The sequence below is a fragment of the Xenorhabdus bharatensis genome (genome assembly GCF_037996705.1).
In the GTDB taxonomy this organism is placed as follows: domain Bacteria; phylum Pseudomonadota; class Gammaproteobacteria; order Enterobacterales; family Enterobacteriaceae; genus Xenorhabdus; species Xenorhabdus bharatensis.
Genome location: NZ_JBBMXG010000009.1, coordinates 1 through 57,671 on the forward strand (window position 1 = coordinate 1; position 57,671 = coordinate 57,671).

A 57,671-nucleotide genomic window follows, 5' to 3' on the forward strand; every position below is an offset into this window, starting at 1 on the left:
CGAATACTTTTCTTTGTATGCCAATACTCGCTTTCGAAAATCCAGACTGTAGCCCATCGCACTTTATCCTTTGTTATGTAAATCCAGATATTATGTCATATTAATATGATTATTCTATACCATCGGCAGACAGGGCTTTGTATTCAACATTACAGGGTTTGCCAATCAGCCGCTTGCCGCTGGGCACAATGTGGATCAGGGACTGTAACCGGGGGTTCAGGTTAATCATCTTGACCGCCAGATTGAACACAATCGCCGCCTGTTCACGGCTCATGGCCCCGCTGACGATTTGGGAGTTCTGCACCGCTTCCGGCCCCACCAGATGGGCCAGTAATATGCCGGCAATGAGGCCGGTCTTGCCGTTCTTGCGGGCAATCGATAAATAGGCCGTGCGCGTCCCGCTGGGGTTATCGTAAATCTCCCGGATAAACTTTTGCTGAAACGCCTCCAGTCTGAGGGGTTTCCCGAACAGCGCGCCCTCGGGGACAAAGCAAAAGCGCTCAATAAACGCAATCACCTTTTCACCCCGTGATAACTGACTGACCATGCCCTCTCCTTAATGCCACGGTGAAGCCAGTAACTCATCACCCTCAACCTCTACTAACAGGGCGCGCGCTTCGGCATCATTCTGATTCTTGTTGCGCTGATCACGGCTTTCACCGTTCGTGGCGCGTGAGTGGATTTGCAGACCGGAACGCTGGGCGATAATCACACGGGTTAACTCCAGTTTGTACTTGCGATTTTCTTTGATGGCCTTCTCATCGCACCCGTCCGAATAATCCGATTCCAGCTGACGCAGGTAGTGACTGACAGCCATCAGGGCATACTGGTTATTCGCCAGACTGACCGCCTCGATCAGATCGGACGGGGTCCATAAATGGAGAGCCTTGGTGCGGATATTGTCGTTATAGAAGTCGATGGCCTCCGGCATTAAACCGGCGTGCGCCGGAGGTTCAATGGTGTCCTGAAAGGCGTTGACCATCGCCTGCATTTTGCCTTTGAGGCTGTCAGAACGCGTACGCTTTGTCATTGTCAGCCTCCTTTCAATGTCAAGCGGTTAAGGGTCTTTTTTTGTTAAAAAACTGCGTTAGCGTTATTTTTGCGGGACGGCGGCGGTCTTTGAGGGCTTGCCCGGCACTTTTTACCCGCCCTCCCCGTGATGATGTCACCCGTCATCATTGCCTTTCATTTCACTTTCCTCTTGAATTAATTTCATGCGGTTATTGGTGCCAGTGTGAGCGAACATCCAGCGGATAACCGTTTGCATCGCAGCCGATGTCCTGACCGCGCTTCTCGATACGCTGTTTGGTCGAGTTATGATGTGAGGCGCACAGTGACTGCCAGTTCTTTTTATCCCAGAATAAACGCTGCGCCGCTTTGATGGCCGCGCTGTGACGGGTGTTCATGGCGTCTTTGAGTTTATGCGGGATAATGTGGTCTACGACGGTGGCGCCCGTGAATCTGCCCTGTTGCCGGCACATCACACACAGGGGATGTCGTTGCAGGAAAGTCAGTCGGGCTTTATTCCATTTACTGCCATAGATACGGGATGACATGAAATGCCCTCCATAAAGCAAAAAACCACCCGAAGGTGGTTGGTTATCAGATGCTAAGCGTGACCTTTTATATCATTTTAATGATGGCAAGAACCTTCGCCCAAACAATACAAAAATAATAGAACGAGGCAGTAAACCCAGCCCCTAATAGTATAATGAGTAGCCAATTAAATAGTGTATTGTATGCCTTTAATTCTCGGTATGCTGCTATCAAACCAATGAATAAGGCAACCGTTAACACGGTAATCGCCGGCACCATAAGAGCATAAATAATCAGAATGACTATCATACACAAAACTCCCTTTGCTTATTAATCCTATTGAAGTTTCAGTCTACTTTACGTGCATATTGCTGTCAGCCTCTTTACTTCATTTAGCCTATTCTGGTCTGTATAGCCATCACGACTCTGTGAATCAGGATGGCTATACAGGCCGTCTCTCCGGCTGTCACATCACTTTGTCTGCCTACAGCGGATGTTGCTGATAATGACCTGTTGTTCTCAGGGGCATGGGTTATTTTTGATTCGGTCAGTACGCTCGATGAAAAGGAGACATGTCATGGCTAATACCGACAGACGGCGATAACCCGGCGCAAAGGGATATCGGTATCGATACACCTGAAGAGGTGTGCCCAAAATAGAGTAGTTAAAACAAGGGATTAAGTCGTTTTTTCCAGCCCCTTGCGCTCAAGCAACATATTGAAAGGCAATGAGTTTATGGCTTTTGTCCAGCCTATAAATTAACCCTAGCCATATCTCTACAGTCGCAAATAAAAATGCCACCAGTCCGTATGCGTAGGGTACGCGGTGAGAACGAAGTGGCAGCATGAGTTATCCGTATTCCTTTAACCACTCAGGGAATGGGTAAAGAAATATTAATTTTAATTTCAGGTGTTAATCAATTGTTAAATATTATTCGCTTGTTGTTGGGTGAAGATAGGTTTATTGGTTAATGCAACTACATTTTTGTGGAAGTAATAATTATGTCCAGATTACATATAGATTGTTATAACGTGTTAAGAAGAGAAAGTGACCTTATCTCTCAATATATGCGTCCGAATGGGTGTATATCACTAGAAATACGTCATCCAAAAGAGTTTGTTATAAGAAAAATTACTGCTCGTTTTCCTTTTATCAATGATTCAGCTGAAATATTACTTCTTGAGTTAGGTTTTAGATATTATAACCCTTCTGTGTGTGAGTTGCTCCCCCACTCCTTTGATCTCGATATAATAAGCTATGAGCAAAATATAATTATTCCTTTATCCAGCGATAATTTTAATAGTCTGAACTTTGCCTTCCTCGTTCGAAACATACAAAATGGTGCCCGTCCACTAAATTCTCAATACATCCCATCTTGGAATCCTGTTTTCTCTGACGATCACGAGCAATTATTACAAGATGCATTTGATATTGCACGCAATCGATAATTTCCATTTATGGTTCTGAAATCGAACTTCATGATAATGTTACTTTCTTTCTCGCGCATGCTGATTTGTAAGGAGTTCACTCACATTGATTCTTCACATACTCCTGCAAATATCTCAGTTTTGCCCGGTCGTTGATGATGCCTTCTCGGATATCGAGAACAGTTGATCCAGTTTCTCTAGGGAGTTCGACGGTGGTTGCATCGCCCACGCTGCTGGAGGAAGTGGCTTCAGACACAGGACAGGTGGCCTTGATGCGCAGCTTGCGACGACCAGCGGCAACATCAGCCCGAAGAGTGTCAATTTCAGTCTTGGCATTGGCGAGTTCCTGGGTGTGTTTAGTATCTAACTCATGCAGCATATCAATGTGCGTGTTCTGATAGTTGATGGTGTTGGTCAGTTGTTGGATTTCAGTGAGCTGGTCGCTATTGATACCTAGCTGTTTCTTATATCCAGAGCGATAGAGATAGGCCGACCCCGAAGCAATAATCAACGCAATAACCACGCCGTAGGTAATATTGAGCTTCATGACAAAAACATCTGTTGCTCAGATGCCCTACGCTTGGTCAGACCGTTCATCACCTTCCCTGCTGCTTTATTCCATCTCTGGAACTCATCGGCTGCACCTTGGTAATCACCCACATTGAGTTTCTTCAGTAAGGTAGAACGAGCGAAGTTACCCGCACCACAATTGAAGATGAACGAGCACAGGGCATTAAACTGCCCCTGAGTCAGTGATACCCTCACAGCGGATTCAAGGGTGATGTAAATAGGCTTGAGATCATCATGCAGGAATGCTTCGGCCTGCTGTTCGGTGATGACTTGCCCCGGCTTAACATCTTTCGTATGACCGTAGCCAATCGTCCACGGCATACCACCCGTTGCCGGATCGGGATAGGCTTTCAGTTTCAGACCTTCATATTGTTTGATGAAGCTCAATCCGTTCTCGCTGATTTTCATCAGATGTTCCCTCTCTGTTGTTCGTCTTCTGCCAGTAGCCTGATAAGCCGATAACGTTTGTAGAAATTAAGGTGATCACAAGTCAGTTTATGTCGACGCAGAACTTTCAGAAAACGCATATCAGCTCGCCACCCGTTCTGCAATTTACGCAGCGCCCACCAACGGCGAATTTGATGCAACATTACAACCAGCGGAAATATCTTCACACCGTATATTTCCTTAATCATCTGTGAGCACCTGTCAGTCGGTTCCAGAAATACGTGAGGGCGATACTGCCCATTGCTCCGCACATGCCTGCGCTGGCGAATGTCATGTATAAGCTCAGTCCTGCCTCTAAACTGATAAATCCGCCTATCAGTCCGGTAAATCCTGAAACAATGACTTGGGCAAATGCCCCAAACCAACTCCAGCGGGCGTTGCTGGTTTTTATATCAATGATGTAGCGGACTATCCCGCCCCATGCAGAAAGCAGCAAAAGTATCAGCCACTGAGACAACTCAAAGCTGCTTGGGTCTTTATTTGGCATACGCATATTTCCACCCCATCAGAACAATGGGCGTCCGTGGGGTGAGTCTGTAGGTCGCCCCTGTGAGTTGTAGTGAATAGGATGCCAGCCGCAATAGGAGATACTGAGGTTATGGGAGTGATTGCGGTGGCATAAATAGAAAAGGCCACGCAAATAACGCAGCCTTGAATTCAGGGTGTAGATTTATTTCCAGTTGAAGCAGAAGGACAAGGTCTTACCTGCGTTTTGTTTTAGTATGTCGCCCAGTTTTTTTGCATCATCGTTAGCATACTCTCCAGCGAACTCGTATTGTTTTTTACCAAAAATGTCATTATCATCACTGCTCCCAAGATAATAGCTTTCATCATTAACAGTGATCGTGAGACTTTTTCCAAATAGTTCTCTCATTTTTTGGTAACCCTGTTGGTCTTCACTAGAAGACACTCTGATATCAATTCGAGCACCGACTTCAAATACAAACAGTGAAAATTTTTTAATATCCTTTTTATTCTGAAGGTTAGTTAAAGTACCAAAAGGCCCCTGATTTCCACCATCCTGAAGTTCATCGTCAGCAAGATATCCATATAACGGGTCAATTCCTGCATAATTGCCTTGTCCCACTTCAAGATCAAAAAATAGCATACATTCAACTGGTTTTACTTCAGGCAACAATATCCAATCGCAAGCCATCAAATCTTCTGGTGTGGGCTGCCAAGGGAATGGAAAATTTTGCTGGTCATGCTTCTCAATATGAACAGGTTCACTACCATCATTTTTAGCAGAAATCTTTATATATTCTTTAGTATTCCATTTGTTACGATGTAAAACTTGTCCTAGATACACTTGAATTAACGCCCATGGAAGAGAGCCAATAGGTGGTACGCCATCGATTTCAACATCAACTTTCTTTTTATACTGGTAAGGATCAAACGGACATTGTTTATCATCCAGCTTATTAACATCAGACATAAATCCCTCACTTTATTATTCGTTAAAGGTCATTTCATCCTACTGCTAACTAGCCAGTTAATATTACTGAGGTCAGGTTCTTATCTCAATTGAATAGCCTGTAACAGAATCAATACGCCTTAAAATAGAGTGGCGCATGATAAAGTTTATCTGTTAGTCGAGTGCGTGATTCAGTGAGGTGTATATTTGAAGTTTGGTGCTGGTATACCTTAATTTGTAGGGTTCGAAGTGCTGCTCATATCAACCAAAATCACATCTAACACACTGATTTAAATATGGTATATGGTGCTGTTCGACCCCGTTCTAACCACTTGAATTTATTCCGTTATGGGATTTCCCATATCAGGGATTTGAACTAGTCGGTTTCGCCGACAGAGTGATTCATCCTGTAGATAACGCAGTGATTATTGATGAATCCCAAACCAACGGAAATTACGTTCCGGTCCCTCTTTCTCTTCTTGTGGTTTTATAATCCAGTAACGACCTGTAGTAACAAATTCCATCACATCAACATAATGCATTGGAGCCTTAACAGGCACCCCCGTTAAATCAGATAAAGCTTTCGCAAAACCTGTTTTTCCCGTGTGGCAAGCAACTAACCGAATGCTTCGGATACGATAGTTAGAGATTAGTGGTTTTATACTTTCTGCAAGGTCGCTTGGTGATAAAGGCAACGCATGAGGTAATCTATCTAGGCAAGGGAATCCAGCCTTTTCAGTACCAGATAAAGGATGTCCTACAGAGTGTCCCTGAAAAGAAGCTATATTAGGATCGCCATGCCCAAAAATATTAAGTCTAGGGCCTGGTTGTTTTTTCGGTACATCCAAGAAATAGTGATATTGCCCATCGCGACTGACAATAAGTTTAACGCTATCTCTTACAGCTTCCTGTAAAGATAACTTGCCAATATCGTTAAAATAGTGTCGATACCACCCCATAATATTCACCTCCCTAACGGCATATGTTTTGTGATATTGATATCCCAAAAATGCAAAATAACCAGTTTTAGAGAGTGATATTATTAAACGTTATAATATCAAAAGTAAAATGATTATTTTTTGTTCAATAATTATAACTGGTGTAGACATTCATTTCCCCAATAAACAAAAAACCCCGCACTGAGCGAGGTCTGAAATTAATAAGCTGTGTGACATTGCTATCACTCTTATCACAATATACTGACTTTTGTAATTACGCAACCTTATCAATGATTTCTTTTTGTGCACATTTATCCAGTTCCAAAACCACATCTGAAACAGCCAGTACACCTTCAATAAATCCCTCAGCGGCCTGTAATCGTTTGGCGACTTCGTTATGAGAAATACCCAACTTAATTCCCATCGGTCTGAGTGGCAGCGCCTTGATATAGTGCAATACAATCAGCTGGTAGGAATACGGATTATGCTTCTTCAACCGCAGAACGGCTGCATCGATAGCAAATCCGTCATCATCACAACACTGGATACGGCTTTTTCGGGTGCTGGGTGTCAACCCCTTAAATCCGGCCGCAATGGGTGCCCAATCAACCGCACTATGACCTTCACCAGCCCATGCGCCCCATTGACTTAATATCATCTGCATATTACGCATTTACACTCTCCCTCAGCAGCCGAGCCATGACGCTATTTTCTTTCTGACAGTGTAACTGATTAAATACTTTCAACATGCCTCTACTGCCTCCCTTCTCCGGCAATACGGTGTTGTCTCAAATGCACTGTGTGTTGTCTCATGTTGTCTCAAATTAAAAATATAAATAATGAAAATTCATATAGTTAATAAAAATGAGACAACAGAGACAACTGAGACAACAGGTTTGAGTTCTTGTGTGATAAATCAGGCTTCTTCATCCGATTCAGGGATCAGTACCATGACATACGCCCGCTGCTGAATGCCCCCTAAGTGCTTTAGGCGGGGCGTTTTTCCCTGAAAGCTCCTGCCACTGGCTGGCTTTTTCAGGAGGCCTTTTTTGGCTAAGACATCGGCAAACATATCCGTATTAAACCCCCGTGAAATTTCCTGTTTGAACGTGGCAGGCAGCGTATAAAAGGTTATGGGCGCATCATCATGGATACCTTTCTTTTCCCGGTAACCGGCTAAATCCCGTATAGGCAAATCCCTTTCGTCATAAGGCAGAGGGGCATAACGGCTCATTCCGTAAGCATTGAGAAACGAAACCGCTTGTTCAACAATTTGTTCAAGCTCTTTGTTCCCCGTACCAAACTCAGCCACCCAGACATTAAAGATATATTGCAGAGCATCCTGACACTCTCGTTCATCCCATCCGGTCACAACGCGCCCCAATATCATGGCCGCTTCCAGAGCAGCAAATCGATCACTGACCCGTTGCACCTGTTCACCGTAGCTTTCAGGAATTAACTTACTCCATCGGGCTTGGGCATCAATATAGGTTTGTCTGGCCTCCTTCTGGTGTGAAGAGAGGTAATCAATCCATTTTCGTCCCGCTGCGCCGTGGTGCTCCCGACAGCCTTGTTTTAAAGCGTCAGCGTGGGCCTTGCCATTTTCCAGACCGTGCAATTCCTTAGCGCGCTCCATCGGAATATTCAGCAACCTGACCAATTGCCCGGCATTAATTTTGATACCGGCTTCAATGAGGAATGTCGGAATATCTTTTTCACCCGTACTGATCGCAACGGTTCACCAGCTTGCCATGGGTCGGTTACCGCCCTCTTTAGCGCCCTGAATCTTGCCTTTACCGTTAAACAACGTATAGGCTGACATATGAACATATTTCGGGTTTGCGCCCTGTCCGACTTCATCCAGTGATAACAGACCATCATTATGAGCCAGTGCTTCATTGGCAATACCTAATGCAGTGCCGTACCATGTCAGGCGTTGCTTATCGGGTTCGCCGTATAAGCTGGTTGCAATATCAGCGGTTGTCGTTTTCCCCGCAGTGGATTGAGCGTACAAATGAATACCGAAGCCATCAGTTCCCACGATACCCGCCAAAGGTGCAGCTAATGCAGTCGCAATACCCAGCATCATAAACGGGTTATTATTCGCCAGTGTGGCTACATGCTTACGCCAGCTTTCTGCCGTTCCTGAGACGGTGTAGGCATTTGCTGACGCACTGCCCCCCACAAATAACACCGGTTGTTCTGGTTTACCGATGATGGAACCATCAGGCATGATATACGCACCTTTGTGCCAGCCTGTTTTAGTGGTAACGCTCCATGTTTCTTGTGCCGGGTTTCGGATAAACCAGTCACCCAGAATGGCCCTGAGATGGTTTTTAGTGGTGACCTGTACACCCGCCGCTTTCAGTATCCGCCATCCCTCACGTTCCCCCACATGAGCCGAGGAAATACCTTTAATCACGGGGTCTTTCTTACCCCGGGCTTTCCAACGAAAAATAAGATATTGATCATCTTCATCACCATCCAGCGTACCCGTTCCAATGACTTCAACAAAGGAGCATAACCATTGCTCAGGTTTGATAATCTCGCCTGTTTCTTTATCTAATTTAGGGGTGATATGAAAAATTCCCCCTTTTCGGGCTTGAGTGAACGGTATTAACGGATCACGTTCTTTTGCCCGGTGTTCGTCCAGATTAATGACGACTGATTTTGGTACTGACATATTCGCTTCCACCTGATACAACCCTTCACTGAATGCCTGCTTTGCTGCCTCAATACCGTGCTGCTGGCGATAATCGTCCCAATCAGCCTTGTGCTCTGTTGGCGGTAATGCGACCCATCCATCAATAGCTTTCGCGGTTTTCTCGGCTGCAATCTTGCCGACGTTCTTCCTGGGCTTGCCTTTGTCGTCCAGTTCCTCCGGTGCGTGCCAATCATTGTCGGCAGCTAGGATCATTCTCGCGTCTGGATACCGTTCCCTGACTTGTTTAGCCACCGTCGGTAAATTGCCTTCATCAATCGCCGCCAGTACCCAGCCCTCATACAATTGACTCACCGTTAAGGCGGTTGCATAGCCCTCCGTAATGATGATTGTGTCTGTGTTAGAGTTACGAATACTGGATTCATTATTACTGCGATACGTGGAGAAATAGCCCACCGCCACAACCACCCTCGAAATTGTCGGAGAGCTTCCCAAATTGAGGACTGCGGCAATAGGACTCCTTAGCCTCAAGGAGTCACCAGACATAATGACCATCACACAACCTCTCGCAGCTCTATTCCTTTTGCCGTGTAACCCTGAACCCGAACACCCTCAACACGGTGACATTTCTTTGTGAGAAAGCGAATGTGATCGGCATAGACGTAGAGCCACTGACCATCTACAGCAATGCGCTCAAAGGTTCTTATTGGTCGTTTACTGTACTGAACAAAAGGGATAAATCTATTGATTTTATTATTCTTATTGGTCGACACCCCCTTATCATTACCTGTCACGCGATAGAGCCAGAATCGCTGTTCTTTACCTGTGAGCTTTTTCGTTCTAACTGGCACATAACCAGCCTTACGCATCGCTAAACTAAATTCCGCATCATTCCTGTAATATTGGCGACGTAACTCATTTGATACTGAGACAGCGAAACTTTGTTTAGTCCATATCTCTATCCATTGACTCACTAATTCAATTGGCAACCCATTGACTAATATCCCGCTAGTCTGATTTTGGGCGTAGGTAAGCCCCTGACCATTTAAGGCCACATTTTTAGATGTCATATTTCTACCCTGTCTTAATTAATTTGATTTTCGGCTATAGAGGTTATTTATATTCTCTACTGGGGGCTGGAATATAGCGCGTTTCCTCACATCACTTCACTACTAGATTCAGCAATACGTTGTGCTATCCACGCATCAACTTCTGACTCAATAAAAGCAACTGAGCGAGTGCCTATTTTGACTTGCTTGGGGAATTGACCTGCTTGAATAAGCTTATAAAGCCATGCCTTGCCGTAACCAGTTCTTCGCTGAACTTCAGGTAAGCGGATAAGGTTTTCTTTAGGTGTTGTTGCTAGCATGTAGCCCCCTGTTAACTTGCCCTTAATATTCCATAGCGGACTTTGTTAGATTACAGGAGTATTGTCATTCTATTATCTTGTTTTAGATAGATATAATCACAAAAATGATTTACCTGCCAAAATCATCGGTTTCAAATTTCGGCGAGTTTCATGACATCTAAAAATCTCATATCTTTAAGATATTCATTTTTCTTGATAAAAAATAGAATTTCACGCAAAAAATTATCGTTTAATATTTTATTAATAAACGGTCTTACAGTATCTTTTATTTGAACACCACTCATAATTTCACTATCAGAAGCAGTCAATGGAAACAATATCCTTGCATACATTTCATTGCTTATTTTCTTGTTGTAAGCCATCTCCCAAATCAACAGATCAATAAATGGAATAACTTTATATGTAATTAGTTTTTTTAATGGTGAAAGCCCTATTCTATTATTGGCTCTATCAGGCTCATCAATGCCAGCCTCTATTCTCCAGTATTTAATCAATTCCCTAAACTCAGTGATTAGTTCCTCATCAGAATATTCTTCCAAATTGAATTTAATAACTATTTCACCACCAAAATGTTCATTCAAATAGTCAACATTAACTATTGGTCTACTTACGCTAGTGCTTTGAATCTCTACTACGCCCTTGGTTTTTTCAACAATATACTCATGCCTAGTTAGAGCCTTATAATATGAAATTAAATCACCCACATTAAAAGAGGTGCAAGCTACACCTTCTGTATAACTATCTTCGTCATTACGTTCAAAAAACCCACGAGAAATAATGGGATACCCATTACACGTAACAGTAAGATCTCGCGGAATCTCTTCATGCGGTGGTTCATTTATATTGTGCTCGTTCTCACCAACCATATGAAGATAAGCAGAGCTAGAACCTATGTGCCCTTTTTTTAGTCCTTCAATAAAATTTAATCTTGATTTGTGCATATCACTACACGTCATCATTTCATCTTTATCATCTCCGGGATATAACAAGAATGCCCTTAACTCTACATCACTAAGAAAGTCTTCTATTGTCATATCTAACAGCTTGTCATACCTTGATATATCAAACCATGAGAGAATATCTTGCCCCTTCGCTCTAACCATAACGCCACCTCACTTCCTCTATTGGTAGAAGCTATACCAGTCCGTAGAGGTGTACGGGTTTTCGGGGGTCAGCCTAGGCATAGCTTTATTCTTTAATGTCTTGGGTAGTCTATTAAAGTCAATTATTGCTGTCTATTCATCCAGTTAAGCACGCTTCCCAAATGTGCCATATACCACATTTTCACTCCGTCCGAGTGCATCCATGTAGTCAGCATACCATTGCAGCATTTCCCGGTGACCATACAAATATTGAACATGGTTATATGTGCCACGAATAGAGTTCTTATCAACATGTGCAAGCTGTGTTTCAATCCACTCAGACGGGTATCCTTGTTCGTGTAAAATTGTGCTCATGGTATGATGGAAACCGTGTCCCGTTGCTCGCCCCATATAACCAATGCGTCTGATTAATACATTTAATGCCATTTCACTCATTGGCTGGGATTGTTTTATTCTGCACAGAAAAACGTATTTTCCTTGGCCTGTAATTGGTTTTAGCTGTTCTAAAATATCAATCGCCTGAGTGGATAATGGGACAATATGAGGACGACGCATTTTCATTTTTTCAACAGATATTTCCCATTAAGCTTTATGAAAATCAATCTCTGACCATTCAGCTTTGCGTAATTCACTGGGGCAAACACCTGTGATAATTTGTAATTGCATTCCCATCTTTACAATGAAACTACCTGTATAAGTATTTAATACTTTGTAGAACTGTGGCAATTCATCAACAAGTAAAAATGGATAATGTTCTTTTATATGTGGAACAAAAACTGAGACTAAATCAGGTGCTGGGTTATATTCAGCTCTCCCTGTGACTATTGCGTATCGCCAAACTTCACCACAACACTGATGTACCTTTTTTAGTTTCTCAGTCGCTCCCCTATATATCCCCCTAACTGGGGTACATTTCAATAGATAACAGTAGACGATAATAGAGTATTATTTTTAACTATTCTTTGATTTTACTGGATTTAGTAGACGTTGATTGACTGCGGGAGATGTTTATGTGGAGCGGGTGAAGGGAAATCACCCCCGCTCCAAAGTTCTCGTAATCCCATGGATTTATTAACAAAAACGTGATGCATTGTAGGAGGGTTTTGTAGGAGGAACTACAACGTTTTGCAAACCGCTTCACTCCAGAACGCTGATAAGTTTTAGCGCGTCATTTCTGACAGAATCTTGCATTCGCTCAGAGTCAGCGATCAACGCCAAAGCCTCAATACTTAAACCATCCCTGATCACTTTTCGCGCTTTACTGAGACGGCTCCGGCAACTTTTCTCTGTATAACCCTCACGTGAGTGCATTTGCTCAATGATATAAGCGCTTGATAAATTTGAATCGGCAAAATGATGGTAGTAGTTTACGAAGCACTCCATCCCGATAGCCTTAAGGAGGGTGACCAGGGTAACACTACTCGTTATCTTATCTGGTTGATTCGAAACCTCTTCCATAGGTTCGGGTGGAAGGGTTTGCATAGCCGCTTCATTGACTGAAGCCGAACTCCTGACAATCAATTCTTCTTTGATGGAACTAACTCGGGGATCAGTAAGAATCGCGCCCTTGAGGTTAACGATATGTGCGTTAACGTGATCACTATGCCGAGCGTAATCTCGTATTACTTCATGTGGGATTTTGTAGGCATCAAGAATGTTGTAAGTTTCATCGAAAATAACGGCTATCAAATAATCAAAATCGGCAGCTTCATAGTTACGCAATGCACTGAGTTGCCGGGAAGGATTATCCGGCGTGACTCTCCTCGCTTTGATCTGCACTTTCTTGCCATCAGCATCAATGGCATCAGCACCCGCCGACGAATTACTGAGAAGAGTCATACCCAGTGCATTAGAAACCAGCCATTCAGCATAGTCACCAACAGGATTATTCTTGGTGCGAATGACACCTCTAGAACGCAACTGCGTTAAAATTTCGGAATGAAGTGACAGCAATTCAAGATTATTCAGCGCATTTAGCCAATCATATGATGTTAAATGATTATTTTTCAAAAACACTCTCCATTGCCGAAGTGAAATGCCACTGTAACGCCTACGTAACGCACCTGGATTTTGATGTTTTGTCGACTCTTATAGAAGAGTAAGACTGATTCATAGGTGTCTCATCTTTTGCCAAAGAAGACTGTTCATTAATACAGCATCCAGAATTTATAAACTTACACTTACTTCACTTTCTCAGTTTGCCCCACCGCACTGCCGAAACAATGCCCCAGTTGCCACTGGCATTGGGCCTACGCCATTTTGCTGTCTCCATGCTACGGAGATACTCAAGTGCTTCAGAAAACGTGCAAAAACGCTTCTGAGCCGCTTTATCACCTACGCCAAACGAACCATCACGGGTGCTCGCCAAACCGGGGTGAAAACAGGAACCATCGGCTGCGTATGGAACCAACAGTTCCGGATCGTTATCTTCTGATGAGTCAGACGCTAACAACTGCCACGGCTCAACATTGAGAGCGTTAGCCAGCACCTCAATCGCATCCAAAGACGCATTAGAACCGCCACGTTCAATGCGGCTCATATAACTACGAGCAAACCCACACCGATCGGCAAAGGCTTCCTGGCTCATTCCGGTGGCAATGCGCAACTCTTTTACTCGTTGTCCAAACAGTTTTCTCAGGGTCATTTTCATGACCTGAATTTGCGCAGATGTCCACTAAAGAACCACGCTCCAATAGTGATATTTTGAATCAATCGTCTATGATGCGATAACTGACACCGCTGGGGTGGATTCTGAGGGATAACAATATGTCAAAAACACGGCTTAATAAGCCCGGTTTTTCAGCCAAGTCTGTGCTGACCATTATGTTAATCGCTGCGTCATCTGCATCTTATGCAGCAGAAAGCATCGATCAACTGGCGACGCGCATCGGTATGGATCACTTCCGGGAAGCGATCAAAAAGGGTGATCGCAGCGCCTTCAAAACGCTGCCGGCAAAAGGCTATAAAAACGGACTTACCGGGCTGCTCATCAAAACTAACACTTACGTTAACCCCGAATACAGCTTTGCTGATTGCGATACGGACACCGTTATTGTCTCGGTGCAAGAACACAAAACGCTCCCCGGTTGCCGCATATCTCTAAAGCTAGCGACTAAAGATGCTGACGGTAGCTATCACGATAATGGCATTCGCATCGAATATGGTATTGCGACCGGATCCAAAAAGTTTATCGCCAACAATTCAGCGTGGGCGCAGCATGCCATTACAGGTGATAAGGCGCTGGAAAGCTCGTTGAAGAGAGATGCTAACGATACTGTATGCACTGCATGGTCAACGATGGCAAAAAATATTGCCATCGGGCGAGACGAGCACAACCCAATTTCTGTCTACCAACAACAAACTGAAGATCTCAGAGGCAAACCCGGCATCACTGAGAGTAATATTGTTTTTGCCCATGCCCTTGCTGGCATGGTTTACAAAGACATGGCCGCAAAAAAACCGCAAGAAGTTGAAGCATTGGTTTATCAAACCTGCCAATCAGGTATGTGAAAAATTCAAGATTAATCAAAGATTGCGGTAATAGTTGCTCTGGAAACGCCGTATTCGCGCGCTAAAGCACTGACACTGGTTCCATTATTCTTTTTCTCGGTAATCGCTCTACGGTCTTCTGGGGCGATTCTCGGCGGTCTTCCCAGTTTCTTACCTTCGGCTTTTGCCCGCAACAAACCAGCCTGGGTCCGCTCAATCAGCAGGTCACGTTCCATCTCTGCAACCGCTGCCAGCATTGACAGCAGAAGCTTACCCGCAGCGGAGGTGAGATCAGTCGTGCCAAGCTGGTGGACAATAACCTTGATGTTTCGATCTGCCAACTTTCTGACCGTTTGCAGAACATCAATCGCATCACGTCCCAGACGGTCTAGTTTTGCAACTACCAATGTTTCACCATCGCGGATTTTGCTGAGCATTTCAGAAAACGCTTTGCGTTGCACCGCAGGAACCTTCCCGCTAACAACATCAGTAAACCAAAAGTCGAAAGTCCATCCAGCTTGCTCAAGTTCCAGACGCTGGTTCTCAGTATCCTGCTGCGATGTCGAAACACGCCCGTAGCCAAAAATCGCCATAGTCATCTCCTCATCCGGCCCCTGCCGGAAAACGGTGATGAAAATAGGATGGCCTGCCAAAAAAGCCAAGGCTAATTTTCCAACAGTGTAAAAGCGCATGATTGAAAGGTGCCAGAAAACGGTCGTTTGTTGGCATGGCTCTACTCAAGTGAGATATAACATCTGCTGCAATCATATAAATAAGGGTGAACATGACACGCACACAATCAGAACGCCTGACTCTACGACCGGTTACAACATCAGACGTTGATGACTTATTTAGGATTTATGGCGATCCTGCCACTAACACTTTTAACCCGGCTGGCCCTTATCCGAATCCAACTCATGCAAAGACAGTCTTGGCCCGCTGGGTTAGCCACTGGAATGAAAATGCTTTCGGGAACTGGGCAATCTCTTTGCATGAAGCTCCAGAAAAAGTGATTGGATTTGGTGGGCTGAGTATTAGCACTTACGCCGGTATTACCATCAACAATCTTGGGTATCGTTTTGCTACCGAAGCATGGGGTAAAGGGCTGGCAACTGAGTTTTCACGCTATGCAGTTCGTTATGGATTCGAAAAACTTCAGCTTGAAGCCATCTCGGGGGTCGTCAGGGGAAATCATCTTGCATCACAAAAAGTCCTGACGAAAGCAGGATTAAAGTATGTCAGAGAGATCAGCGACATAGATAATGCCCCCCCAGTTTGCTGTTTACTCTCACACTTGATGAGTGGCGCCGTAAATGACAGATGCTTGCACAAAAGATTCAAAATGTTACTATCAGTATACATTGTCGGGGTTTTGGTATACAGACGCTTACCCGAAGTGGCGCATCAACAAGGCTCAACCGCTAGCGTAGCGGAGCCGGGGTGAAAAGAGGGGTCGCACTATTACCCACTGGTCTAGTTCCGAAAGGCGGCGTATGCCAGAGTGCGTGAGGTTATGCAGGGTGCTGAGTCTTGGACTTGCATAGCCAATACCTAATAGTGAGGTATCATGTTTTGCAAAGGGCTTATGCAGTGAGCCTTTTTTAAAGCAGAGTAGCTCACATCGCCGATCCAAGCAGGGACCCAGAAAAGAGGTTTAATAAAACATATAAAACAAAACAAGTAGTTAAGAAGAAAAGACAACTCAAGAACTGAGATCTTGTTGCCTTGAAGTTTCAGCTTAGAACCCACCAGCCCCCCCAACCTACACGACAAAAGCTACCGGAAAAATTGTCGCGCCAAAAAGTGGATCTCCTAGGTTTGGAAGCGGCTCTCACAGGAGTTGCGTTCAAAAACTTCGGTGGCGACAAAGTCATCCTTATACTTGCACTATAAACGTTGTTGAAAAATCCTCCCCCGCATAGTTGAATAGATCAATTCACAATGATATCCACTACCTTGATAAAAAATGCGCCCCGAGGTGACTAATAACCCTTTTACGGTATCTTACGCATAACGCTCTTGCTTTTTTTAAGCATAATTAGCACTTCTAAACTACATGAAACCCAATCGGCACTCCCCATGGACATTAAATCATTTAGCTTTTTAATTTTGCTTAGCACCCCACTCGCAACTATCGCAGCCAATACAGAAGAAATCAGCCAAAAACTTGATGATGGTTATCGCTACGCTTGTAACGCCACCCAAACAGGCGACGCGGCTAGCGCGTCCTATAAACTTGAAAATTATAGAACGCTATTCACTGGCACTTCTGCTGTAACAGGCTTCAGCCAGATTATGCACAGTGAGATAGACGGTATTGTGTCTGGTTTTTTTAAAAAGGGAATGATCCAAGGGAACACTAGCACCGCTGCATGTGAAACTCCGCAAGACTTGCTGGCAACAACCACACGAGAAGTATACATCCGGCAGGTAAAATTAACTCTGGCATCTAATTTTGATGACGTTCGCTTTAGCCAATACGCAAATCAGGCTTACCCAATATTTGATTCGATACTTGTCGGAAAAATTAGCGAAGAAGAAGCCAGTAGTTCAATAAATAAGATTGCTAATAATGCCATCATTAACAATGAAGATGCTGGTGCCGTCAGTAATGCAACCAATGCCATGAAGGCCGTCGCAAAAGTTCTCGTATCCATCAGAAACGATAAGGATCTTGAACAATTCTTTTCGGACTATATGAAGAATCACAAGTAGCCTTATCGAAGGTTGCAACTCCGGGCTTTCTGATAAACAACAGCTTCACCAGCTGCTCTATGAGAGCGCCGCGAATTCTGCACCATGATTTCACTACCTTCTTAAAAAAAATCGCGAGAGAGCCTTACAGCGCGTTTGAACCGCATATCGCGGCTTCTGCTTACGGATAACTGTCTGATTAGTGGTAGCTTGATGGCCCAGTCCAGTTTACTTTATTACTATCAACCAATAGCCGCCCAAGGGCGACACGGAGATAACGCTTGAGAACCGTCGAGATACTGCAATACACCTTACGCAAAGGCAGCAGTGCCACTTTTCATGCCATCATGCAGGAAATCAGCGTTCCCCTGCACCAGCGCCACGGGATAGATGTCGTGTCGTTTGGTAACTCGCTACATGACCGCGATTGCTACTACCTGATTCGCGCCTTTGACAGTGCTGAAAGCATGGCTGCGGTTCTCGATGCTTTTTACGCAAGCGATGACTGGCTCAGCGGCCCACGCGAAGAGATTATTCGCAGTATCGAAACCAGCATGAAAACAGTGATAAGTCTGCCGCAGGAAAGCGTGGAAGGGCTGCGGGTGCAATCGTAGGTCATCAAGTTTCACCAAACGCGTTTTGAGCATCTCCAAATTTCGCACTATGAAATCTACAATCCTTAATAAAGAACGCGCCAGAATCGTTCTGAGCGCGGTAGATCAAGAAAGAGAGTCAAGCTGTTGCGCTTCATTCGCAGGCTGTTACCCGTAGCGGAAGTTAGATCGCTATCACTAAACTTACGGACAATGACCTTGATACTGCGAAGATATAACGTTTTTTTGGCATATATCAAATTGTTGAACCATAAAACTATCGCAACACATACAAATAATAGAGTATTTTTATTCGTAAAGTCTGTATGAGAAAAAATGGCATAGATATAATCACTCAGGGTTACTACTATGGTGCAAAGCATTGACTTACTTAAAGACTACGGAATTTTCAGAAATTACATCAAGACTGATGCAAAAGATTTTGGAAGGCTTAATTTAATATACGGCTGGAATGGAAGCGGAAAATCAACATTATCATCGCTTTTTGAGCAGATAGAAAACCGTCAGAACACTAGATACCCTAATTCAACCTTTTCTATAAAAACCTTCGAACAAGGAACGATAACAAAAGATAACATTTCCGCAAATAATTTAAATCTGAAAGTATTCAATCAAAGCTTCATAAACAAAAACATTGACTGGAATAATTCAGTAAAAAGTATTTTATTGATAGCTCAGGAAAAAATTGAAGAGAAGAAAAAATTAGAGGAATTGAGAGCATCTTTTGATAAAAAAACAAAAGAGTATGTAAGACGAAAAATAGCGAATGACAAACTTACAGAAGAACTTCAAAAGTTCCTAACGGATGCAGCTAAGAGAACTAAAACCAGCTTGCAAGTCATTGATACCAGTGACTCAAGATTTTTAAGTTATAACAGAACAAAACTTGAAAACTTCATCACGTCAAATGTTGATCTAATAAAAAAAGCAGATTCTATCCTAGATATAAATGAAGTAGCAAGGTTAACTAAAGCAGCAAATCCCACACAAAAACCGGCAATTACAACCAAAACTCCGAGCGTAGACTCTTCTCTACTTAAAAAAGCACAAGATAGGTTAAATGAACTATTTAAACAATCAGTAACAAACAAAGTTATTGAGAGCTTAAAAAACAATCAAGATATACAATCTTGGGTTTTTAGTGGATTGAATTTAAATCTAGGTAGCGATAGCTGTCATTTTTGCGGAAACAAGATTTCACAAGAACGAATCGATGAATTAAACGCACATTTTAATGATGAATACAGAAAGTTTTCAGAAACTCTAGACAAAGCTAAAACATGGTTAACAAGCCAATTCATTGTGTTAGCAAGCAACAGTGATATTGATATTTATGACGAACATAAAGATCTTCTAAAAGAAAAATCATCACTCCTTAAAGATGAGGCTGAAAAAATAAACAGTTACATCAATGAATGGGAGAAAACATTAGATGAAAAAATAACTAACCCTTTCAACATTGATCTCTTTGCCGTTGAGATACCTAACTCCTTATTTATTAACTTCAATCAAATCGCAACCGAAATTAATAAAATAATAGAAATGCATAATAAAAAATGCAAAGACTTCAAAGAAGAAACTCACAAGGTAAAATCAAAACTTGAGTCACACTATGCAGCATCGGAGGTAAATAGCTTCGATTATTTCAGGAAAATATCAAATCGCGATGCAGAAACAAAAAACTTGCAAACAAATGATAATGACCTAAAAGAAATAAAAGCAGAAATAAAATCCATTGAAGATTCGTTATCAAATGAAACCATAGCAGCAGATATTTTCAATAAGCATCTACACGGTTTTCTTGGTCGTTCAGAATTATCTCTCCAATTTAATAAAGAAAAAAATGGATACGAAATACTCAGAGATAACCAAATTGGGCATGCACCTAATCTTAGCGAGGGTGAAAAAACTGCCATAGCCTTGATTTACTTTATAACAAAACTAACAGAGAATGATAATAAAATCTCCGACAGCATCATTGTTTTCGATGATCCCGTTTCGAGTTTTGATTCAAACCATCTATTTCATTCATATTCATTTATAAAAACGTATTGTAATGATGCAAAGCAACTTTTTTTACTAACTCATAACTTTACGTTTTTCAAATTGGCACGCGACTGGTTCAATACAAACAATAAAAACAGGAAAAGGAAAGAAAAAGTTGAAAACGCATTTTTCTATACCATTGAACCCAGTGCTGTTACGCCTCGCTCATCAGCAATATGTAATGCTGACCCGAGTTTAATTGATTACAACTCAGAATATCATTATATCTTTGATACTTTGTATAAGCATAAAGAACATCCTCGACTAACTCGTGAGCAGGCATTCTTTACAGCAAATCTATCTCGTAAATTGTTAGAATCATTTTTAAACTTCAAATACCCAAAACATAGATCAGATTTATCACAACTAATGGATGTTGCTGCAAAAAATTGTATTGCCTTTGATAGCAATAAAAAAGAAAAGGTTTATCGCTTCATTAACAAATATTCCCATAGTGCTGTTATCGAAATGAATGAAGATATTGCTGAAAATTTAATAGGTGAAGGCACAAACATAATCGGAGATATCTTTTTATGGATAGAAGAAATTGACAAGGTTCATTATGATGAAATGGTAAGTGTTTGTCAGAAAAACTGATAACTGCATCCCCGCAACTTTATGTGGGGATGCCATGCTATAACAAAAAATTAAATCAAATAGCTAACAAAAAAACACTCAAACTTATGTTAATTGTTTAAGTTTACGCTCTCTATTTTTTCTTTTAATTTGTAGTGCATCAGCTACCGCAGCTACACCAGCTTCGCAAACAAACGGAGTGACTTCCAGTAGCCCCAACGTAACGCTTTCAAGCACAGCAAAAGGGTTCCTAGTGGGTGATCTTTACTATACCAGTTCTTTTCCTCGCAAGAGTTTTTGGACGTGAAAAGTCAATATCCTAGGATTGAAAGCCTCTCTATCAAGCATTGAGTTTAAAACCTTTGGCTTCGGCAAACCCATCCTTACAGTAAGGAAGTGCCACCATTACTTATCCGTGGTGTTTATCTTCAGGATGCAATTCTGGAAAGGCTTTCTTATGTGAACCAATACCAAAAAACAGAGAGGCGGCACCCAGAACGATCAGCATAAAAAAACCAGTTGTCTTGAGGGTAAATCGGGTAACAGGATGCTTCCACTCTCTCTCCATCCACCATTCCTCAAACTCAATACGAGCCCAATAGAACTGTTTATGTTTTTGCGTGCTGATCCATTGTTTACCCTTCATACGTCCCCACAGTCGGTTCGAACTTGATATCACTATACTGATAAAAAATACGTGGTTTAGTTTGCTCATCTCGTTAAGCTTCACCAGTCGCACCGAGAGCGCGCCGCAGACTCCTAACAGTGATTTTCTACTACCCATGATAAAAACGCGCCAGCGGGATTCCTGGCGCGTTTGGCATATCCTAGGGTTTATGTCTGCGCCGTGCGTCGAAGACCGCCTTGATACCCGCTTGCGAGTCGAACTGCGCAATATCAGGCAAACTGTAGCGAAGCTGCGAAATCACACCCAATTGCTCTCCCACATCAGCATCCTTACGATAGGTTGTCATCGCAGTAGTGCTGCCCCGGACATGTCCAACAAGCTGCGCAATCGTGCGTTCGTTGGTCTCATACTTGTCAACGGCGTTGATGAAAGTATGCCGCAGCGAATGGAACGTTTTCTTACCGTCACGGGTAAAACCGAGGACTTTGCCAAAGTAGTTTTCGTTAAACCATTTTGAGGCGGCGGCACGATACCCTTTGATTTTGTTATGCTTCAACTCAGGGAAAAGACGATCATACCCGGCAGCTTTCAACGCATCCACATACTCAAGTAGCCCTAGTTCGATCAGTCGTGGATGTAGGGGAACCTGACGGATAGCATTCACCGTTTTCAAGGATTTATCGCCACCAGCCAGCGCCTCTTCATCCATCATCTTATCCGGTGCATCAAGATTAAAATCAATATAGGCAACACCGTTTTTATCCACACGAATGTCCGCCAGATAAAGCTGGCAAAGCTCATTGATGCGCCCGCCCACATATAATGCCAGTAGGGGCAACCAGTAGTGAAACGGGCGAAAGCTCGTGTAACGTCCGTATTGGTTAGGTTTTCCTGCACCAGTTTTGAACCAGTCAGCAGAGAAAATACGCAATAGTTCATCCTCCGTGAAGAGGTCTCGGCGATCCTGCTCACGCACCATCACGCGGCGCTGAGCGAGCACATTCTCGGCTGGATTATCAAGCAGGTAACGCACCTTCTTGGCCCATTTGAACATCGAACCCAGTGACTCAATATGTCTGCCAATCGCATCTCGGCTCATTACCGGCTGACCATCAGCCAGAGCCTTTTCGATCAACATTCGCGTATCGGAAATCTTGTATTTCCGCCGCATCAAATATAGATTGCCGGGCATTTTCTGCATTCTACTGACGTAATCCTTCACGACCTCACGATCCAGCTCACCTAAGGACATGTCACCCATAATCTCCGTAAAGTGCTCGATTCTGGAACGAATTTTCCCCTCACTGGCTAACTTGATATCACCTGTATTTTTATAGGCCAGAAACTCTTCCAGCACTGCTGAAACCGTCATGCTTGCATGCATCGGATTACAATACGGGTTGATAGTAGCGGCAGCAGAAATCGCTGTTGTTACACCTACCGGAGCGCATGGCAGAGCACTTAATGTTGGCTCCGATTTCGTAAGCGCCTTATCCCAAGCGCTACGCAGTTTTTCAGCCTGCACGTTGTTGATGAACAAAGAACTTGCATTCAGCGTCACCCCGGGTAAATCCAACAACCAGAGGGAAAGAGGATTGCCGTTATTAACCCTGAATGCCGTAACCTCAACCTCTCGCCCGTTCAGCAATTCAACAAGGGCAAACTGAGGCTGGTAAAGCTGCATATATCCGTTCACCGCAGCCTCAGCACCGTCATACGTAATGTTATTCAAAACGAACCCATGCGTATCAGGATCACGCTCAAGAGTGCTGAAATCATCAATCAGAAAGCCATGCTGGTTCGACACAAGGGCATACAGCGGCACATTGTCTGCCAGAAGATGCTGGACGACAGTCTCAACCCCAACCCCAAATGAATCGCAAAACAATGCCAGGCTGATTTTGCCAGCGCCAGTCAACAATGGGGCATTGCCCCTGATCTTCTCTTTATCCACTTGCCTGAACTCTTCCAGAGACGCATACCACTTCTCCAGCAAACGCGCGGCAATAGCTCTGGCATTTGCAAGGTGGGTTGTGCGGGTAGATGCATGAATTTCACGCTGCCCTATCAGGGCGCGATAACGAACCGGAACGGTGATCCGCAGAACATAGATACCACTTGGACGTCGATATAGATTATCACGCTGCGCCATCGGCTGTATGACCCCTTTGTAGGAGGATCACGAGCGCCGTCACGTATGGTTTTGAAAAAGATAGTAGAATTAATACGTTAGGGAAATTCTGGAGCGGGCGAAGGGAATCGAACCCTCGTCGTAGGCTTGGGAAGCCTCTGCTCTACCATTGAGCTACACCCGCATTAGCGATATGACGCAATCAAATATATACCTCTTATCGAATATCAGCAACTGCTTAACAATTAAAAACAGCTAAATTTTCATCCTATTACATCAATTAATCTTATTAGATAAAAATAAGCCCAGCTCAGTTAACTGGGCCGGGCTTATCGCCAATTTAATCAAAAAATGATTATTTATTCGGGCGCATAGCCGGGAACAGGATCACGTCACGGATGGTGTGGCTGTCAGTGAACAACATCACCATACGGTCGATACCGATGCCCAGACCCGCTGTTGGTGGCATTCCGTGTTCCAGTGCAGTGACGTAGTCATCATCGTAGAACATAGCTTCGTCATCGCCTTCGTCTTTCTGACGAACCTGCTCCGCAAAACGTTCGGCCTGATCTTCTGCATCGTTCAGCTCGGAGAAACCGTTACCAATTTCACGTCCGCCAATGAAGAATTCAAAACGATCGGTAATGAATGGATTATCATCATTACGACGTGCCAACGGAGAAACTTCTGCCGGATATTCAGTAATGAATGTCGGCTGGATTAAGTGACTTTCTGCGGTTTCTTCAAAGATTTCGCACTGAATACGCCCCAATCCCCAGCTTTTATCAATTTCAATACCAATAGATTCAGCGATAACTACTGCTTTATCCATATCATCCAGATCTGCCATGTTGGTTTCCGGGCGATATTTGCAGATTGCTTCTTTCATGGTCATTTTGATGAAAGGCTTGCCAAAATCGAACTCTTGTTCGCCGTATTTGACCAAAGTCGTTCCCAGTACATCCTGAGTCAAGGTACGGAACAGTTCTTCCGTCAGAACGATCAGATCCTGATAATCCGCATAAGCCATGTAGAGTTCCATCATGGTGAACTCTGGGTTATGACGCGGAGAAATTCCTTCGTTACGGAAGTTGCGGTTGATCTCAAACACGCGTTCAAAACCACCAACTACCAGACGTTTCAGGTAAAGCTCTGGGGCAATACGCAGATACATGTCGATATCCAACGCATTGTGGTGAGTAGTGAATGGACGTGCACTCGCTCCACCCGGGATTGCCTGCATCATGGGCGTTTCGACTTCCATGAAATCTTTACTGACCATAAAATTACGCAGTGCAGCCATAACGCGGGAGCGGATCTGGAATGTCTTGCGCGATTCATCATTGGAGATCAGATCCAGATAACGCTGACGATAACGCGTTTCCTGATCCGCCAGACCGTGGAATTTATCCGGCAATGGACGCAGTGCTTTAGTCAGCAAACGCAATTCACTACAGTGGATAGAAAGCTCACCCGTATTGGTTTTAAACAGCTTACCGCGAGCGCCTAAAATGTCACCCAAATCCCATTTTTTGAACTGCTCGTTATAAATGCCTTCCGGCAGATCATCGCGAGAAACGTAGATCTGAATACGACCGCCCATATCCTGCAAGGTCGCAAAAGAAGCCTTACCCATGATACGGCGGGTCATCATACGACCAGCAACAGTGACTTCAACATTCAGTGCTTCCAGCTCTTCCTGCGTCTTATCATCGTATTTTGTATGCAGATCTTCAGAAATGTTTTCACGACGAAAATCATTCGGGAATGCGATACCGTTGCTACGCAGTGTAACCAGTTTCTCACGGCGTGTTTTCAGTTCGTTATTTAAGTCAGGAGCCTGTTCAGCCCCCTGCTGTTGTTGCGACATTTTAGTTCCTCATAGGCCAGCTTTTAAGCTTGCTTCAATGAATTTGTCCAAATCACCATCCAGCACCGATTGCGTGTTACGGGTTTCAACACCTGTACGCAAGTCTTTAATGCGGGAATCATCTAAAACATAAGAGCGGATTTGGCTACCCCAGCCGATGTCCGATTTGTTCTCTTCCATTACCTGTTTATCAGCATTTTTCTTTTGCATTTCCAGCTCATACAGTTTGGCTTTCAACTGTTTCATCGCCTGATCTTTGTTTTTATGCTGAGAACGATCATTCTGACACTGAGTGACAATGCCTGTCGGTTCGTGGGTAATACGCACCGCAGATTCGGTTTTGTTGACATGCTGACCACCAGCACCAGAAGCTCGATATACATCAATACGCAAATCAGCAGGATTGATTTCAATATCAATATCATCATCAACTTCAGGGTAAATAAAGGCAGAGCTGAATGATGTATGGCGACGACCACCGGAATCAAACGGGCTTTTACGTACCAAGCGGTGTACACCTGTTTCAGTACGCAGCCAACCGTAAGCATACTCACCGATGATTTTGATGGTGGCGGATTTCAAACCGGCTACATCACCATCAGATTCTTCGATAATTTCAGTCTTGAAGCCCTTGCTATCTGCCCAGCGCAGATACATACGCATCAGCATACTGGCCCAGTCCTGTGCTTCTGTACCACCAGAGCCGGCCTGTAGATCCAGATAACAGTTCGCACTGTCATACTCGCCCGAGAACATACGGCGGAATTCAAGCTGACCCAGTTTTTCTTCCAGTTGTTCCAATTCAGCTATTGCTTCATTGAAAGTCTCTTCATCATCAGCTTCAACGGCCAGCTCCAGCAAGCCGCTCACGTCTTCCAGTCCCTGTTCAAGCTGATCAATCGTTTCAACGATGCCTTCCAGTGATGAACGTTCTTTGCCTAACGCCTGTGCCCGCTCCGGCTCATTCCAGACATCAGGCTGCTCTAATTCAGCATTAACTTCTTCTAAACGTTCTTTCTTGGCATCATAGTCAAAGATACCCCCTCAGAACTGCTGTCCGCTCAGACAGGTTCTGAATCTGGTTTTTTACCGGATTAATTTCAAACATATTTCGTGTCTTATACGTTGTGGTTTATAAAAACGATGGTTTTTATAGAAAGATGACCATAGATATTGTCGAACCGTGCATTGTAACGGATCTGGCACAGGGTTTATAGCATTTCAATTGATTTGCCACATAATCAGATTTGATTATGTGGCAATGGTTCCTGTCTTTACCTTCTCATTTCGGCGATATAATTCAACAGTCAATCAGGCTTATTTAGCAAGGCCAGATGTGCTGGATCAAAAGCTGAACATCACGATTACCACGAAACTCGTTAATATCGAGTTTATAAGCCAATTCGACCGTTTTGACGCTATTATCAGGCCAGTACTTGGTGTCAATGTTAAACGCAATGCCATCCAGCATGGGCCCTCCGCTTAATGGCTCAATCATGACTTTCAGATGTTTTTCGCCAACAATACGTTGTTGCAACAGCCTGAATTTTCCGTCAAATAACGGCTCAGAAAATGCCTGTCCCCAAGGGCCGCCATCCCGAAGAACTTCTGCAATTTCCAGTGATAATTCTCCCAGCGTCAGCTCACCATCGCTCCAGACGACCCCCTCCAGCTGTGTTATATCTAACCACTCAGCGACCAAGGCAGAGAAATGGTGCTGAAACAATTCAAATTTATCCTGCTCCAACGATAATCCGGCAGCCATTGCATGACCACCAAATTTCAGCATTAATCCGGGATATAGAGTATCAAGGCGCTCAAGAGCATCACGCATATGCAGCCCATTGATGGAACGGCCTGAGCCTTTCAGTGTGCCGTCTCCCGCAGGAGCAAAAGCAATAACCGGACGGTGAAAGCGTTCTTTAATGCGTGATGCCAGAATGCCTACCACTCCCTGATGCCACTCTGGATGATAAATAGCTAAACCATAAGGCAATTCGGTATGCGTGCGCTCAATCTGGTCACAAATTTGCAAAGCTTCCTGCTGCATTCCCTGTTCGATTTCACGCCGAGTCTGGTTCAGGCCGTCCAGTTCACAGGCAATCTGCCGGGCCTGAGCCATATCGTCAGTTAATAACAGCGTGACGCCAACGGACATATCATCCAGCCGTCCTGCGGCATTTAACCGTGGCCCAAGGGAGAATCCCAAATCACTGGCTGATAATTTTGCTGCTTCCCGTTTAGAAATTTCCAGCAATGCCCGGATACCAGCACAACAACGCCCGGCACGGATCCGATTCAATCCCTGATACACCAAAATACGATTATTGGTATCAAGCGGAACAACATCAGCCACTGTTCCCAGCGCAACCAGATCAAGCAGTTCCGCCAGATTGGGCAGAGGAATACCCTGTTGCTCAAACCACGCCGTTTTACGTAATTCGGCTCTAAGAGCTGACATCAGATAAAACGCTACACCAACACCAGCCAGCGCTTTTGAAGGGAAGGCGCAATCCGCCAGATTCGGGTTAACAATGGCATCTGCGGTTGGTAATGTTTCTCCCGGCAAATGGTGATCTGTGACGATCACCTTAAGCCCATGCTGATGTGCAACCATAACACCATCATGGGAAGAGATCCCATTATCTACGGTGATAATCAGATCTGCGCCTTTTTTCACGACATCATTTACAACCTGCACACTTAAGCCATAGCCATCTTCAAAGCGATTAGGCACAAAGTAATCCAGATCACGATATCCCATCGCACGTAACGCCCGAATGCTTAATGCGGTACTGGTCGCACCGTCAGCATCAAAATCACCGACAATAACAATGCGCCAATGTTGCTGTAATGCCTCGACAAGCAGAGAAACAGCCCTGTCAATGCCACTGAGGGATTGATAATTGAGTAGCCCTTTAGCACCGCGTTCTAACTCATCAGCCTGACGTATGCCTCGTGTGACATAAAGACGGCGTAATAGTGGATGGATACTATCAGGAAGGAGACTATCATCCGCCGCTGGACGGCGGCGGAGCTGTGTTTTTCTATTCACTGGATTAATTCATCACCGGATTTTATTGATTACTGAGTTTAATTCACCGCGTATTATTCGCTTACAGCAAGATATTCTGGTGATTATTCACCATGCTGCGCTAATACCTTAGCTAAATCTTTTGGCGGTAAAAAACCACTAATCAGAGTACCGTCTTTGAGTACAATTGCCGGCGTTCCATTGATGCCAAACTGTAAGCCCAGTTCGTAATGCTTGGCGATATCTTTTTTACAACTCTCAATAGGTGAAATTTTGTCCCCTTTGAAAGCCGCATCCAGTGCCGTGTTAGCTTTCGCACTGCACCAGATTGATTGCATATCTTTAGCAGACTGGTGTTCCAGACCGTGACGCGGGAATGCCAGATACCGGACCGTAATTCCTTCGTCATTATATTCCTTCATATTTTCATGCAGCTTGCGGCAATAACCACAAGTGATATCCGTAAACACCGTGACGACATATTTTTCTTTCGGTGCTTTATAAATTATCATCTGGCCTTTCAGAGCTTCCAGTTTTTCTACCAGAGATTTATTGACAACTTGCTTTGGAATTTTGCTGCTGATGTCGTAAAGCGGGCCCTGAAACATATAGTGACCATCGTTAGAGATATAAATCGTTCCATGCTGAGTCAAAACACTACTCACACCAGCAATCCCTGATGGACTAATACTTTCTGCTTTGAGACCCATATTTGATAATGACTGATTAATCATACTATTATCAGCAAATACATTACCGGTAAAAGCAGTAAGTATTAAGGAAAGACAAAACGCAATCTTTTTCATTTTTTGTTCCTTTTTCATCCTGTTTCGCAATTTATCCACAAATAACTTCCGTTGAGCCGTTATTGATAAATGAGTTATCCGCGAGGATGATGTTGTTGGTGCAGCACCTTGAGACGCTCAGTTGCCACGTGAGTATAAATCTGCGTTGTGGAGAGATCACTGTGGCCCAGTAACATCTGCACAACCCGTAAGTCAGCGCCATGATTAATTAAATGTGTTGCAAACGCATGACGTAAAACGTGGGGGGATAAACGTTCCGAATCAATGCCAGCCAATACCGCATAATGCTTGATCCGGTGCCAGAAAGTCTGGCGCGTCATCTGTGTCCCGCGTTTACTGGGAAAAAATACATCGGATACTATGCCATTCAGCAGCCACGGACGTCCATATTCAAGATATTGTTCCAGCCAGTACAGCGCTTCTTCGCCTAAAGGAACTAACCTTTCTTTATTCCCTTTCCCCACTATTCTGACAACGCCCTGACGCAAACTCACATCTGATAATGTCAGCCCGACTAACTCAGATACCCGTAAACCACAAGCATAAAGCACTTCAAGCATTGCCTTATCGCGTAATTCTATCGGCTGATCACTTGAAGGCGTATTCAGCAAATTTTCGACCTGTTTCTCGCTTAAATCTTTCGGCAAGCGCTTAGGTAATTTAGGCGCAGATAAAAGTACAGTAGGATCATCCGCCCGCATTTTTTCACGATAAAGATACTGAAATAATCTGCGCATTGCACTTAACAAACGCGCTGAACTACTGGCTTTATAACCGCCATCTACCCGTTCAGCCAAAAATGATTGTAATTCAATCGACTGTACAGAGAGTAAATTATAGCCCCCATGAACCAACCAGTTATTTAGGCACTGTAAATCCAGCCGATAAGATGCAAGTGTATTTTCTGCCAGATCCTTTTCCAACCAAATCGCATCCAAAAATTGCTCTATCAGAGGATCAGGCAGCGGGCTTTGTTCCGGTACATCATTTTTTGATAAGTCATTTTTTTTGGGCACAAGCCCTCCTTTGTATCTGTGCCTTCCGGTCAGCTATTATGCCTGAAAAAGCAATTCTTCTGTTACAATGCCTCTTCTGATATTAAAAATTCACTGATAATTAACGATGAAAATTGGTCTATTTTACGGTTCTACCACTTGCTACACTGAAATGGTAGCAGAAAAAATACGCGATATTCTTGGTGAAGATCTGATTGACCTGCATAACGTCAAAGATTGTGACCCTCAATTGATGGAAGAATATTCCGTCTTAATTCTCGGTATGCCTACATGGGATTTCGGTGAAATACAGGAAGACTGGCTGGCTATTTGGGATCAACTTCCATCACTGGATTTATCAGGCAAAATTGTTGCTATGTATGGTATGGGTGATCAAATTGATTACAGTGAATGGTTTCTGGATGCGCTGGGAATACTGTATCACCATCTGCTGCCTACTGGCGCACAGTTTATTGGTTTCTGGCCAACTGAAGGCTATGAATTCACCAGCCCAAAACCACTGACTGATGATGGTAAACAGTTTGTCGGCCTTGCTCTGGATGATGTGAACCAGTTTGAAGAAACCGACGAACGTCTGAGCCAGTGGTGTATGCAGATATTGGCAGAGATGGAAGCGCTATTTTAATACCCAGAGTACACTGTATATAAGTACGGGGTATAAGAACTGAGTAATAAGAGCGGTTATTCTTTATTGGCTATGTGTATTGGCTATGTGTCAGGATATTGGCGCATTAGCTGGTTGAAATAACGCCACATGTGCGGTGGCATACTGTCTGATGCCACCCATAGCCGAACAGCAGGCTTATGACGAAAACCTTCTGGTTGCTCAAGTGCGCACAGTGAAAGCACCATGCCATAACGGCTAAACCACGGCGGCTGAGTCATTTCCCACCTTACATTTTGCCAATGTACTTTATTGCCCTTCAACAGTATCAATTGCCCCTGACACTGTTGAATATTTTTCTGGCTTCGTACCCAACTCACCATAATCAGGGCAAGTATTGGGATAACAAACACTGAAAACCCGAAATAAAGGTTTTTAGCGGGCCACGGTGCGAATAAAGCAGCCAGCGCAATCATTCCATGTACACAGGAAGAGAACCATCGCGTCTGGCGGGATAACCTCAGCTTACTGTTCCACAGGGCCACGAGCCTGATTTCTGCTTTGGATCAATTGCACCATACCGAAAAGCGCTTCATCTTCCGGACGACCATGATTCATCAGCCAGTTGAACAGATCAGGATCCGGACATTCCAGTAAACGAACAAAAATATGTTTTTCATCATCACTTAAGGAATCATATTCATATTCAAAAAATGGCATGATAGAAATATCCAGTTCACGCATTCCACGACGACATGCCCAGTGAATACGCGCTTTATTGTTAATATCCATGTTTAAAAAGCCTCTTGATTATTTTCATTCGTGCCATTGGTGCGGTACGGCTTTACTTGGTTGCTGCAAAGAACCACTACCACAAGAAATTACTGTTGCCTGTGTAAAAAACAACGGCTGTAAGAATAGAGTGAAAGGTTAACAAGTTTACCGCTATTACAAAAATGATCACGATTGCAAAATTTCACATTCAGGCATAATTATCAGCGATTCCGTACTGTTTTTCACTATTTGCAACCCTGACCTCTGTTTTATCTCTACAATATGCGAGAAGCTTCGCAACAGGTTAACAATAAATATTCAACCAAAAATAACAGGAATAACCCCTTTGCATTGAGCTTCATCTCTTTTACCATTAATGGTATTTCTCAGATAGCTTATGGCAGGAGCTGTTATGGCTTACCAAATTCCGTTTTCTGCACAATCTCCATCGCCTTCCGCAATGCTCCCACTCACATTAATTTCCCTTGATGATTGGGAAATAGTGACCGCAACCGGAGCTGATGCCGGAAAATATCTGCAAGGTCAGGTCACTGCGGATATTCATTCTCTGGATGCAAGCCAACATGTGTTATGCGCACACTGTGATGCTAAAGGTAAGATGTGGAGTAACCTGCGGCTGTTCCATCGTGGAGAAGGTTTTGCCTATATAGGACGTCGTTCCATATTGGATGCTCAACTGGCTGAGTTGAAAAAATATGCAGTATTCTCTAAAGTCACCTTTGCCAAAGATGAAGAAAGTATCTTGCTTGGTATCGCAGGTACAGGAAGCAGGGAAGCACTGGCAACATTTTTTCCGGTACTACCTGATACAGAAACAGCCGTTATCCAGCATGAAACAACGACCATTCTCCATTTCTCTCTTCCAACAGAACGTTTTCTTCTCATAACAGATAGCGCAACCGCAGCTCAGTTAACAGAAACGTTAGTAGAGAAGTCTCAGGCACAGATGAACAATAGCCCACAATGGCTGGCGCTGGAAATTGAAGCCGGGTTCCCTGTTATTGATGAAACTAACAGTGCCCAATTTATTCCGCAGGCCACCAATCTTCAGGCTCTTGAAGGCGGTATCAATTTCCAGAAAGGTTGTTATACCGGTCAGGAAATGGTTGCGCGGGCTAAATATCGCGGAGCTAATAAACGGGCCATGTACTGGCTGGCTGGCAACGCTTCTTCCCTGCCTGTGGCTGGTGATGATTTAGAGTGGCAATTAGGTGATAAGTGGCGCCGGACTGGCACCGTTCTCGCTTCGGCCAGATTAGCCGATGATTCAGTCTGGATACAAACCGTCATGAATAATGATATGGAGGCAGGCAGTGTATTCCGCGTTCGTGAGGATGAACAGTCTTCCCTCTCTATACAAGCACTACCCTATTCATTGGAAGAAAAATAATAATTGAGGTCTTTTATGTCAAAAACTGTAACCGCTGTTGATTTTGGGCCATTTACCGATGTCATTTCCTTTATTATGGAACTGGACAAGTTAAAAAATGTATACCGCAAAACAAAGATCCTGAATAATGAGCGTCATGAAAACTCTGCGGAGCATAGCTGGCACTTTGCACTGGCAGTTATCAGTTTTGCTCCCTATGCCGGCAATGTAAATATCAGCCGTGTCATCCAGATGGCACTGATCCACGATATTGTCGAAATCGATGCAGGGGATGTTATCGCGTTTGACTTGGCAGCTCGTGAAGCCATCCGCGATCAGGAGATACAGGCTGCTAAACGTATTTTCGGTTTATTGCCGGAATCGCAGAGAGATCATTTTCTGGCACTTTGGCACGAATACGAAGATGGAGAAACACCGGAAGCCTGCTTTGCTAAAATGCTCGATAGAGTTATGCCGGTGTTGATGAACCTGCATAACAACGGTCAAAGCTGGGTAGAAAACGGCATTCGTTTTGAGCAGGCTTTTAATTTACTCAGCTTCATTTCTGAGAGTTATCCTGAATTCTGGAAATATTTACTGCCACAGTTGGAAGCCGCCAGAGAGAAAGGCTGGTTCAAAGAATAATTGTTTATAATAACAATAAAGTAGACGCTTCGATTGCACCGCTATATGCGGTGCAATTTTATAAATGATATTTTTTATCTGTATTAATTCATCATTAAATATTGTTCAGTCAGCTTATCGAGAAAAACAAATAATTTATTATGCATTTCACTATAATCATGAGTACGCAATATTTCCGGTGTCTGAACAAATTTATATTCATTCGCTTTACTCAGTTCTTTTTCCGAGTTTTGGATAAGTAACTCAACCACCTCGGTGGTCAACTCCATATGGCACTGGAAAGCATAAACCAGATTTTGATATTCAATAATCTGTCTGGGGCAACCTTCACTAAAGGCAATAATTTTTGCATCAGGAGTTAAACCCGGCATGTCGCCATGCCAATGTCCTACTTTAATCATTTCACCAAAATGGCTGAATTTGTTATTTTTCAAGCCCTCTTCAGTGAGCATAATTGGATACTTGCCAATTTCTTTTTCAGGACTATTTTCAAAGGCTACGCCCAGTGCTGCGCCGATTAATTGCGCACCAAGACAAACACCAATAACGGCTTTACCTGATGAAATGGCGTTTAAAATAAGCTGTTTTTCTGATGCTGCATCAAAATGCGGGCACTCAGCCATTGTAGTTGCCGGGCTTTGCGGCCCTCCCATCACTATCAGGAAATCAATATCATCAAGTGAATCCGGTAACTTCTCTCCAAGATAAACCCGTGAAAATGTGGTTTGGTATTCCCTCGCCTTAGCCCAGTCTTCATAGGCTCCCGGTGCTTCAAAATACTCATGTACAACAAAATGGATCCGCATTACGTTATTGCCTTAAAAAATGAAACTCTTTTTTGTAAATCTAAAAAAGCAGTATGAGATTTCTCTCAATACTGCTTTTATTTTTTAAATTTTTTTACTTAACGGTAATCTTCAATAGGTGCACAAGAACAATGCAGATTACGGTCACCATACACATCGTCCAGACGTTTTACTGTCGGCCAGTATTTATTTTCCTTTGTCTCTGCGGTTGGGAAAACGGCAACTTCACGGCTATACGCATGTTCCCAATCAGAAATCAGCTCAGCCTGAACGTGCGGTGCATTTACCAACGGGTTATCTTCCAGTGACCAATCACCGTTTGCCACTTTGTTGATTTCTTCACGAATTGCCAGCATGGCATTAATGAAACGATCAATTTCTATTTTGCTTTCAGATTCAGTGGGTTCAACCATCAGTGTTCCCGCGACGGGGAATGACATAGTGGGTGCATGGAAACCATAGTCAATCAAGCGCTTGGCGATGTCCATTTCACTGATACCGAACTTTTCTTTCAATGGACGAATATCCAGAATACATTCGTGGGCAACATAACCACCACGCCCGGTATAGAGAATGTCATAAGCCCCTTTCAGGCGAGCAGCTATGTAATTTGCATTCAGGATCGCAACCTGACTGGCTTGTTTCAGGCCTTTTGCACCCATCATACGAATGTACATCCAGCTAATCGGCAGAATGGACGCACTACCAAATGGCGCAGCGGATACGGCTCCCTGCGTGGTTAATGAATCCATTTCCACCACAGAGTGCCCCGGAAGGAACGGTGCAAGGTGTTTTTTCACACCAATTGGCCCCATGCCCGGCCCGCCGCCGCCGTGTGGAATACAGAAGGTTTTGTGCAGATTAAGGTGTGAAACATCAGCACCGATAAAACCCGGTGTAGTGATCCCTACCTGAGCATTCATATTTGCGCCATCAAGATAAACCTGCCCACCATTTTGGTGAATAATGTCGCAAACCTGACGAATGGTTTCTTCATATACACCGTGGGTTGATGGGTATGTCACCATGATACAGGCCAGCTCATCACTGTATTTCTCTGCTTTTTCCCGCAGATCGGTCAGATCGATATTGCCATCTTTATCACAATCGACCACAACCACGGTCATGCCAGCCATATGTGCTGATGCCGGATTTGTACCATGTGCAGAGCTTGGGATCAGACAGATATGGCGGTGTTGCTCGCCACGGCTGGCATAGTAATGGCGAATAGCCAGTAAGCCGGCATATTCTCCCTGAGCACCCGAGTTTGGCTGCATAGATACTGCATCATAACCCGTCAGCAATACCAGCCAGTTAGATAGCTGGCTAATTAATTGCTGATAGCCTTGTGCCTGTTCCGGTGGGCAGAAAGGATGTAAATCCGTAAATTCAGGCCAAGTAATTGGCATAATTTCAGCGGCTGCATTCAATTTCATTGTGCATGAACCCAGCGGGATCATCGCTTGGTTCAAGGCCAGATCTTTACGTTCCAGGCTGTGCAAATAGCGCATCATGTCTGTTTCGCTGTGATAACGGCGGAAGTTATCATGATTCAGAATTTCATCATTGCGCAACATTGAAACCGGAACAGACTGGCTGCGTTCTGAAACTTCAAGATCAAGTGCATCAACATCTAACACCGTTTCAGTGCCAGTTAAAACCTGAAACAGGGTTATCAAATCCTCACGACTGGTTTTTTCACTTAATGACACACCAATTGCACCAAGAATATCTGTGCGCAAATTGATGTGTGCGCTTTCAGCACGTGCCAGTACCGGTGCTTTATCGGTGACTTCTACCGTCAATGTATCGAACCACGTTTTGTGGCGCAGGGTTAAACCCGCTTTTTGCAAGGCTGAGGCTAAAATATCAGTCAACCGATGAATACGCCCTGCTATTCTTTTCAGGCCTTCGGCACCATGATAGACCGCATACATACCCGCAATATTTGCCAGCAATACCTGTGATGTACAAATATTGGAGTTCGCTTTTTCACGGCGAATATGTTGCTCACGCGTCTGCATCGCCATACGTAATGCCCGATTCCCGGCAGCATCACGGGAAACACCAATGATACGTCCGGGCATTGAACGTTTGTATTCATCACGACAGGCAAAGAATGCGGCATATGGGCCACCGTATCCCATCGGAACACCAAAACGCTGCGCTGAACCAAAGACAATATCAGCACCTTGTTTACCCGGCGCTGTCAGCATGACTAATGCCATAATATCAGCAGCAACGCTGACAATAATTTTTTGCTGTTTCAGTTTTGTAATGAGATCGCTGTAATCATGAACTTCACCTGTGGTACCTACTTGTTGTAGTAGAACACCAAAAATGCCTTCCAGTTCCAGTGCTTTTTCTGCTTTATCAACAATGACATCAAACCCAAATGTCGCCGCTCGTGTACGAACCACATCCAGTGTCTGTGGGTGAATATCATCAGCAACGAAGAAACGCTCAGCATTTTTCAGTTTGCTGACACGTTTTGCCATTGCCATTGCTTCTGCCGCCGCAGTGGCTTCATCCAATAGTGATGCTGAAGCGAGATCTAATCCGGTTAGATCAATGGTAACTTGCTGAAAATTAAGCAGGGATTCCAGTCTTCCCTGAGAAACTTCCGGCTGGTATGGCGTATATGCCGTATACCAACCCGGATTTTCCAACAGGTTACGCAGGATGACCGGCGGGAGAATTGAAGGCGCATATCCCATACCAATATAAGACTGGTAACGCTTGTTCTGACCTGCTATTGCCTTCAGTTCAGTCAGTGCCTGTTGTTCTGTCGCACCATCCCCTACTGCTGGTGGTTCTGCCAGTGCGATATCACGGGGAACAATTTTATTAGTGAGATCATCAAGGGAGCTTGCATCTACCATTGCCAACATTTCTTTTTGCTGTCCGGCAGAAGAACCAATGTGGCGACGAATGAATTCACCTTGATTTTCAAGTTGGATTAGAGTCTGGGTCATTGATAATAATTTCCTGAAACTAGCTAAAAACGGCACACATGAAAAACGCCCCGCTCACGATATAGTTCCAGTGGTACGGGGCGATAAATGCTTACTCTTCGTCTACCAGTAATGCCCGATAACCTTCTGCATCAAGTAGTTCGGACAATTTACTTTCATCAGTTACCTTGATGCGGAACAACCAGCCATCATTATAAGGCTCGCTGTTCACTAATTCCGGTGAGCCTTCCAGAGCCGGGTTAACAGCAATGACTTCACCACTCAATGGCGCGTAAATATCAGAAGCAGCCTTAACTGATTCAACAACAGCGCAATCATCACCAACATTTAACTGCATTCCGATTTCAGGTAGGTCTATGAACACCATATCACCCAACAATTGCTGGGCATGTTCAGTAATACCCACGGTGTATTCGCCATTTCCTTCAGAACGAACCCACTCGTGTGACTCGGCATATCTTAATTCAACGGGTACATGACTCATCGGTTCCATCTCCATTATTTTTTATTAATTAAAATGTTGCGACCAAAATCATCCTACAAGCGATTTCCCCATCCGCACAAAGCCCGGTTTCACAACCTGAACTGCCATCTCACGATTGCGGATCTGGACAACTGCCTGTTTTCCAACCCCTCGCGGTATCCGTGCAAGGGCAATACTGAATCCTAATGTAGGGGAGAATGTCCCACTGGTAATAACACCAAAATGTGTCGTACCCGTTTCATCTGTAAAACCAACCGTTAACCCACTACGCAATACACCTTTCTCACGCATGATTAATCCGACGAGTTGTTCTGTTCCGGTCTCACGTTGTTTTAACAGGGTTTCGCGGCCAATAAACTGGCGATCTTCCGGTTCCCATGCAATTGTCCATCCCATGTTAGCCGCCAATGGAGAGATGGATTCATCCATTTCCTGACCATACAGGTTCATTCCGGCTTCAAGACGCAATGTATCCCGCGCACCCAACCCTGCCGGCTTGACGCCTTCTTTCAGCAATTGTTGCCAAAAATCAGCAGCCCGTTCCTGAGGCATGGCAATTTCATATCCGGCCTCACCGGTATAACCGGTAGTGGCAATAAATAAATCACCTGTCTGAACACCAAAAAATGGCTTCATACCTGTAATAGCTTGTTTTTGTTCATCACTTAACAAAGATTGAACTTTAGATTGTGCATTCGGGCCTTGCACCGCAATAAGCGCCAGATCATCACGCACGGTGATCTCAACAGGATATTTTTCAGCGTGTTGTTTTATCCACGCTAAGTCTTTCTCACGTGTTGCTGAGTTAACAACCATGCGATAAAAATCGTTTGTGAAAAAATAGACAATCAGGTCATCAATAACGCCGCCAGAAGCATTCAGCATACCGGTATAGAGTGCCTTGCCTTTTTCAGTCAGTTTGGCAACATCATTTGCCAGAAGATAACGGAGAAAATCACGGCAACCAGTACCGTGTAAGTCCACGATGGTCATATGGGAAACATCGAACATACCCGCGTCAGTACGCACCGAGTGATGCTCGTCGATTTGTGAGCCGTAGTGAAGGGGCATCATCCAGCCATGAAAATCTACCATGCGCGCTCCGCATGCCAGATGTTGTTCATACAATGGGGTGTGTTTTGACATTATTTCCCTCTTTCCATTCTTGACATGAAGATGTTCTTGATCTGAGTAAATACGGCGTATTAACCGACAAATATTGGATCATGAAGCAGAAAAACGGTTAACAGCGCAAACGATACCTTGGACTAGAAGTTATCACTGAAAATAGAAATGAACCATAGGATAAATTATTAACACTGTAGTGATAGCTTCAAAAATGCTTCACTATCATGCAGGATTTTTTTCTAATTTATTGTGGAAGGACGCTAAAAACTGGCAGTAAATTACAAAATATATACTTTTTTTATTAGAAACAGACTAAAGTGTGAAGCAAATTGACTGAATACACTTTAGCCTGATATAAAAAAAACTAATCCTAAATTGAAGTCGGCATTAGAATTTTTCAACTGAATGAGTCTGAGTAACCAACCAATCCGGTAGATCATGAAGGCCCATTGCATGGCGGAGCAACTGTGGTTTTACGCCGGGCAAACGGTCAGCCATAGCCAGCCCTACATCACGAACCAACTTTTTGACGGGGTTATTTCCGTCAAATAGCTGGCGAAAACCCTGCATACCGGCCAGCATGACAGCCGCACTGTGTTTACGACGCCGCTCATAACGACCAAGATAGAGGTATTGCCCGATATCTTTACCCTCCTGATTCAGTCGATTAAGTTCGCCAATCAGTTCTGCTACATCCATAAACCCCAGATTGACTCCCTGACCAGCTAACGGATGGATTGTATGTGCCGCATCCCCTAATAAAGCTAACCGATGTGCGGCAAAATTACGCGCATAGCGCCCCATCAAAGGAATGGTTTGCCGTTCACTAACCAGTTCGCATTGCCCCAGACGCATATCAAAAGTAGCACTCAAATGCCGGTTGAATAACTCAGTATCCATAGCTTTGCGCTGTTTTGCTGCTTCAGCGGGTAACGACCAGACAATAGAGCATAAATGGGGATCAGACAGTGGCAGAAAAGCAAGAATGCCATCTCCGTGGAAAACCTGACGGGCAACGCCTTGGTGGGGTTCTGCTGTATGAATGGTAGCGACCAGTGCGTGATGTTCATAGTCCCAGAACGTCAGCGGAATATCCGCATGCTGACGCAACCATGAGTGAGCACCATCTGCACCAACCACCAGCCGTGAAGTCAACATACTTTCATCAGACAGAGTAATAAAGGCTTCATTTTCTCCCCATGCAACATTTTTCAGTGAAACAGGAGAATACACTGTGATGTCAGATGAACTTTCGACCTGTTCCCACAACGCTTGCCTGATCACCCGGTTTTCGATGATATGCCCAAGGTGACTCAGACCATTTTCTGCTGCACTGAACTGGATGCGCCCGAAACTATCCAGATCCCAGACTTCCATTCCCTGATAAGGACTGGTGCGCATTGCCAGTATCTTCTGCCAGACACCAAGATGAGTTAATAATCTTTCACTGGCAGCATTGATGGCAGAAACACGCAGCGCATGCTCATCATTGGTATGAAATTTACCGGTTGGCGGATGTTCTTCAACAATCGCGATACGCAAGCCGCTACCCTGTAAACCACAGGCCAGCGCAAGGCCAACCATCCCGCCTCCTGCGATCACCACATCAAATGACTGCATGTTTTTATTTCCTCTTAATCTGACTTATTCTGCCGTTGAATGATGGTTGACCCATCCTAGTGTCTGGCGAGCCAGTGTTCCTTTCGTCAATGGCAGTATTTCCATCGCCATCAGCCCGAGATTTCTCCCGGCTTTCAACAGAAAATAATCATTGGCAAACAATCTGACCAAACCATCAGTAATACCGACTGTTACTTCTCGATCAACATTCCGTTGCTGCCGATAACGCGCCAGAACGTGATAAGAACCAATATCATGCCCTTCAACCGCAGCTTCCGAAATCACCTGAGCCAGCGCCATAACATCACGCATCCCCAGATTAAAACCTTGTCCTGCAATCGGGTGCAGTGTTTGCGATGAGTTACCTACCAGTGCCAGACGATGGCTAATCTGCTGCCCGGCTGTGGATAAAGCCAACGGATAACAATGCCGCTGGCCTGTTGCCAACATTTTACCCAGTCGCCAGCCAAACGCTTTCTGCAATTGTTGAAGAAACTCGCTATCTTCCCACTGACTGATTTCCGACAGTTTTTCAGATGGATGGCACCAGACCAGTGAACTGCGCCCTTCAGACATTGGCAGTAATGCTAACGGGCCATGCTGGGTAAAACGCTCAAACGCCCGCCCCTGAGGATCTTCAGATGTCAGAACATTGGCAATAATGGCGGCCTGACCATAATCTTGTCGTTGCCACGGAATATGACAGGCACTGGCCACAGCGGACTGACTTCCATCTGCCGCTACCAGAAGTTTTCCCGTCAGTTTTTCACCGTTATCCAAAGTAATGGAGACAGAAGAGTCGAAACGCTCAACAGAACTCACTTTCGCCGGACAGTAAAGCCGGATATTCGGTGCCTGTTTTAGTAAATCGAACAGGCGATTTCCGGCATTGTGCAATTCAATCACGTTGCCTAATGCCGGAATGTTATAGTCATCGGCTCGAATATTCACAAAACCGCTATGACCGCGATCACTGACATGAACGTGAGTAATTGGTGTCACACAATCTTTCAGGGCAGACCAGATGCCTATCTGGTTTAAACGCTGACATGTGCCATAAGCTAAGGCAATTGCCCTTGCATCAAAACCCGGGTGTTCCTGTGCCGGCTCTGCCGCTTCAATTAAAGAAACCTGCAACTGCCCCCGACTTAAAGAAGAAATAGCAAGCGCCAGTGTTGCACCGGCCATTCCTCCTCCTACGATAATCACGCTCATTATCACTTCCTGATTACTTTCCCCCTCGTTTTTCAAACTGCCCCCTGACTGGGATGCAGCTTGAAATCCATCGGGTATATGACTCTAACTCTATTTTGCCTGTGCCATCAGTGCTTCAATTTCATCAGGATCTTTAACGACATATTCGGTTAAATTTTCATTACCTGATTCTGTAATCAAAATATCGTCTTCAATACGGACCCCAATTCCCCTATATTCCGGCGGTACATCAGCATCCGGTGCGATATACAGCCCCGGCTCAACAGTCAATACCATGCCCGGTTCCAGAATACGATCACGATCAACACCATAATGGCCTACATCGTGAACATCCAGACCCAGCCAGTGGCTTAAACCATGCATGAAAAATTGACGATAAGCATTGGTCTCGATCAAATATTCGACTTCGCCATGCAGAATGCCCAGCTTAACCAACTCTTCAACCATGATACGCACAACCTGCCCCGTCACTTCTCTCATGCAGGTACCCGGTTTATAAAGTTCCAGAGAGACATTGATGGATTTCAGCACAATGTCATAAATTTCTCGCTGAGGACGGGTAAATTTACCATTGACCGGAAATGTTCGCGTAATGTCGCCCGCATAACCTTGATATTCACAACCTGCATCGATAAGCACTAAATCACCAGATTTCATACAGCGATCATTTTCTGTGTAATGCAGAATGCAGGCATTTTCGCCGGAACCAACAATGGTGTTATAAGCGGGATAACGTGCACCATGATAGGTAAACTCATGGTGAATTTCCGCTTCAAGCTGATATTCGAACATATCCGGGCGACAATGCTGCATCGCTCTGGTATGCGCCTGTGCACTGATTTGCCCCGCTTTACGCATGATGTCCAATTCAGCTTCTGATTTGAACAAACGCATTTCATGCAGCCACGGGCGCCAATCGGCTATCACTGATGGCACAGTGAGATTACGACGGCTGTTTTTGCGTAATTTATCCAGAGCACTGAAGACTATCTTATCCGCATATTCAAATTCGCCCTGCGCATGATAAACCACGTCCAGCCCGTTCAGCAGCAGGTAGAGTTGCTCGTCAAGAGCATCAAAGGGTAACGCACGATCTACACCAAGTTTTTCCGGTGCAGCTTCTTGCCCGAGCCGACGACCAAACCAGATTTCCGCCGTCAGATCACGCACTCGGTTAAACAACACACTATGATTGTGAGTTTCATCACTTTTGATAAGGATAAGAACAGACTCTGGTTCATTAAATCCAGTCAGGTAAAGAAAATCACTGTGTTGACGATAAGGATATTCACTATCTGAATTGCGTGTCGCATGCGGGGCTGCAAAAATAATGGCCGCACTGGCCGGTGCCATTTTCGACAATAATACCTGACGACGGGACAAATATTCTTGTTTGGTCATACCCTCTCCTGCAATCTCATTATTATTAATTAATCACCAATCAATGCAGCGTTGGTTTTTCGTTTTTGGTATTGCTTGCTTTTTTAGGTGTCGCCAGCGCGATGTAGCAGAGTTGCACTGCAACACGAACATATTCCAGTACTTCTTCCAGTGCCTGAGCTAACTCTTCCTGATCTTCACTTTCGTCGTATCCCAGCATCCCTATATTACGTAAATCCGTAACTACTTCCTGAATTTCTTTTCTTTCTGTTAACTTAGGATCGGCTACGCCTAACCCTAACAAGAAATGGTTTACCCAACCTGCCAACGCATCCGCACATGCAAAAACCCCCTCTTCATCATCAGGAAGCAGTAAATTAAAATGAAAATTACTGTCATCCAATAACTCGAAGGTTGTTTCATACAACTCTCTGATTGGCTGCGCGAGGATCTGTGAAAATGCCAGACCGTCATTGGCAAGATCATGAACTAGTGCCTGCCAGCTACTGTCGTGATTTCCACCACACAGTAACCCACTGATTAAACCGTGCATTTCCGCGGCGGTTAAAGCGACGGACTGTTGATGCAAAATTTCATCAAATGACTGATAATTAGGTAATGAGTTTTGTATAGACATGTATATTGATCATCGTTGGCGATATAAGTTCATGCTATGCTACCATCAAGGGGAGTCGCTATACCAGACAACATAATCAGGTTGTCTCTTGGTATTGCACGGTAATGATTGGTGTCGGCCTTACTTTTATACCAGAATATGTTTTTACACCCTTTATTTTTCCAGATTACTACCGCTCTGGAATCTGGAAAGATATACCCAATGGATTTCGAGTTGCATCGCGGCGGCAAGGGAACTCATCCCCGGGAGCATAGCTAACCGTATGTTTATAAAAACGGTGACCGGAGTGAGTGAGCACAGCCAACAAGGCAACTTGGAAGACGAAGGGTATAAAGGGTGTATGTCAAAATTAAGGTATCGGCACAGTAATAAATCAGGAAGGTGTCATGTCTGCACAACCAGTAGATATTCAGATTTTTGGGCGGTCATTACGTGTCAATTGTCCACCAGAGCAGATAGAAGCATTGCAGGCTGCTGCGGATGAACTTGATCAGCGTTTGCATAACCTCAAAGAACGCACCAGAGTGACTAACACTGAGCAACTGGTTTTTATTGTGGCGCTGAATATCTGTCACGAGTTGGCACAGGAAAAAATGAAAACCCGTGATTACGCCTATAATATGGAACAAAAAATTAAAATGCTTCAGCAGACGATTGAGCAGGCACTGTTAGAGCAAGGTAACAAAAGTTAGGGTAAAGTAACAAAAACCCGAAATTAGCCAGCTTTATATCGTTAATAGACTTATCCTTGTTTATAAATCAGGCAGTAGTCACGATAGATGAACATAAGCAGTTGCTTTCTCCATTTAGTTCCATACAATAGGCTACATGATATTACTTAAGACTAAATGGGTAGGTTCTGATTGAGGATACCTGGCTAATTAGTTCAAAGTAATAAAAAATTTCTCTGAGGTGTTCGTGAGCGGGGATGTCCCCTGAGCCGATATTTCATATCTGATAGAATGTGGTGCTCCGTTTCTTGTGAGCATGCTTGGCTAGTCCAAGAAGCCTAATAGGGGCGACACCATGTTCACCTTGAACCAAGGGTTCAAGGGTTACCACCTGCAGCGGCATCTTGGAGAACCCTATCTATCTGTTTTGTATCCTTTTCTGCACTACTTTAATAGGCAGGTATTATGCAATCAGATTCCTTTTTCTCTCTTCGAAAAAGCATCAGACAAGACATTCGTCAACTACGTAAAAATCTCTCCCCTGAACAACAATTGCGATTTGCTCTACAAGCAGTTGAGCGCGTTATGGCACACCCTAAAATCCTGCAAGCAAAAAAAATTGCCTTGTATCTCTCTTTTGATGGGGAACTCGATACACGTCCGTTGATTCAGCAACTCTGGCAACAAAATAAACAGGTCTATTTGCCCGTATTACACCCTTTCAGCCGGAATCACTTGTTGTTTCTTCGTTATCAACCTGACACTCCTCTCATCCGGAACCAATTCAGGATAGAAGAACCACCACTGGATATCCGACAAGTTTTACCTGTTTCTGAACTGGATGTTATGTTTATTCCGCTCGTTGCTTTTGATCGTAGCGGGCAGCGCTTAGGGATGGGCGGAGGTTTCTACGACAGGACGCTTGCTAAATGGCAACAACAACACTTTTATCCGATCGGGTTAGCACATAATTTTCAACTGGTTGACTCATTACCCAGCGCCAGTTGGGATATTCCTTTACCTGAAATAATCACTCCAGAAAAAACATGGCACTGGGTATAACTACTGAAAATTATTTATTAAATTTCAATGCATAAGGGCTATTATGATAGCCCTTATATCATTCGGGTTAGTAAAGCATACGAGAGCGAATAGTGCCAGGTAAGCCTTTTAGCTGTTGTAGGACTAATTCCGCCTGAGCTGAGTTTTGCGTCATAATATCGATAACAACATAACCAATATTGCCTTCAGTACGCAGATATTGCGCCTCAATATTGATTTCCTGAGCAGTGAAAACCTGGTTAATGCTGGTTAAGATACCCGGGCGATTTTCGTGAATATGCAATAATCGGTTAGTATCCTTCGCATGTAGAGGCAGAGAAACTTCCGGGAAGTTTACTGCGGATAATGTAGAACCATTATCAGAATATTTAACCAGTTTACCTGCAACTTCATAACCGATGTTCTGTTGTGCTTCTTGCGTAGAACCACCGATATGAGGCGTCAGCAAGACGTTGTCAAATTTGATTAGCGGTGAGACAAAAGGTTCGCTGTTTGTTGCCGGCTCTTCAGGGAAAACATCAATCGCCGCACCAGAAAGATGCCCGATTTCCAGCGCTTCAGTCAGTGCAGGAATATCGATCACCGTACCACGTGATGCATTGATCAAAATCGAACCCGGTTTCATCAGTTCTAATTCTGCCGCACCAATCATGTTTTTGGTTGAATGAGTTTCGGGGACATGCAGACTGATAACATCACTCATATTTAGCAATTCAGATAAGTGATGAACCTGCTGAGCGTTGCCCAGTGGTAATTTGTGTTCCAAATCATAGAAATAAACATTCAGGCCGATACTTTCAGCCAAAACACTTAGCTGTGAGCCGATATGACCGTAACCAATAATGCCCAATTTTTTACCACGAGCTTCATAGCAGCCCGCAGCCTGTTTATTCCAAATGCCTTTATGAGCCTTTGCATTAGCTTCAGGAACCCGGCGCAACAGCAGTAACAACTGCCCTAATACCATTTCGGCCACTGAGCGCGTATTAGAGAATGGGGCATTAAATACGGGAATACCACGTTTTGCTGCTGCGTTCAGATCAACCTGATTCGTACCGATGCAGAAACACCCGACTGCCACCAGCTTTTCCGCTGCCGCAAAAATTTCTTCAGTTAACTGAGTACGGGAACGGATCCCGACAAATTTGGCATCACGGATAGCTTCTTTCAGCTCTTCCGGCTCTAATGCCCCTTTATGATATTCAATATTGCTGTACCCTGCTGCCCGCAGATTGTCGACTGTGCTTTGATGAACACCTTCCAGCAGCAGAAACTTAATTTTTTCCTTTTCTAAAGATACCTTAACCATTTACCCGCCCTAGTTGTACTCACTTTCATAATGCCGATAGATTTCACTAAAATAACAAAAAAAACGTCAACAGCAATATAATCGTTTGCCTGTAAAACAGCATAAGAAACAGTAAAAAAGTTGTTACGCAAAGTAAAGAGTTTCGTTACAAGGTAAAGGCAGAATTTTGAGGAAGATTTAATCAATAATACAAGATATATATCTGAATTTTATTTTTTTGAATAAGTCAGAAAATTTTTTAAGGGCAGAATATTCTGCCCTTCGCAAGCGGTTACTCTGTAATCGTTTTCACTCCGTTGGAGCTGCCAACCAGCACGACATTCGCGCCACGATTCGCAAACAAGCCTACCGTTACTACGCCTGCAATAGCATTAATTTTATTTTCTAACTCGATAGGATTCAGAATGGCAAGATTATGAACATCTAAAATAACGTTACCATTATCAGTGATAACATTCTGACGATAAACCGGCGTTCCTCCGAGTTTTACCAGCTCACGGGCAACATAAGAACGAGCCATCGGAATAACTTCCACAGGTAATGGGAATTTACCCAACACATCAACCTGTTTGGATTCATCAATAATACAAATGAATTTTTTTGCTACCGCAGCAATGATCTTCTCTCTGGTCAGTGCCGCACCACCACCTTTAATCATCTGCATTTGAGCATTAATTTCGTCAGCTCCGTCAACATAAATGTCTAAAGAGTCAACTTCATTACAGTCAAACACAGGGATGCCAAGACTTTTCAATTTCTCAGTTGATGCTTCCGAACTGGATACCGCACCTTCGATTTGATCTTTCATTGTTCCCAGAGCATCAATAAAATGAGATGCCGTTGAACCGGTGCCTACTCCCACCACTGTTCCCGGTTTAACATATTCCAGCGCTGCCCAGCCTACCGCTTTTTTCAGTTCATCCTGTGTCATATCAATCACTGCCTATAATCAATTACAAGAAAAATCCAGCCGCCAGTATAAACAATATTTTATCTTACCCTGTGAAAAAATATGGCATAGTGCTACCTAGACCGAAAAATATTTTGGGCACACAATATCATTCTAGAATAAGTACCATCCAAGAATAATCGAAGAGTTAATGACAAACGGAGAGCCTGATTTTCAATGAAACGTCCTGATTACCGATCCTTACAGGCGTTAGACGCCGTGATCCGCGAACGCGGCTTCGAACGTGCAGCCCAAAAGCTTTGTATTACTCAATCCGCCGTATCCCAGCGTATCAAGCAATTAGAAAACTTATTTGGTCAGCCATTATTAGTTCGAACTGTTCCGCCGCGCCCTACAGAGCAGGGACAGAAATTACTGGCCTTATTACATCAGGTGGAATTACTCGAAGCACAATGGCTCGGTGATGAGAATGGCAATGAAACCCCTCTGCTACTTTCTCTGGCTGTCAATGCCGATAGTCTCGCTACCTGGCTTTTACCCGCTCTCCATCCTGTGCTTTCGGATTTACCCATCCGGCTCAATATTCAGGTGGAAGATGAAACTCGGACACAGGAAAGCCTCAGACGCGGGGAAGTTGTGGGTGCCATCAGTATTCAGTCACAACCACTACCAAGCTGTCTGGTGGATAAACTAGGCGCTCTCGATTATCTCTTCGTCGCTTCTCCTAAATTTGCCGATCGCTTTTTCCCTAATGGAGTGACACGCTCTGCACTATTGAAAGCACCTGCGGTTGCATTTGATCATCTGGATGATATGCATCAGGCCTTTTTACAGCAGTATTTTGATTTATCACCGGGTAGTGTGCCCTGCCATATCGTTAACTCATCTGAAGCCTTTGTTCAATTAGCAAAACAAGGCACGACATGCTGTATGATCCCTCATTTACAAATTGATAGGGAATTAAAAGCAGGCGAATTAGTTGATTTAACGCCCGGATTGTACCAACGCCGTATGCTTTACTGGCATCGGTTTGCTCCGGAAAGCAGTGCGATGAGGAAAGTCACTGACGCCCTGTTAAAACTTGGGCGCCAGATGTTACGTCAGGAAGATGAGGTTAATTAACGCTGTAATTCAAAAACTGCATCAACGTGATCAGAAAACTCTATGCTTTGTGGTTCATAAGTTTCATCTGCTGAATCCCCTGCTGGTGCAGCTGCCATCTGAGTGGCCCTTAATTGCAGTCTGTTCATTGGATAAGGTACAGCTTCAGGCGGACGGTAAGTGACACTATATACAGCACCTAACTTACTGTTAAAGCCTTTTGCCAGCTCAGTTGCCTGCTGAATCGCATTTGCGATCGCTTTCTGTCTGGCTTCATTACGATATAGCTGAGGATCAGCAACACTGAACTGTACAGAATTAATTTCATTCAGTCCTGCTTTCAAAGCACCATCCAGCAGCGGATTCAGTTGATCCAATTTATGTACTTTGACTTCAACTGAGCGAGATGCGCTATACCCGATAATGGTTGATTTACCATTTTTTTGATCATATTGATATTCTGGCTGCGTCCGTATATTGGCTGCATTAATATCCTTCTTATCAATACCACTCGCCTTCAAAAAATCAAAATACTTGGCGACACGTGCATCAACTTTATGCTTGGCCTCTGTCGCGCTTTTTTGGCTCACTTTGACATGAATCATCAGAGTTGCCATATCCGGAGCTGCTTTGATTGTCGCATTACCAGAAGTCGATATATGCGGGACAGATGGTAATTCCGCCGCTGAAACAGACATACTGCCTACAGCCAGCATAACAGCAAATATCAGTGAGTTACGTTTCACTAAAACCTCCTTTCGGATATACCCAGCCTCTTTCAAGCCACTGTTAACTCGAAACAAAATGGATATACAGCAAATAAATAAGCATTTTGGTACAGCTCTAATAACCTGTAAAAGTCTAATAGGCTAGAAGATCCCAACAGACAGTAAGACAAGCAATTTTCAGAAACATTAGCACACTATTTATAAAGAATTGTTTAAATTATAAAGAATTGTTTCAGTTAATTAAAAATCTGTAATCCCTGTTTCAATAAATTCCATGCGATATACCACATCACGCATCCCACAAACAGGTTAATAATGCGTTGAGAACGCGGCTGATTAAGGATTGGAGAAAACCACGCGGCGAGTATCGCCAATGCGAAAAACCAACTAATAGAGGCAGTCACTGCACCGATGGTAAACCACGGCCTTAACTCTGCTGATAATCCTCCCCCAATGCTACCTAATACAATAAAGGTATCCAGATAAACATGGGGATTCAGCCAGGTTACTGCAAATAATGTCACAATAATCCGCCAACGGCTTTGAGCAACCACATCTTTACTGGAAAGTGTAAAATTTGCAGATAATGCGACCCGAAAAGCCCCCCATCCATACCACAACAGGAATGCAACGCCTCCCCATGTCACCGCCTGTAACAGAAACGTAGATTGCCCAAGCAGGGCACTTCCTCCAAAAATCCCCGCCATAATCAGAATAATGTCACTGATGGCACATAATGCGGCACTCATCAGATGAAATTGTTTTTTACTGCCCTGCTGCATCACAAAAACATTTTGCGGCCCAAGTGGAATGATCATTGCGGCACTGAGAAAAAAGCCCTGAATTAACGTTGAAAACATGCAAAAATTCCTAATAATTATTCAATAAAATAAGGTCTATCTGCATATTAGGCAAATACATTCATTAGTAAAAATTAATTATACTTATTCATCATTAATAAAATTAATAAAGAGTAAGCAATTAAGTAGCCCAACTGATTTTTGTCTTCTGTATATAACGGCGGTTGAGGTCATACTTCCGATGGGATGCGCTGGCGAAAGCAGCGAAGTGGCTTCACCGATAAAAATTTAAACGCAGTTTTAAGCAAACTCTGACTTGGTGTGAGTATATCTATTTCTCACACCAAGTATTTTTCACATTAATTATTTATTACATCAAAAGGTTGGATTAATTATCTGTGTTCTTCTGCAAAGCAATTTGCTGCTGATGAAGGTAAACATCCATTTGTGGGAAAGGAATGCCAATCTTGTGTTTATCTAAAGCCCGCTTGAAATTTTCCATCAGATCCCAATAAACACTCCAGGCATCACCATTGGTTGTCCATACACGTACAATAAAATTAAGTGATGAAGGTGCCATTTCATGCAATCGAATAGTTACACCTTTGTCATGCTGAATACGGTTATCGGCTTTAATAACATCACCCAATACTTTCTTAACCTCATCAATATCTGCGTCATATGCCACACCGACCATAATCTGAGTTCGACGATTCGGTTCACGACTGGTATTGATTATATTATTTGTAATAATCTTTCCATTGGGGATAACAATGATACGATCATCTGCCGTACGCAATGTTGTAGAAAAAATCTGTACCTGTACAACAGTCCCTTCCACTGATCCAATGATGACATACTCACCAACACGAAGCGGACGGAAAACAACCAGCAACACACCTGCGGCAAAATTTGATAATGAACCCTGTAATGCCAGACCAACAGCCAAACCGGCAGCACCAATAACCGCAATGACAGATGCAGTCTGGATCCCTAACCTACCGAGGACGGCAATGATAGTAAATGCGATAATGGCATAACGAATTATGGCGGATAAAAAATCAGAAATAGTCGTATCGACACCACGTAACGACATAACGCGTTTCACTGCCTTGCATGCCAACTTGGCAATAGACAGACCGACTACCAGAATTAAAATGGCAAATACGATATTCATTGCATACTGGATCAGTATTTCTTGATTATTGACCAGCCAATGTGTTGCTTTATCTATCTCACCGGACAGATTGATCTCTTCCATAAAAGCCTACCTTTTTTTGTTGGAACCTATCTACATGAACACGAAAGCGATGGAATAGAAATTATGGCAGAAAGCCGCCATGGATTGAACATAACCACTTACCCTTTATTTTTTTGCAAAACAAAGTCTCTATAATTTGCCAGCATATCGATAAAATCATCTGTACCACAAAATGCCAGACTTTCGTTATCGTAGTAACTCATTCCCTCTTCCATCTCCTCAGTATCAAACTGGAGTTGATTGGCTCTTATCATGATTTCTTCTTCATTCATTAACAGCGTGTATTCATGACCGTTCAATTGCCACTGGCGTTCACTACCTTTTATTTCTATCAGCGCTGAGGTTACTTTATCCAATATGCTCAAATCTTCTTTCACCTCCTCATTAAGCCAATGACCAATAGCTTCATGATCCATTGAAAAACGCGTTGTAACCTGACCAGTGACATCCTGCATAAATTCATATTCCATCACATACCTCCACAATTTACTTATCTCATTCACATCCGGATTTTAAACATTTCCGGTGCTTCCACCTCAGAGCCAGCCCACAAACTGACACAAAATCTGCCGCAAAAATCAGGCACAAAAAAGGGAGGCATCCGCCTCCCTTATTCACTCAGCAATATACTTTTTTACACGGCAGTTTGGAAGATAACATCATCCGCTTTTTCAGTATACTCGTTCAATTGATCAAAATTGAGGTAGCGGTATGTATCTGCAGCAGTCTCATCGACTTTCTCCATGAATTGCAGATACTCTTCCGGTGTTGGTAGACGACCCAGTAATGAAGCCACAGCAGCCAGTTCCGCAGATGCAAGATAAACATTAGCTCCTGCTCCTAAACGGTTCGGGAAGTTACGTGTGGAAGTAGAAACCACCGTAGCGCCATCAGCAACCCGAGCCTGATTACCCATACACAATGAACAACCCGGAATTTCAATACGCGCCCCACTCTTACCAAAGACACTGTAATAGCCTTCTTCGGTCAGCTGAGCGGCATCCATTTTAGTTGGCGGCGCAACCCACAAACGAGTTGGTAACTGACCTTTATGCTGATCAAGTAACTTACCCGCAGCACGGAAGTGACCAATGTTTGTCATGCAGGAGCCGATAAACACTTCATCAATTTTGCTGTTGGCAACATCAGATAACAGACGGGCATCATCCGGATCATTGGGTGCGCATAAAATAGGCTCTTTGATCTCAGCCAGATCAATCTCAATCACTGCGGCATATTCTGCATCGGCATCCGCCTCCAGTAACTGAGGATCTTGCAGCCAATTTTCCATACCAATAATACGGCGCTCCAACGTCCGGCGATCACCGTAACCTTCTGCAATCATCCATTTCAACAAAACAATATTGGATTGCAGGTATTCAATAATCGGTGATTTGTCCAGTTTTATCGTACAGCCCGCCGCAGAACGTTCGGCAGATGCATCTGCCAGTTCAAATGCCTGCTCAACTTTGAGTTCTGGCAAACCTTCAATTTCCAGAATACGACCGGAGAAAATATTTTTCTTACCTTTTTTCTCTACGGTTAATAAACCTTGCTGGATCGCATAGTAAGGAATGGCATGAACCAGATCACGCAACGTTATACCCGGTTGCATTTTCCCTTTAAAACGTACTAATACAGATTCAGGCATGTCCAACGGCATAACTCCCGTTGCCGCTGCAAATGCGACCAAGCCAGAACCCGCCGGGAAAGAAATACCAATAGGGAAACGAGTGTGGGAATCACCGCCTGTACCAACGGTATCCGGCAATAACATACGGTTCAGCCATGAGTGGATGATACCATCACCCGGGCGCAGAGATACGCCACCACGGTTCATGATGAAGTCAGGTAATGTATGATGGGTCGTCACATCAACAGGTTTTGGATAAGCTGCAGTATGGCAGAATGACTGCATGACCAGATCCGCAGAGAATCCCAGACAGGCCAAATCTTTCAATTCATCTCGGGTCATTGGCCCGGTTGTATCCTGCGAACCAACAGAGGTCATCTTCGGTTCACAATATTCTCCCGGACGGATCCCGGTAGTACCACAGGCACGGCCAACCATTTTCTGTGCCAGTGTGAAACCTCGATTACTTTTCTCAACAGTTTTTGCCTGACGGAAAACATCACTATATGGCAACCCTAAAGATTCACGGGCTTTGGTTGTCAGGCCACGACCAATAATTAATGGAATTCGGCCTCCGGCACGTACTTCGTCAATCAGTACATCCGTTTTCAGTTCAAAAGTTGACAGTACTTCATTGGTATCATGAAGACGGATCTCACCTTTATATGGGTAGATATCAATCACATCCCCCATATTTAGTTTTGATACATCAACCTCAACCGGCAATGCACCAGCATCTTCCATTGTGTTGAAGAAGATAGGAGCAATTTTTCCACCCAATACAACACCGCCGCCACGTTTATTCGGCACAAACGGGATATCTTCCCCCATAAACCACAAAACAGAGTTTGTGGCAGATTTACGGGAAGAGCCGGTACCCACAACATCCCCTACATAGGCCAGAGGATGCCCTTTTTCATTGAGTGCTTCAATTTGCTGGATTGGGCCAACAACACCAGCCTGATCAGGCACGATACCTTCACGGGCATTTTTCAGCATTGCTAACGCATGTAATGGAATATCGGGGCGTGACCACGCATCTGGTGCCGGGGAAAGGTCATCTGTATTAGTTTCACCAGTGACCTTGAAGACTGTAACAGTAATTTTTTTAGCCAGTGCCGGACGTTGCAGGAACCATTCTGCATCCGCCCATGACTGGATAATTCGTTTGGCATGTGGATTACCCGCTTTCGCTTTTTCTTCCACATCATAGAAACTGTCGAACATCAGTAACGTGTGAGACAACGCCTTAGCAGCAATAGGTGCCAGTTTTTCATCATCGAGAGCGTCAATCAGTGCATGGATATTGTACCCACCCTGCATGGTTCCCAGTAATTCAATCGCTTTTTCCGGTGTAATAAGTGGTGAAGTTGTTTCACTCTTCGAGATTGCAGCAAGAAAACCGGCTTTCACATAAGCGGCTTCATCAACACCGGGGGGAACACGGTTCGTCAACAGATCTAGCAGGAAATCTTCTTCACCTTGAGGTGGATTCTTCAGTAATTCGACCAGCGCGGCTGCTTGAGCTGCGTCTAACGGCTTAGGGACGATGCCTTGCTCTGCACGTTCGGCTACGTGCCTACGGTATTCTTCTAGCACGACTAACTCCTCACTCTCATTGTCTTTTATATGCCCGGCTGTCTGCACCCGGTAACGATCACCATTAAATAACCATCAGGGATACCAGGCCAGAGGATTTGCTCACATAACATCAAAATTATGCCTAGCTTCGGGCAATTAGCATACCAAAATTTGAATGGCATGTTAATTCATTCACATAAAATCAACATATAACCATGATAAAATTCTGTACAAATATTAAGATAAAGGGTATTAAAGCATCAAATGCTATTTGTTGCTATTTCCACCTGAAAATACCTTAGTATCGTTTGAACTCTTACGGGACAGTTCCCCCATAGGCCAATATTGATATACACAATGGATTTCAAAATGCGTCGCGGCGGCAAGGCAAGAGAGTGCGTTTCTGGGAGCATAGATAACTATGACTAGAATGAACGAGCGCAGCCAACAAAGAGGCAACGTGTATATCATATAATGGGAGATCGTTATGTTTAATAAAGAAAAACTTGAGACCACAAGAATGAAAGAAGTTTTTTACCCTGAATATCAAGCTCTAATTACCGAAGTTAATCTATCTAGTATGGTTTTTGCTCTTAATCAAATTAGGCAAGCAGAATCCAGTTGGGGATACGAATTTGCGAAGGAGGCAATATTTAGAATTGGACATCACAGAACATTTACAAAGACATATAATTCCATGACAAGAGTTTTCAACTCCACAAATGTCACTGGGGGCTTAGATAACTATCACCATTTTATTTGTTCGGTTATTTGTTCGGATGGGCAAAAATCGGATGGGCAAAAATCGGATGGGCAAAAATATGTTGGAATTATCATATTGAGATTTGCCCCACGTAATACGACTGATAATGCTCCTCAGATAGCATATATATTAACCTATCCTAATGGGTATGGTTATGGCAGCTTACTTGTCCAACATGCGGTCAATATATCTCTTGATGCGGGTTACGATGGTAAATTAGACGTTAATTCAGAACCTGATGCGGAAATGTTTTACCAAAAATTAGGCTTTGAAAAACCTAAGCCCATCTTGGGGCTGATAAACATGCAGTTAACTCCAGCTGATAGTGACAAGTGGCGTAAAACTGACGATGGCTTTCAGCCCTCAAAATCCCGTCACCCATTAAATTCAAACTGGAGATGCAACATACTGTAAATTTAAAATACATTATTTCTTTTTCTTTGCCTTAGGGTTTGGCAAGTCAGTATATAAATCAATTATATTTAATTAACTAAAATCGGAAACATTATGAAAATAAGAACATTATTTAATAATACATTATCGAGATTTAACTTAATTGAATCATCTAAAGAAAAATATCTGAGAAGGTTTAAAACGGTTATTAAGAAGGTAAGTAAACAAGAAATGTTTACTGCACTTGGATATATGAAAGCAAATACTTTTGATTGGTATCAAGAATACAACTCCACCGAATACCCAGAACAACATTCTCAGAGACAGCATTCTTTCATGTCTGTATATAAAGAAATAGAAAAAATATATCAAGACACCTCTAAGGAAAACTTGACCAGGCATCATCTTTATTTTGTTTGTTCAGTGCAAAATATTCCGATTGGCATTATGATTTTTTCTCCGGCTTCTGTTGATCAAGGTGCAGATACAATAGGATACCTGCTTACGCATCCCGGTAATCATGGGTGTGGAAGTCTACTGGTTGAAAAAGCCGTCGAATTATCATCCGAGGGAGAAATATGGGTGAAAGCTAAACCTTATTCTATTCCTTTTTACAAAAATTTGGGGTTTGAACAATATGGTTTTAATGATTTTGAATTAACATCAATGAGATTAGTTTTTTCTGACAGCGAAAAATGGGTATATATAAATAATAAATTTCGCTTGAAAAAATATATTTAATATTATTCCATAATAATTAATCACCTCTCCTATTAAACATGGATGAATATTTTCACTCTAGCTATTAGAGCGTTAAAAAAATCAAGTTTTATTTAACTTCCGCTCATCATTAAATAATTAATGAATTTAATTAAAAATTCACGAAAAAATAAATAATAAGCGGCTTCCATTATAGAAACCGCTTACAATCACTGCAAAAACAATGCAAAATCTAATGCATTATTTCTTTTTCTTTGCCTTAGGGTTTGGCAAGTCAGTGATGCTGCCTTCGTACATTTCAGCAGCCATACCGATTGATTCGTACAGAGTCGGGTGAGCGTGAACAGTCAGAGCGATATCTTCTGCATCACAACCCATCTCGATAGCCAGACCGATTTCACCCAGCAGTTCGCCACCGTTAGTACCAACAATAGCACCACCGATAATACGGTTGCTTTCTTTATCGAAAATCAGTTTAGTCATACCATCTGAACAATCAGATGCGATTGCACGACCAGAAGCAGCCCATGGGAAAGTTGCAGTTTCGTAACTGATGCCTTTCTCTTTCGCTTCTTTCTCAGTCAGACCAACCCATGCAACTTCTGGCTCAGTGTAAGCAATGGATGGGATCACTTTTGGATCGAAGTAATGTTTCTTACCGGAGATAACTTCGGCAGCAACATGGCCTTCATGAACGCCTTTGTGTGCCAG

Annotated in this window: 57 protein-coding genes, 1 tRNA gene, 1 other RNA gene and 3 pseudogenes (1 of these 62 running past the window's edge); 16 read left to right on the forward strand and 46 right to left on the reverse strand. The window is 43.7% G+C overall.

Features of this window, described 5'->3' with window-relative positions:
• Nucleotides 1-109: 109 nt before the first annotated feature.
• From AAC855_RS09925 to AAC855_RS09935, 3 genes are all read right to left on the reverse strand, one after another.
• Complete coding sequence (locus AAC855_RS09925; protein WP_340609401.1) at nt 110-547, reverse strand: terminase large subunit domain-containing protein; 438 nt, start codon at nt 545-547, stop codon at nt 110-112.
• A gap of 9 nt (nt 548-556) precedes the next feature.
• Nucleotides 557-1,030 carry a terminase gene (locus tag AAC855_RS09930; protein WP_340609402.1) on the reverse strand — a complete coding sequence of 158 codons (474 nt, stop codon included), beginning with the start codon at nt 1,028-1,030 and terminating at the stop codon, nt 557-559.
• A 190-nt stretch (nt 1,031-1,220) separates the two neighbouring features.
• Nucleotides 1,221-1,556, reverse strand: a complete 336-nt coding sequence (locus tag AAC855_RS09935) for an HNH endonuclease (protein ID WP_340609403.1) — start codon at nt 1,554-1,556, stop codon at nt 1,221-1,223.
• Between the two features lie 418 nt (nt 1,557-1,974).
• Between AAC855_RS09935 and AAC855_RS09940 the strand changes: the two genes are divergently transcribed.
• Nucleotides 1,975-2,121 carry a hypothetical protein gene (locus tag AAC855_RS09940; protein WP_340609404.1) on the forward strand — a complete coding sequence of 49 codons (147 nt, stop codon included), beginning with the start codon at nt 1,975-1,977 and terminating at the stop codon, nt 2,119-2,121.
• A gap of 416 nt (nt 2,122-2,537) precedes the next feature.
• The gene (locus tag AAC855_RS09945; RefSeq protein ID WP_340609405.1) at nt 2,538-2,984 is read left to right on the forward strand and encodes a hypothetical protein; all 447 of its coding nucleotides are present in this window, start codon (nt 2,538-2,540) and stop codon (nt 2,982-2,984) included.
• Between the two features lie 76 nt (nt 2,985-3,060).
• On the opposite strand, the gene AAC855_RS09950 is transcribed toward AAC855_RS09945, so the two are convergent.
• The 15 genes and pseudogenes from AAC855_RS09950 to AAC855_RS10015 form a co-directional block, all read right to left on the reverse strand.
• A complete protein-coding gene (locus AAC855_RS09950) occupies nt 3,061-3,510 on the reverse strand; it encodes a lysis protein (protein WP_340609406.1) in 450 nt (149 codons plus the stop codon).
• Entirely contained in the window at nt 3,507-3,941 is a 435-nt protein-coding gene (locus tag AAC855_RS09955) for a lysozyme (protein ID WP_340609407.1), read from the reverse strand. The genes AAC855_RS09950 and AAC855_RS09955 overlap by 4 nt, the downstream gene beginning before the upstream one ends.
• Nucleotides 3,941-4,168, reverse strand: coding sequence for a hypothetical protein (locus AAC855_RS09960; protein ID WP_340609408.1), 228 nt, complete (start codon nt 4,166-4,168; stop codon nt 3,941-3,943). The genes AAC855_RS09955 and AAC855_RS09960 overlap by 1 nt, the downstream gene beginning before the upstream one ends.
• Nucleotides 4,165-4,473 carry a phage holin family protein gene (locus AAC855_RS09965; RefSeq protein WP_338859848.1) on the reverse strand — a complete coding sequence of 103 codons (309 nt, stop codon included), beginning with the start codon at nt 4,471-4,473 and terminating at the stop codon, nt 4,165-4,167. Before AAC855_RS09965 ends, AAC855_RS09960 begins: the two co-directional genes overlap by 4 nt.
• A gap of 177 nt (nt 4,474-4,650) precedes the next feature.
• On the reverse strand, nt 4,651-5,415 hold the full coding sequence (locus AAC855_RS09970) for a Thoeris anti-defense Tad2 family protein (RefSeq protein WP_340609409.1): 765 nt from the start codon (nt 5,413-5,415) through the stop codon (nt 4,651-4,653).
• A 404-nt stretch (nt 5,416-5,819) separates the two neighbouring features.
• Complete coding sequence (locus AAC855_RS09975) at nt 5,820-6,353, reverse strand: hypothetical protein (protein WP_340609410.1); 534 nt, start codon at nt 6,351-6,353, stop codon at nt 5,820-5,822.
• 253 nt (nt 6,354-6,606) lie between these two features.
• Complete coding sequence (locus AAC855_RS09980) at nt 6,607-7,005, reverse strand: antiterminator Q family protein (RefSeq protein ID WP_340609411.1); 399 nt, start codon at nt 7,003-7,005, stop codon at nt 6,607-6,609.
• 243 nt (nt 7,006-7,248) lie between these two features.
• Nucleotides 7,249-7,968, reverse strand: coding sequence for a hypothetical protein (locus AAC855_RS21610; RefSeq protein WP_422824370.1), 720 nt, complete (start codon nt 7,966-7,968; stop codon nt 7,249-7,251).
• A gap of 102 nt (nt 7,969-8,070) precedes the next feature.
• Complete coding sequence (locus AAC855_RS21615) at nt 8,071-9,549, reverse strand: DUF927 domain-containing protein (protein WP_422824371.1); 1,479 nt, start codon at nt 9,547-9,549, stop codon at nt 8,071-8,073.
• Entirely contained in the window at nt 9,549-10,064 is a 516-nt protein-coding gene (locus AAC855_RS09990; protein WP_340609412.1) for a hypothetical protein, read from the reverse strand. Before AAC855_RS09990 ends, AAC855_RS21615 begins: the two co-directional genes overlap by 1 nt.
• Nucleotides 10,065-10,150: 86 nt before the next feature.
• Nucleotides 10,151-10,363: a helix-turn-helix transcriptional regulator gene (locus AAC855_RS09995; protein ID WP_340609413.1), complete on the reverse strand. Its 213-nt coding sequence runs from the start codon at nt 10,361-10,363 to the stop codon at nt 10,151-10,153.
• 131 nt (nt 10,364-10,494) lie between these two features.
• Nucleotides 10,495-11,466, reverse strand: coding sequence for a DUF6387 family protein (locus AAC855_RS10000; protein WP_340609414.1), 972 nt, complete (start codon nt 11,464-11,466; stop codon nt 10,495-10,497).
• A 144-nt stretch (nt 11,467-11,610) separates the two neighbouring features.
• Nucleotides 11,611-12,354: pseudogene (locus tag AAC855_RS10005) on the reverse strand (tyrosine-type recombinase/integrase); the annotation flags it as partial.
• Nucleotides 12,355-12,603: 249 nt separating this feature from the next.
• A complete protein-coding gene (locus AAC855_RS10010; protein ID WP_340609415.1) occupies nt 12,604-13,476 on the reverse strand; it encodes a DUF6998 domain-containing protein in 873 nt (290 codons plus the stop codon).
• Between the two features lie 175 nt (nt 13,477-13,651).
• Entirely contained in the window at nt 13,652-14,110 is a 459-nt protein-coding gene (locus AAC855_RS10015) for a helix-turn-helix domain-containing protein (protein ID WP_224243950.1), read from the reverse strand.
• Nucleotides 14,111-14,232: 122 nt separating this feature from the next.
• Here AAC855_RS10015 and AAC855_RS10020 point away from each other — a divergent pair.
• Nucleotides 14,233-14,721: pseudogene (locus AAC855_RS10020) on the forward strand (hypothetical protein); the annotation flags it as partial.
• A 266-nt stretch (nt 14,722-14,987) separates the two neighbouring features.
• Here the strand turns inward: AAC855_RS10020 and AAC855_RS10025 are convergent.
• Complete coding sequence (locus AAC855_RS10025) at nt 14,988-15,548, reverse strand: recombinase family protein (RefSeq protein WP_123007250.1); 561 nt, start codon at nt 15,546-15,548, stop codon at nt 14,988-14,990.
• A 191-nt stretch (nt 15,549-15,739) separates the two neighbouring features.
• Between AAC855_RS10025 and AAC855_RS10030 the strand changes: the two are divergent.
• The 4 genes and pseudogenes from AAC855_RS10030 to AAC855_RS10045 all read left to right on the forward strand — a co-directional run bounded on the left by AAC855_RS10030 (nt 15,740) and on the right by AAC855_RS10045 (nt 20,906).
• Nucleotides 15,740-16,272, forward strand: a pseudogene (locus AAC855_RS10030) (GNAT family N-acetyltransferase).
• A gap of 762 nt (nt 16,273-17,034) precedes the next feature.
• Complete coding sequence (locus AAC855_RS10035; protein ID WP_340609416.1) at nt 17,035-17,670, forward strand: hypothetical protein; 636 nt, start codon at nt 17,035-17,037, stop codon at nt 17,668-17,670.
• A gap of 260 nt (nt 17,671-17,930) precedes the next feature.
• Nucleotides 17,931-18,263 carry an NIPSNAP family protein gene (locus AAC855_RS10040; RefSeq protein ID WP_070596367.1) on the forward strand — a complete coding sequence of 111 codons (333 nt, stop codon included), beginning with the start codon at nt 17,931-17,933 and terminating at the stop codon, nt 18,261-18,263.
• A 348-nt stretch (nt 18,264-18,611) separates the two neighbouring features.
• Nucleotides 18,612-20,906: an AAA family ATPase gene (locus tag AAC855_RS10045; RefSeq protein ID WP_340609417.1), complete on the forward strand. Its 2,295-nt coding sequence runs from the start codon at nt 18,612-18,614 to the stop codon at nt 20,904-20,906.
• Nucleotides 20,907-20,990: 84 nt separating this feature from the next.
• Here the strand turns inward: AAC855_RS10045 and AAC855_RS10050 are convergent, their stop codons facing one another.
• The 9 genes from AAC855_RS10050 to xerD all read right to left on the reverse strand — a co-directional run bounded on the left by AAC855_RS10050 (nt 20,991) and on the right by xerD (nt 30,319).
• A complete protein-coding gene (locus AAC855_RS10050; RefSeq protein WP_340609418.1) occupies nt 20,991-21,122 on the reverse strand; it encodes a hypothetical protein in 132 nt (43 codons plus the stop codon).
• 172 nt (nt 21,123-21,294) lie between these two features.
• Nucleotides 21,295-21,531, reverse strand: a complete 237-nt coding sequence (locus AAC855_RS10055) for a hypothetical protein (RefSeq protein ID WP_094488013.1) — start codon at nt 21,529-21,531, stop codon at nt 21,295-21,297.
• Nucleotides 21,532-21,712: 181 nt separating this feature from the next.
• Nucleotides 21,713-23,665 (reverse strand): DUF6538 domain-containing protein, encoded by a 1,953-nt coding sequence (locus AAC855_RS10060; RefSeq protein ID WP_340609419.1) that lies wholly within the window; start codon nt 23,663-23,665, stop codon nt 21,713-21,715.
• Nucleotides 23,666-23,754: 89 nt separating this feature from the next.
• A tRNA-Gly gene (locus AAC855_RS10065) sits at nt 23,755-23,828 on the reverse strand.
• Between the two features lie 171 nt (nt 23,829-23,999).
• On the reverse strand, nt 24,000-25,514 hold the full coding sequence (gene lysS / locus AAC855_RS10070; RefSeq protein WP_340609420.1) for a lysine--tRNA ligase: 1,515 nt from the start codon (nt 25,512-25,514) through the stop codon (nt 24,000-24,002).
• 9 nt (nt 25,515-25,523) lie between these two features.
• Nucleotides 25,524-26,622 (reverse strand): peptide chain release factor 2 gene (gene prfB, locus AAC855_RS10075; RefSeq protein WP_228863307.1). Its coding sequence is split into 2 segments (ribosomal slippage): nt 25,524-26,546 and nt 26,548-26,622, totalling 1,098 coding nucleotides; the frame shifts between segments, so codons are not numbered across the junction.
• A 213-nt stretch (nt 26,623-26,835) separates the two neighbouring features.
• Nucleotides 26,836-28,569: a single-stranded-DNA-specific exonuclease RecJ gene (gene recJ, locus AAC855_RS10080; protein ID WP_340609421.1), complete on the reverse strand. Its 1,734-nt coding sequence runs from the start codon at nt 28,567-28,569 to the stop codon at nt 26,836-26,838.
• A gap of 83 nt (nt 28,570-28,652) precedes the next feature.
• Nucleotides 28,653-29,354, reverse strand: a complete 702-nt coding sequence (gene dsbC, locus AAC855_RS10085) for a bifunctional protein-disulfide isomerase/oxidoreductase DsbC (RefSeq protein ID WP_340609422.1) — start codon at nt 29,352-29,354, stop codon at nt 28,653-28,655.
• A 74-nt stretch (nt 29,355-29,428) separates the two neighbouring features.
• Nucleotides 29,429-30,319, reverse strand: a complete 891-nt coding sequence (gene xerD, locus AAC855_RS10090) for a site-specific tyrosine recombinase XerD (protein ID WP_340609575.1) — start codon at nt 30,317-30,319, stop codon at nt 29,429-29,431.
• A 157-nt stretch (nt 30,320-30,476) separates the two neighbouring features.
• On the opposite strand from xerD, the gene fldB reads away from it, so the two are divergent.
• Nucleotides 30,477-30,995, forward strand: a complete 519-nt coding sequence (fldB, locus tag AAC855_RS10095; RefSeq protein WP_340609423.1) for a flavodoxin FldB — start codon at nt 30,477-30,479, stop codon at nt 30,993-30,995.
• A gap of 83 nt (nt 30,996-31,078) precedes the next feature.
• On the opposite strand, the gene AAC855_RS10100 is transcribed toward fldB, so the two are convergent.
• Together AAC855_RS10100 and sdhE are read right to left on the reverse strand one after the other, a co-directional pair.
• Nucleotides 31,079-31,519, reverse strand: coding sequence for a protein YgfX (locus AAC855_RS10100; protein WP_340609424.1), 441 nt, complete (start codon nt 31,517-31,519; stop codon nt 31,079-31,081).
• On the reverse strand, nt 31,500-31,766 hold the full coding sequence (sdhE, locus tag AAC855_RS10105) for an FAD assembly factor SdhE (protein ID WP_099111378.1): 267 nt from the start codon (nt 31,764-31,766) through the stop codon (nt 31,500-31,502). Before sdhE ends, AAC855_RS10100 begins: the two co-directional genes overlap by 20 nt.
• A gap of 394 nt (nt 31,767-32,160) precedes the next feature.
• Between sdhE and ygfZ the strand changes: the two genes are divergently transcribed.
• Both ygfZ and AAC855_RS10115 read left to right on the forward strand, forming a co-directional pair.
• The gene (gene ygfZ / locus AAC855_RS10110) at nt 32,161-33,159 is read left to right on the forward strand and encodes a tRNA-modifying protein YgfZ (protein ID WP_340609425.1); all 999 of its coding nucleotides are present in this window, start codon (nt 32,161-32,163) and stop codon (nt 33,157-33,159) included.
• Nucleotides 33,160-33,174: 15 nt separating this feature from the next.
• On the forward strand, nt 33,175-33,783 hold the full coding sequence (locus tag AAC855_RS10115) for an HD domain-containing protein (RefSeq protein ID WP_340609426.1): 609 nt from the start codon (nt 33,175-33,177) through the stop codon (nt 33,781-33,783).
• A gap of 83 nt (nt 33,784-33,866) precedes the next feature.
• Here AAC855_RS10115 and AAC855_RS10120 read toward each other — a convergent pair whose 3' ends face one another.
• The 8 genes from AAC855_RS10120 to AAC855_RS10155 all read right to left on the reverse strand — a co-directional run bounded on the left by AAC855_RS10120 (nt 33,867) and on the right by AAC855_RS10155 (nt 44,028).
• Entirely contained in the window at nt 33,867-34,589 is a 723-nt protein-coding gene (locus AAC855_RS10120) for a type 1 glutamine amidotransferase (protein WP_340609427.1), read from the reverse strand.
• Nucleotides 34,590-34,687: 98 nt separating this feature from the next.
• The gene (gene gcvP, locus AAC855_RS10125) at nt 34,688-37,564 is read right to left on the reverse strand and encodes an aminomethyl-transferring glycine dehydrogenase (protein ID WP_340609428.1); all 2,877 of its coding nucleotides are present in this window, start codon (nt 37,562-37,564) and stop codon (nt 34,688-34,690) included.
• 91 nt (nt 37,565-37,655) lie between these two features.
• Complete coding sequence (gene gcvH, locus AAC855_RS10130) at nt 37,656-38,048, reverse strand: glycine cleavage system protein GcvH (protein WP_340609429.1); 393 nt, start codon at nt 38,046-38,048, stop codon at nt 37,656-37,658.
• Between the two features lie 48 nt (nt 38,049-38,096).
• Entirely contained in the window at nt 38,097-39,194 is a 1,098-nt protein-coding gene (gene gcvT / locus AAC855_RS10135) for a glycine cleavage system aminomethyltransferase GcvT (RefSeq protein ID WP_340609430.1), read from the reverse strand.
• A gap of 369 nt (nt 39,195-39,563) precedes the next feature.
• Nucleotides 39,564-40,796 carry an FAD-dependent 2-octaprenylphenol hydroxylase gene (gene ubiI / locus AAC855_RS10140; protein WP_340609431.1) on the reverse strand — a complete coding sequence of 411 codons (1,233 nt, stop codon included), beginning with the start codon at nt 40,794-40,796 and terminating at the stop codon, nt 39,564-39,566.
• A 24-nt stretch (nt 40,797-40,820) separates the two neighbouring features.
• Complete coding sequence (ubiH, locus tag AAC855_RS10145; RefSeq protein ID WP_340609432.1) at nt 40,821-42,011, reverse strand: 2-octaprenyl-6-methoxyphenyl hydroxylase; 1,191 nt, start codon at nt 42,009-42,011, stop codon at nt 40,821-40,823.
• A gap of 90 nt (nt 42,012-42,101) precedes the next feature.
• On the reverse strand, nt 42,102-43,412 hold the full coding sequence (pepP, locus tag AAC855_RS10150) for a Xaa-Pro aminopeptidase (RefSeq protein ID WP_340609433.1): 1,311 nt from the start codon (nt 43,410-43,412) through the stop codon (nt 42,102-42,104).
• Between the two features lie 40 nt (nt 43,413-43,452).
• Nucleotides 43,453-44,028: a YecA/YgfB family protein gene (locus tag AAC855_RS10155; protein WP_340609434.1), complete on the reverse strand. Its 576-nt coding sequence runs from the start codon at nt 44,026-44,028 to the stop codon at nt 43,453-43,455.
• Between the two features lie 386 nt (nt 44,029-44,414).
• Here AAC855_RS10155 and zapA point away from each other — a divergent pair, with 386 nt between their 5' ends.
• From zapA to AAC855_RS10170, 3 genes are all read left to right on the forward strand, one after another.
• Nucleotides 44,415-44,720, forward strand: a complete 306-nt coding sequence (zapA, locus tag AAC855_RS10160; RefSeq protein ID WP_086955933.1) for a cell division protein ZapA — start codon at nt 44,415-44,417, stop codon at nt 44,718-44,720.
• A gap of 209 nt (nt 44,721-44,929) precedes the next feature.
• Nucleotides 44,930-45,114, forward strand: a non-coding RNA gene (gene ssrS / locus AAC855_RS10165) — 6S RNA.
• 50 nt (nt 45,115-45,164) lie between these two features.
• Complete coding sequence (locus AAC855_RS10170; RefSeq protein ID WP_340609435.1) at nt 45,165-45,761, forward strand: 5-formyltetrahydrofolate cyclo-ligase; 597 nt, start codon at nt 45,165-45,167, stop codon at nt 45,759-45,761.
• Nucleotides 45,762-45,828: 67 nt separating this feature from the next.
• On the opposite strand, the gene serA is transcribed toward AAC855_RS10170, so the two are convergent.
• Entirely contained in the window at nt 45,829-47,070 is a 1,242-nt protein-coding gene (gene serA / locus AAC855_RS10175; RefSeq protein WP_340609436.1) for a phosphoglycerate dehydrogenase, read from the reverse strand.
• Nucleotides 47,071-47,341: 271 nt separating this feature from the next.
• Nucleotides 47,342-48,001: a ribose-5-phosphate isomerase RpiA gene (gene rpiA, locus AAC855_RS10180; protein WP_228858403.1), complete on the reverse strand. Its 660-nt coding sequence runs from the start codon at nt 47,999-48,001 to the stop codon at nt 47,342-47,344.
• 195 nt (nt 48,002-48,196) lie between these two features.
• Here rpiA and AAC855_RS10185 point away from each other — a divergent pair, with 195 nt between their 5' ends.
• On the forward strand, nt 48,197-49,102 hold the full coding sequence (locus AAC855_RS10185) for a LysR family transcriptional regulator ArgP (protein WP_340609437.1): 906 nt from the start codon (nt 48,197-48,199) through the stop codon (nt 49,100-49,102).
• On the opposite strand, the gene AAC855_RS10190 is transcribed toward AAC855_RS10185, so the two are convergent.
• The 5 genes from AAC855_RS10190 to acnB form a co-directional block, all read right to left on the reverse strand.
• Nucleotides 49,099-49,827: an oxidative stress defense protein gene (locus AAC855_RS10190; protein ID WP_340609438.1), complete on the reverse strand. Its 729-nt coding sequence runs from the start codon at nt 49,825-49,827 to the stop codon at nt 49,099-49,101. The two genes, AAC855_RS10185 and AAC855_RS10190, sit on opposite strands and share 4 nt — an antisense overlap.
• A 218-nt stretch (nt 49,828-50,045) precedes the next feature.
• On the reverse strand, nt 50,046-50,669 hold the full coding sequence (argO, locus tag AAC855_RS10195; RefSeq protein ID WP_340609439.1) for an arginine exporter ArgO: 624 nt from the start codon (nt 50,667-50,669) through the stop codon (nt 50,046-50,048).
• A gap of 328 nt (nt 50,670-50,997) precedes the next feature.
• The gene (gene mscS / locus AAC855_RS10200; RefSeq protein WP_340609440.1) at nt 50,998-51,870 is read right to left on the reverse strand and encodes a small-conductance mechanosensitive channel MscS; all 873 of its coding nucleotides are present in this window, start codon (nt 51,868-51,870) and stop codon (nt 50,998-51,000) included.
• Nucleotides 51,871-51,968: 98 nt separating this feature from the next.
• Nucleotides 51,969-52,340, reverse strand: coding sequence for a YacL family protein (locus AAC855_RS10205; protein ID WP_340609441.1), 372 nt, complete (start codon nt 52,338-52,340; stop codon nt 51,969-51,971).
• Nucleotides 52,341-52,504: 164 nt separating this feature from the next.
• Nucleotides 52,505-55,102 (reverse strand): bifunctional aconitate hydratase 2/2-methylisocitrate dehydratase, encoded by a 2,598-nt coding sequence (gene acnB / locus AAC855_RS10210; RefSeq protein ID WP_340609442.1) that lies wholly within the window; start codon nt 55,100-55,102, stop codon nt 52,505-52,507.
• Nucleotides 55,103-55,571: 469 nt separating this feature from the next.
• Between acnB and AAC855_RS10215 the strand changes: the two genes are divergently transcribed.
• Both AAC855_RS10215 and AAC855_RS10220 read left to right on the forward strand, forming a co-directional pair.
• Nucleotides 55,572-56,261, forward strand: coding sequence for a GNAT family N-acetyltransferase (locus AAC855_RS10215; protein ID WP_340609443.1), 690 nt, complete (start codon nt 55,572-55,574; stop codon nt 56,259-56,261).
• Nucleotides 56,262-56,354: 93 nt separating this feature from the next.
• Nucleotides 56,355-56,981, forward strand: coding sequence for a GNAT family N-acetyltransferase (locus AAC855_RS10220; RefSeq protein WP_340609444.1), 627 nt, complete (start codon nt 56,355-56,357; stop codon nt 56,979-56,981).
• A 219-nt stretch (nt 56,982-57,200) separates the two neighbouring features.
• On the opposite strand, the gene lpdA is transcribed toward AAC855_RS10220, so the two are convergent.
• Nucleotides 57,201-57,671, reverse strand: partial view of a dihydrolipoyl dehydrogenase gene (lpdA, locus tag AAC855_RS10225; RefSeq protein WP_086955916.1) — the end only. The gene runs 957 nt beyond the window's last position; the window shows 471 of its 1,428 coding nt (coding positions 958-1,428); its start codon lies beyond the right edge, outside the window; the stop codon is at nt 57,201-57,203.

Bases quoted from the DNA above. Each gene is read 5' to 3' on its own strand.
- AAC855_RS10120 (WP_340609427.1), bottom strand. From the start codon at position 34,589: ATGCGGATCCATTTTGTTGTACATGAGTATTTTGAAGCACCGGGAGCC.
- ubiH (WP_340609432.1), bottom strand. From the start codon at position 42,011: ATGAGCGTGATTATCGTAGGAGGAGGAATGGCCGGTGCAACACTGGCG.
- AAC855_RS09935 (WP_340609403.1), bottom strand. From the start codon at position 1,556: ATGTCATCCCGTATCTATGGCAGTAAATGGAATAAAGCCCGACTGACT.
- AAC855_RS09980 (WP_340609411.1), bottom strand. From the start codon at position 7,005: ATGCGTAATATGCAGATGATATTAAGTCAATGGGGCGCATGGGCTGGT.
- gcvT (WP_340609430.1), bottom strand. From the start codon at position 39,194: ATGTCAAAACACACCCCATTGTATGAACAACATCTGGCATGCGGAGCG.
- AAC855_RS10045 (WP_340609417.1), top strand. From the start codon at position 18,612: ATGGTGCAAAGCATTGACTTACTTAAAGACTACGGAATTTTCAGAAAT.
- AAC855_RS09960 (WP_340609408.1), bottom strand. From the start codon at position 4,168: ATGATTAAGGAAATATACGGTGTGAAGATATTTCCGCTGGTTGTAATG.
- AAC855_RS10155 (WP_340609434.1), bottom strand. From the start codon at position 44,028: ATGTCTATACAAAACTCATTACCTAATTATCAGTCATTTGATGAAATT.
- AAC855_RS09950 (WP_340609406.1), bottom strand. From the start codon at position 3,510: ATGAAGCTCAATATTACCTACGGCGTGGTTATTGCGTTGATTATTGCT.
- AAC855_RS10115 (WP_340609426.1), top strand. From the start codon at position 33,175: ATGTCAAAAACTGTAACCGCTGTTGATTTTGGGCCATTTACCGATGTC.
- gcvP (WP_340609428.1), bottom strand. From the start codon at position 37,564: ATGACCCAGACTCTAATCCAACTTGAAAATCAAGGTGAATTCATTCGT.
- AAC855_RS10060 (WP_340609419.1), bottom strand. From the start codon at position 23,665: ATGGCGCAGCGTGATAATCTATATCGACGTCCAAGTGGTATCTATGTT.
- AAC855_RS09995 (WP_340609413.1), bottom strand. From the start codon at position 10,363: ATGCTAGCAACAACACCTAAAGAAAACCTTATCCGCTTACCTGAAGTT.
- zapA (WP_086955933.1), top strand. From the start codon at position 44,415: ATGTCTGCACAACCAGTAGATATTCAGATTTTTGGGCGGTCATTACGT.
- AAC855_RS09930 (WP_340609402.1), bottom strand. From the start codon at position 1,030: ATGACAAAGCGTACGCGTTCTGACAGCCTCAAAGGCAAAATGCAGGCG.
- AAC855_RS09945 (WP_340609405.1), top strand. From the start codon at position 2,538: ATGTCCAGATTACATATAGATTGTTATAACGTGTTAAGAAGAGAAAGT.
- AAC855_RS09955 (WP_340609407.1), bottom strand. From the start codon at position 3,941: ATGAAAATCAGCGAGAACGGATTGAGCTTCATCAAACAATATGAAGGT.
- dsbC (WP_340609422.1), bottom strand. From the start codon at position 29,354: ATGAAAAAGATTGCGTTTTGTCTTTCCTTAATACTTACTGCTTTTACC.
- ygfZ (WP_340609425.1), top strand. From the start codon at position 32,161: ATGGCTTACCAAATTCCGTTTTCTGCACAATCTCCATCGCCTTCCGCA.
- AAC855_RS10015 (WP_224243950.1), bottom strand. From the start codon at position 14,110: ATGACCCTGAGAAAACTGTTTGGACAACGAGTAAAAGAGTTGCGCATT.
- AAC855_RS10205 (WP_340609441.1), bottom strand. From the start codon at position 52,340: ATGGAATATGAATTTATGCAGGATGTCACTGGTCAGGTTACAACGCGT.
- lysS (WP_340609420.1), bottom strand. From the start codon at position 25,514: ATGTCGCAACAACAGCAGGGGGCTGAACAGGCTCCTGACTTAAATAAC.
- AAC855_RS09970 (WP_340609409.1), bottom strand. From the start codon at position 5,415: ATGTCTGATGTTAATAAGCTGGATGATAAACAATGTCCGTTTGATCCT.
- AAC855_RS10220 (WP_340609444.1), top strand. From the start codon at position 56,355: ATGAAAATAAGAACATTATTTAATAATACATTATCGAGATTTAACTTA.
- AAC855_RS10055 (WP_094488013.1), bottom strand. From the start codon at position 21,531: ATGAAGGGTAAACAATGGATCAGCACGCAAAAACATAAACAGTTCTAT.
- AAC855_RS10035 (WP_340609416.1), top strand. From the start codon at position 17,035: ATGGACATTAAATCATTTAGCTTTTTAATTTTGCTTAGCACCCCACTC.
- argO (WP_340609439.1), bottom strand. From the start codon at position 50,669: ATGTTTTCAACGTTAATTCAGGGCTTTTTTCTCAGTGCCGCAATGATC.
- rpiA (WP_228858403.1), bottom strand. From the start codon at position 48,001: ATGACACAGGATGAACTGAAAAAAGCGGTAGGCTGGGCAGCGCTGGAA.
- AAC855_RS09990 (WP_340609412.1), bottom strand. From the start codon at position 10,064: ATGACATCTAAAAATGTGGCCTTAAATGGTCAGGGGCTTACCTACGCC.
- mscS (WP_340609440.1), bottom strand. From the start codon at position 51,870: ATGGAAGAGATCAATCTGTCCGGTGAGATAGATAAAGCAACACATTGG.
- AAC855_RS10215 (WP_340609443.1), top strand. From the start codon at position 55,572: ATGTTTAATAAAGAAAAACTTGAGACCACAAGAATGAAAGAAGTTTTT.
- AAC855_RS10170 (WP_340609435.1), top strand. From the start codon at position 45,165: ATGCAATCAGATTCCTTTTTCTCTCTTCGAAAAAGCATCAGACAAGAC.
- pepP (WP_340609433.1), bottom strand. From the start codon at position 43,412: ATGACCAAACAAGAATATTTGTCCCGTCGTCAGGTATTATTGTCGAAA.
- sdhE (WP_099111378.1), bottom strand. From the start codon at position 31,766: ATGGATATTAACAATAAAGCGCGTATTCACTGGGCATGTCGTCGTGGA.
- AAC855_RS10025 (WP_123007250.1), bottom strand. From the start codon at position 15,548: ATGGCGATTTTTGGCTACGGGCGTGTTTCGACATCGCAGCAGGATACT.
- fldB (WP_340609423.1), top strand. From the start codon at position 30,477: ATGAAAATTGGTCTATTTTACGGTTCTACCACTTGCTACACTGAAATG.
- serA (WP_340609436.1), bottom strand. From the start codon at position 47,070: ATGGTTAAGGTATCTTTAGAAAAGGAAAAAATTAAGTTTCTGCTGCTG.
- AAC855_RS21615 (WP_422824371.1), bottom strand. From the start codon at position 9,549: ATGGTCATTATGTCTGGTGACTCCTTGAGGCTAAGGAGTCCTATTGCC.
- AAC855_RS21610 (WP_422824370.1), bottom strand. From the start codon at position 7,968: ATGGAGCGCGCTAAGGAATTGCACGGTCTGGAAAATGGCAAGGCCCAC.
- ubiI (WP_340609431.1), bottom strand. From the start codon at position 40,796: ATGCAGTCATTTGATGTGGTGATCGCAGGAGGCGGGATGGTTGGCCTT.
- AAC855_RS09925 (WP_340609401.1), bottom strand. From the start codon at position 547: ATGGTCAGTCAGTTATCACGGGGTGAAAAGGTGATTGCGTTTATTGAG.
- AAC855_RS10000 (WP_340609414.1), bottom strand. From the start codon at position 11,466: ATGGTTAGAGCGAAGGGGCAAGATATTCTCTCATGGTTTGATATATCA.
- AAC855_RS10185 (WP_340609437.1), top strand. From the start codon at position 48,197: ATGAAACGTCCTGATTACCGATCCTTACAGGCGTTAGACGCCGTGATC.
- gcvH (WP_340609429.1), bottom strand. From the start codon at position 38,048: ATGAGTCATGTACCCGTTGAATTAAGATATGCCGAGTCACACGAGTGG.
- AAC855_RS09965 (WP_338859848.1), bottom strand. From the start codon at position 4,473: ATGCGTATGCCAAATAAAGACCCAAGCAGCTTTGAGTTGTCTCAGTGG.
- AAC855_RS09975 (WP_340609410.1), bottom strand. From the start codon at position 6,353: ATGGGGTGGTATCGACACTATTTTAACGATATTGGCAAGTTATCTTTA.
- AAC855_RS09940 (WP_340609404.1), top strand. From the start codon at position 1,975: ATGGCTATACAGGCCGTCTCTCCGGCTGTCACATCACTTTGTCTGCCT.